Genomic DNA, 55,087 nt, shown 5'->3' with positions numbered 1-55,087 from the left:
GTGTTTGCAAAGCCAGCCGATGCGATCAGCAGGAACGCTGCGGCACTCAGAATACGTGTCATGGTGTTTGCTCCAATCATTTGGTTTGACCATTTCATGGAGCAACAACACCGCGCACGGTCCCGCGTTCCTTCACAGTATAGTTAGAACCGGCTCTGGAACCTTTTCAGGTATCGAGATCGCCTGCATCTGAGGTGGCGTTTTTCTCAAGCACCTCAAGCGGCACCACTTCAAGCGCCCGTTGGTGGGTGGCGGCGAGATTGACCTTGGGCGCGCACCCCTCTTCGTGGGCTTGCATGAAACGACCCGCGCAAAGGCACCATTGGTCGCCGGGCTTCAGGCCGGGAAACCGGTATTCGGGGCGCGGGGTGCTAAGGTCGTTGCCGACGTATTTTGAGTAAGCCAGAAACTCGGCGGTAAGGATAGCGCAGACTGTGTGGCTTCCGCGATCTTCGGCGCAGGTATTGCAGTGGCCGTCGCGAAAAAATCCGGTCATCGGATCGGATGAGCAAGGCGCAAGCGCCTCACCCAGAACATTCAGGCTTGGGTCTTTTTCCAGCATTGGTCATCCCTCATGTGCCATCTGTGGCGGCAGCCATGCTGCGGAACATGGCGATATTAGAGTCGTTCACACCCGGTTCGCGAAACTTGCGGTCCGCGCCGTTGACGGCGATCACGACATCCCGCTTGGGATCTATGTAGAGGTATTGCCCGTAAACGCCACGTCCGTAGAAGGCGTGTTCGGGATCGGTGATGTCTTCGTCCGGAGCGATCCACCATTGATATCCATAGCGTTCGCCTCCGGGCTGTGTCGGGGCCGAGGCACGGGTCGCCTCGGTCAGCCAGTCGCCGCTGACGATTTGGGTGCCTTGCCATGCGCCGCCTTGCAGAACCATCTGGCCAAATCGGGCATAGTCCCGGGTGGTGAAATTGAGGCCACCCAGAACAAAGGCTACCCCATTTCCATCGGTGAGATAGCTTCCGGCGGCTTCTAACCCCAACGGCGCGATGACGCGCTCTTGCAGCAAATCTGGTACGGATCGACCTGTTGCGCCACGCAGCACCATGCCAAGAACATGGGTGTCGATAGAGGTGTATTTCCATGTTTCACCTGCGGGCGCGAAGGTGTCATCAAGGCCTGCTGCAAACCGGTCCATGGAGCCGCCAAGAGCGAGGACACGGCCCATTTTGTTAATGTCGCTCCAGAAATCGAGATAGTCCTCATCAAAGACCACCCCGGAGGCCATGTTCAGGACATTGCGGATTGTTGCGCCGTCATAGGCGGTACCTGCCAGCGCGGGGGAATATTGGGTGACCGGATCATCCAGAGATGAAATCTCACCCTTTTCCATGGCAATACCAAAGAGGGTCGAGAGATAGCTTTTGGCAACGGACCAAGAGATGCGCGTGTCTGTCGCTTCGGTGCCAAGGTGGTAGGCCTCGTGGACGACCTTTCCGTCCTTGAGCATCACCACTGCAGTGACGGCACGGTCGGTCAGCCAAGTGTCATAGCCGTCAGGCAGGGTGACGGGGGTGCCTGCTGGCAGAGAGCTGACGGGACGGTCTCCGCGTGACAAATGCGCGTGGAAAAAGAGGTCATCCATTGAGGAAAAGTTCGAGACGATCTTATCCTCGGCAAAGAGCGTGTTCACGGCCATGAGGCGCGTCAGGCGATCCTGAAAGACGATGCCAGCAATGACAGCCGCCGCGAGCGTGATCGCCAGAGCGAAACCAAAGAGTTTGAGTACTTTGCGCATGAATGTCCCTCCCGCTGCTCAACGTCGGGCACAGAGCGCTGGTTTTCAACCGGAGTCCGAAGTTTAGGGCGGTGGAGCCTGCCAATTGACCGAACGTCCGTGGAAATCGACACGGCCAAAGTTCAGTGTCAGGTCGCCGGGCCAGAGCCGCATTGTCATCGCAGCGCCAGGGGTTTTCCCGTCGGGTTCCATGGTGAACCACGCCAGCGGGGTGTCGGCGGTGGCCTGTGCGCCAGCGGTCTCGATCATTGCTGTGCCTGCCGCGCGGGCGGCATCCGGCAGATACTGCCACGCAATGGTCGAGTAGATCATGTGCAGGTACGGCGCGCGGTGGGGCAGGCGGGTTGGCAGCCATTCCAGCGCATCGCCTTGCTGCAACTGGTGTTCGGACTCAGTGCCCGGTGCCTTGGCCAATGCGATGGCGGCTTTGGTCCGGGCCAGACGTTCGGCCTGATCAGGCCAGAGATATGCCATCAGGCGCAATTCTGATTTCGGGTCGGTGGGGTTGAGCGGGTTCAGGTCCACGCCGCGCGCCTCGTGCACATAGGGCGGGCAATGGGTTGGCGGCGTGCCTTGCCATTCGGGCGTCAGGCGCACGGCTGAGGTTTCGGGGCCAAAGGACTGATCGCCCACCTGCATGTGGAAGAAGTCCCAATTGAGGTTCAACCCACCAGACGCGCCGAGTTCGGACACCACCAGCATTTTGCCGTAGCGCGCGGTCAGCCAGTGACCCGCAGCGATCAGGATCGCGGCGCGGCGGACTTCGTTGGTCTGTGGTGGGAGGTTCAGCCAATCCAGGAGCGTGGCTTCGTGCCTCGCGTAGGTATCGCGCAATGCGGCGGTAAAGGTGTCTTCGTCAGGCGTGTTGGGCGGATAGACGGCGGCAAGGGTGGCATCGCCCTGAAGTTTCAGCGCATGCAAGCCTCCAGCAAGGCGCAAGGCAACGGCGTCGTGCTCCGCCCGGATGCGGTCCTCTGGCCAAGAACAAAGCCGTGTTCCAAGCGCCGAGGCCGGGTCTACGGCGTCGAGCATCAATGGCAGCGCCCACGCCATGAAGGGCGAGTCCAGCTGTCCGCAGGCCTTAGCCTGACCTGCGAAGGCTGACGTCAGCGCAGGGGTCATGGGAGCATCACCGGAATTTATCCATCAGCTTTTGGATGGAAGACCGGGTGTCTTCGGGTTCGGGCTCCGAAGCTTTGGTGGTTTCTTTCGTCGTGGCTTTTTCGACTGTCTTGGAAGAGCGCGGCGGAGCGACGCGCAACGCGACGGCGTTCATGAAACGGCCTTTGTCGCCGGCGGCGAGGTCTGCAGCCCCGTCTGAGATGCCGCGCAGCAGGTCGTCGAGCCAGCCTTCATCCGCCTTGGGAAAGTCGCGCAACACGTAGCCTGAGACCGCGTCTTTGTGGCCGGGATGCCCGATACCCAGGCGGACGCGTTGATACGCCTCTCCAATATGGCCGTGGATCGACCGCAGCCCGTTATGGCCCGCGTGACCGCCGCCTTGTTTGACGCGGCATTTGCCAGGGGCGAGGTCGAGTTCATCATGGAAAACGGTGACGCTGCCGGGGTCGAGTTTGTAAAACCGCATCGCTTCGCCGACGGACTGACCCGATTTGTTCATGAAGGTTTCTGGTTTCAGCAGAAGCACCTTTTCACGGCCCAGAGTGCCTTCGCTGACTTGTCCCTGAAACTTGGACCGCCACGGTGCAAAGCCATGGTCGCGCGCGATTTCGTCCAGCGCCATGAAGCCGATGTTGTGGCGGTTGCGGGCGTATTTGGGGCCGGGATTGCCGAGACCGACAAAGAGATGCATGGGCGGTTCCTTTCACGGTGCAGCGTTAGCGGGTCAGGTGGCTAAGCGCCAGATGGATGGTACAAGCCGGAAGCTGTGGCAAGAGGTTGCGCAGGACGCTTACGCTCACAGACCTGTGGGGTGTTATGCGGATGTGCATGACATATGTTCATAGCAACCGATGGAGGGTCTTAGATGTCTCGACTGACCATGAACCGCCGACGCCTGCTGGGTGCTGCCGGAGCCGCATCACTCGTGGGGATGCCCGCGATGGCGCAGAGTGTGGCTCCAACGCCGACTATGCGGGGTGGGGCCAACAACTATCGCCCGGGCGCTCCGATTGTCGAACGGATTGGGGGCGGCGGGTTTCTGATGACTGGCCGTGTCAGACGGGCGGGCGATGGCGCGCCACTGGCCGGGCGACGCATTCAGATGTGGGCGCACACGATCGAAGGACATGAGCGGGATTGGGCTTCGCACGGTGCCACGCTGACCGATGCAGAGGGCCGATTTCAGATGGACATGCCGCAGATCGTGCCTGCCTTTGGCCAGGCGCACGGGCATCTGGCTTATGACGCAGATGAGGATGCGGCTTTTGGCGGAGGTGAGTTCCAAACAGTCTTCCTGCGTCCGCTGATGGCGTCCCCCAATGACAAGACGCTGAATGTCGAGTTCGTTCTGGTTGAAGCCTAGGCTGCTCTGGCCTGCCATCGCCGTATTGGCGGTGGGGGTGTGGGCCTTGGTGGCAGCAGGGCAAAGCCCGTATCTGCAATATCGAGATTGGGTTTATGTAATCTCGGGATTCGCCGGTATCGCTGCGTTGTGCCTGTTTCCGGTGCAACCGATCCTTGCCCATGAGGGTGGGATCAATGGGCGTCTGGGGCACCGCTGGATTGGTGCCGCGGCTTTTGCTTTGGTCCTTGTGCACGTTGGCGGACTTTGGATTACCAGCCCGCCAGATGTCATTGACGCTTTGCTGTTCAGGTCACCCACGCCGTTTTCTGTGTGGGGTGTCGCCTCAATGATCGCGATTTTTGCCTTGGGAGTCGTCGCCATCCTCAGGCGGCGTATCGCCCCAATGGTGTGGCGTAGGGTGCATATGGCTCTGGTAGTGCTGATCGTCGGAGGAGCGGTTCTGCACACCGTGCTGATCATCGGAACGATGGGTCAGGTGTCCAAATACGCGCTTTGTGCGGTGGTCCTGTTGGCGGCAGGATGGGGCGTTTGGCGGACGCGATTGAGTTGATGGTTGGCCGATAGGTCAGCACTGACCAAAAAGAAAAAAGGGCCCCGCAGTGCGGAGCCCTTTGTATATATGCTTAGAGGCAAAGATTACTCTTCGCCGCCCTCGGTGGCTTCACCCTCTTCGCCTTCGCCGTCTTCGTCGTCACCGCCGCCGATGCCTTTAGGAGCATCCATGGTGGCAATCACGAAGTCGCGGTCGATGGTCGGCTTGGCGCCAGCTGGCAAGGTCACGTCCGAGATGGTCAGCGTGTCGCCGATGGCCAGACCCGAGATGTCGACTTCGACCTTCTCAGGGATGTCACCTGCGGTCACAACCAGTTCGATCTCTGGGCGAACCACGTTCAGGTTGCCGCCACGGCGCAGGGCTTGGCTGTTGTCTTCGCCAACGATCTCAACCGGAATGAACAGGTTGATTTTCGTGGTGCGGCGCAGGCGCATAAAGTCAACGTGCGTTGGCAGGTCTTTGACCACGTCACGCTGCACGTCGCGGCAAATGATGCGGACGTCGTCGTGACCGTCGAGCTTCAGGTTGAAGAGCGTCGACTTAAAGCGACCGGCCTTCAGCTTTTTCAGCAGAACGTTGAAGGGGATGTTGATCGGTACAGGATCGGTGTCGCCACCAAAAACGATGCCAGGTACTTGCCCGTCACGGCGAGCTTGGCGGGCGGCCCCCTTGCCCGTCCCCGCGCGTACCGTGGCGTGAAGATCAGGGATCTCACCAGCCATGATATATTCCTTTGTTTGGGGGGCATCCTCCAAGGGTGTATGCCCCGATGAAGCCGCGCGTATAGACGAGTCTTTTCTGGTTGGGAAGAGGGCAGTTTGATGGGCGATCAGCCAAGGTGATCCATCCATTTGCGTCGTGCCACGAGCCTGCGAGTGACCCTTGGCCCAACTTTGGATGTTGCTTTGGTGGCGAACTGGTGCGAGCGGTTCTCACCATGAGAATCCTGTCAGCCATATGGACCGCGCGACTGGCATCCGTTGCCTTTGTGATGGTGGGCCTGTTCTGGGGGTCGTTTGCGGCCTCGGTCCCGGCCATTCGCGAGAATTTGGGTGTCAGCGACGGGGTGTTCGGTTTTTTGCTATTGGGGAATGCAACCGGGCTGGTGATGGCGATGTTCGCGGCGCCGCGTGTCGATCGGTTGCTCAAGGATCGAGGGCTACAGGTCTGCGCAGCCCTGTTTTCCTGCATGATCTTTTTGCCCGGCATGGCGCAAAGCGCTATGGCCTTTTTTCTTATCATGATCGTCATGGGCATGTTTTCAGGCCTGACCGATGTGCTGATGAATGCACGGTTGAGCGAACTTGAGGTGCGCTCTGGACGCAGCCTGATGAATGCGGGCCATGGGATGTTTTCGGTGGGCTACGCTGTGGCAGCCTTTTCGACGGGTTTGGTCCGGGATGCGGGATACGGACCTGCGGTGGCGATGGGGCTCGCTGGGTTGGTCTGTCTGATCTTGTCGAGCCGCCTGCGCACCGCGCCCGAGGTCGTCGAGACCGAGGCCGGATCAACCGAGCGGATGCCGTGGCTGATCCTGTTGGTCTGTGGTGGCATTGTCCTTGTGGCCTTTATGACCGAAGCCACGGTCGAGACATGGTCGGCGCTTCACATTGAACGGACCTTGAACGGGGATCCGCTGGCCGGGGCCTTGGGACCGACGATGTTGGGTCTGACCATGGCCTTTGGGCGTTTGGGCGGGCAGGGCCTTACGGATTACCTGCCCGATCAATTGGTGGTCGTCGTTGCATCGCTCCTTGCATCCGCAGGTGCCTTGGTCGCGGCGGCGGCACCGACGGCGATGGTGGCCTATATCGGCTTTGCGCTTCTTGGTCTGGGCGTGTCCGTAATTGGGCCGCTGGGCCTGTCTCTCTTAGGGCAGCGGGTAGCGCCCAGGTTTCGGACCGAGGCGATTTCCAAGGCGGCTGTGATGGGCTTCACCGGCTTTTTCTTTGCGCCGGTTTTGATGGGTCTGATGTCTGAAGCTTATGGATTGCGTATGGCCTATGCCGGTGTCGCGGTCTTGGCTGTGCTGGCGATCCCGCTTTTGCTCGTGCTCAATCGCATTTCGCCGCCCAAGCTGGATACTCAGTCGAAATCGACGTCAAGCATCCCGGTCTCTGACACGCGTTCGTAAAGCTCGAATTCGGGCGCGCGTGCCTCTTTGAGTGCGTCGAGGGTTGAGGGGCTCAGGTCCGTCGTGGCCTTTGGAGAGACATTCTGACGGGGCAGGTCGATGGGGCCCAAAATGTCAGCAAGATCATCGACCATCTGTGCCAGGTTTGGATAGGCATACATGCGGTGCATACCAATGCTGCCGTCCTTGCGACTCACAAAGCGGCGCTGGTTGCCGATCTTGGGAAGCCGTCCGCCGGATGGGTCCAGTTGATCGCGAATGAAGTCCTCGAACGTCATGTCGCGGGTCGATGTCGCGGACCCGTCAAATTGCGGCAACAAGCGATACCGGTACCAACTGCGCAGCCGGTCGAGCGGATCACGTATGGCGCAGAGACGCAGATAGCCGAACCCGGGCTTGCAGTGTTTTGGTTCGATGTCGCGTTCAAAGCCGGAAACATTGCAGTGCTTTGCCTGCGCGGAGCCGCCAACCGTCACATCCGCGCGCTTGGCCAATGCGGCCTCAAGCGCGGTGGTCCCGGTTTTGGGGACCGCGAAGAGAACAAGAGGCGGATCGTGAAAAATCAGCATCAGTTGTGACGCCAGCGTCCTTCGAAGTCATCTGGGATCAGCAGGATGTCGCGGTTCAACTCGTCGATCCTGCGACGGCCGCAAAGCGCCATGGTGGTGTCGAGTTCCTTGTGGATGACCTCAAGCGCGCTGGTGACGCCTTTTTCACCCATGGCGCCGAGGCCGTAGACGAAGGCGCGGCCAATCATGGTTCCCTTGGCCCCAAGCGCGAGCGCTTTCATCACGTCCTGACCCGAGCGGATACCGCTATCGAGGTGGATTTCGATGTCATCGCCAACCGCATCCACGATTTGTGGCAGCATCCGGATCGACGACAGCGCGCCGTCCAACTGGCGACCGCCGTGGTTTGACACAGTGATCGCGTCTGCACCGACCTTGACGGCCATCTTCGCGTCTTCGGGATCAAGGATGCCCTTAAGGATCATTGGGCCGCCCCACATTTCCTTGATGCGTTCGACCTTGGACCAATCCAGTTGGGGGTCGAATTGTTCTGCGGTCCATGACCCCAGCGACGAGGCATCCTGTACGCCCTTGGCGTGACCTACGATGTTGCCGAAAAAGCGGCGTTTGGTGCCGAGCATCTCAAGCCCCCACGCCCATTTCGTGGCGAGGTTCGCGATGGTCTTCGGGGTCAGTTTTGGCGGGGCTGAGAGGCCATTCTTGAGGTCTTTGTGCCGCTGTCCAAGGATCTGCAGGTCAAGTGTCAGGACAAGGGTTGAACACCCGGCATCCTTGGCGCGCTGGAGGATGCGCGCGACAAAGTCCCAGTCACGCAGCACGTAGAGCTGAAACCAGAATGGCTTTGTGGTGTGTTCCGCCACATCCTCGATCGAGCAGATCGACATCGTAGAGAGCGTGAAGGGCACACCGAATTTCTCTGCTGCGCGCGCGGCTTTGATTTCGCCGTCGGCGTGCTGCATGCCGGTGAGGCCGACGGGGGCAAGGGCGACGGGCATTGCCACGTCTTCGCCCAGCATTTTCGAGGCTGTTGATCGGCCTGACATATCCACGGCCACGCGTTGACGGAGGCGCAGTTTTTCAAAGTCCGACACGTTTTCGCGAAAGGTCTGTTCCGTCCAGCTGCCTGACTCCGTGTAGTCGTAGAACATCTTGGGCACGCGGCGGCGGTAGATCGCGTGCAGGTCATCGACGGTCGTAATCACAGGCATGGGGGCGAAGCCTTTGCGTTTATGCAGAATTGGTAAGGATTGGTTACCAATTTGCGACGGGTGCAGCAAGGTACAGTCTTGATTAAGTTCGACGTAGAACTATATAGTTCGATGTAGAACATTAATGGAGAATTGCATGACCCTGTCTCGTCGCAAAACAATTGCTCTGCTGGGTGGAGGATTTATCACCGCTGCCGTTGGTGCGTCGGCATATGAAATTACGCGGATGCCGCGGACGGCCTCTGCGCCATGGGGGCAGGCGGGCGGGTATGATGATCCGCGGATGCGTGCGCTCAGCTGGGCGATCCTTGCGCCCAATCCGCACAATATGCAGCCATGGATGGTTGATCTGAGGACCGAGGGGGAGGCGGTTCTTTATGTGGATACGGACCGCTTGCTGCCGCATACCGATCCGTTCAGTCGGCAGATCACGATTGGCCTGGGCTGTTTTCTGGAGGTGCTGCGCATGGCTGCGCTGGCTGATGGTTATGAGGCGCGGGTCGATCTGTTTCCCAATGGGTCCGACGATGCAGCGCTCGATCAGCGACCGGTGGCGCGTGTGCGGTTTGCGGCGACTGATGCTGCGCCCGATCCATTGTTTGCGCATGTCCCTGCGCGGCGGTCCCTGAAGGAACCGTTCGATATGACGCGTGGGGTTGAGGCTGACAAACTGGCCGCTCTTGAGGCGGCGGTGCTGCCGGGCACGGAGATCGGAACGTCGAACGAAGAAGGCTTTGTTGAAGAGTTTCGCGCCCTCACGCGAGAGGCGCTGCGGATCGAGTTGGTAACGCCGCGCACCTTTAAGGAAAGCGTGGATGTGATGCGGATCGGTGCGCGGGCGACGGACCGCACGCCGGATGGGATCGACCTGAACGGACCGATGATCGAATTCGCGCGACTGGCGGGGCAGATGACGCCTGAGAAGCTGATGGACCCGACGACGATGTCGTTCCAGCAGGGGATGGAGGCTGTGCTGGCCAATACCGACAGCGCGATGGCTTATGTCTGGATCACCACGGCCACCAATACGCGTGAAGATCAAATTCGGACGGGCGCGAATTGGGTGCGCGTGAATCTTGCTGCGACGGAGCAAGGGTTGGGCCTACAGCCGCTGAGCCAGCCTTTGCAGGAATACCCTGAAATGGCAGACCTATATGCGCGGACGCATGAACGGCTGGCCCCGACTGGTGGAACCGTGCAAATGTTGTGCCGTCTGGGCTATGGGCCTGACGTGCCTGCCAGCCCGCGCTGGCCGATTGATGCGAAAGTGCTGAATGCCTGAACACGGACCGCCGCCGATTTTCGATCTACTGAACGAGATCGGCATCATCAGTCAGCTGAGCCGCGCGGCGATGGAGGCACGAACTCCTGAGGGTGTCGTGCTTCCGCACTTTTCAGTCCTCAATCATTTGGTGCGGTTGGGCGACGGGCGTACGCCGCTGCAGATTGCCCGGGCGTTTCAAATGCCCAAGAATTCGCTGACGCACACGCTGTCGGGGCTTGAGGCGCGGGGTTGGATCGAGATGCGTCCGAACCCTGAAGATAAACGGTCGAAATTGGTGTTTCTGACTGATGCAGGCCGCGCGTTCCGGGATGACACGATCCAAAGTCTCGCTCAGGATTTTCAGGCGATTGTGCCCGAGATTGAACCGGGCGAGGTGGAAGTGGTGCTGCCCTTTCTGAAGAAGCTGCGGGCGTTGCTCGACCAACGGCGCGATTAGCGCACAGTCTATCTGCGCGTGGAATTGTACCTGCGGGCTTTTCTGATGCCGAAAACGGGCGTAAGCCGCTGGCATGCGTACAATGCCTTTGGCCGAGGCCAAAAAACTCCCCCTCTGGAAGCAACCAATCGCGCTCTTGGCGTTGATGGCAATTGCCATGCCTCTGGCGTTTTCGACCTGGTCAGCTCTGCTGAACAATTTCGTCATCGAAGTTGCGGATTTCGATGGCTCTGACATTGGCTGGTTGCACACCGTGCGCGAGATTCCCGGTTTCTTTGCCGTCGGTGTGATCGCGATCATCATTTTCATGCGTGAACAGGTGCTGGGCCTGGTGTCGCTCGTGATGTTGGCTGTGGCTACGATGATCACCGCACAATTCCCGTCGATGGGCGGGATTTTGACCGTCACGATGCTGAGTTCGATTGGCTTTCACTACTACGAAACCGTGAACCAGAGCCTCCAGTTGCAGTGGCTGACCAAAGAAGAAGCGCCGCGGATTCTGGGGTGGCTGTTGGCCATTGGGTCGGGGGCGACGTTGGTGGCCTACACGTCGATTGTTCTGACCTGGGAGGCGCTGGGCCTGTCCTATAACACTGTCTACATGATTGCTGGCGGTGCGAGTCTGGCCATCGTTGCCTATTGTATCTTGGCGTTTCCACAGTTCGAAGCTCCTCACCCGCAGGTGAAGAAGATGATCCTGCGACGCCGGTATTGGCTGTATTACGCGCTCCAATTCATGTCCGGCGCGCGGCGGCAGATCTTTGTTGTTTTTGCCGGGTTCATGATGGTCGAACGGTTTGGGTTCGACGTTCATGAGATCACGGCACTTTATCTGATCAACCTCGTGGCCAACATGGTTCTGGCACCGCTCTTTGGACGGGCGGTGGGCCATTTCGGCGAACGAAACGCGCTGGCGTTTGAATATGTCGGTCTGGTTTTGGTCTTTCTCGCCTATGGCGGCATCTACTGGTTCGGCTGGGGCGTGCTTCTTGCGGCGGCACTGTATGTTCTGGATCACCTGTTCTTTGCGCTGGCCTTGGCGCTCAAGACCTATTTCCAGAAGATCGCTGATCCCGGTGACATCGCGCCAACGGCGGCGGTGGCCTTTACCATCAACCACATTGCAGCGGTCTTTTTGCCTGCGGCCTTGGGGTATCTTTGGATCGTGTCACCGGGGGCTGTGTTCTTCCTCGCGGCGGCGATGGCGTTCACGTCTTTGGTGCTGGCTCTGCTGATCCCGCGTCACCCGGAACCGGGCAACGAAACGATCTTTAAGTCGATTGCTCCAACCCCGGCCGAGTAGGGTCAAAGCATAGCGGATTGATCGTGAACGCGATGATGATGTCGTCGCGAAATGTGAAGGTCATCGGGCTGGTGCACCCGCTAGCGGTACTCGCAGAGCCGTTGATCGTGGTGCCATTCGTTCCAACGTTGAAACCGTTAAAATTGACATCATCGTAAACGGCGACTTGCCCCAATTCTCTGGACAGTGTCTCAATCGGGAACTGTTTGGCGAGTTCTGGGTGCATCATGTCCCGCATCGACGGGAAATCACGGTCAGACACATGTGAAATAAAGGTGCGCGCGAGGTCGCGTTCTGTGCCGCTGCTGGAAAGACCGAAAATGAGGCCCCCGCCCACCAGTACGATCAAAACCAAAAAGATAATTCCCAAAGCCCGCAACACAGCCGATTTCCTTTCACTGAATGCCACTAACGTGACCGGAAGATCGAGGCGCGGCAACAGTGTGAGATGGAAAAAAATTACCTGCGCGCCTACATCTGCAGCAAGCCGATGAAGAGGAGCTTTGAATGTTTTCGCTGCTTTCGACGAAGAAAATGGAAATGGTCGCGCAGGATGCTGCCCTGCCGGGACGTCCGATGGCGATCCCGACTGCCGAGATGCATTTTGTAAATGGCCGCCCGCTTAAAGGCGACGTGCCAGACGGCATGGAAGAGGCCATGTTTGGCATGGGCTGTTTCTGGGGCGTCGAACGGATGTTTTGGGGGCTGAACGGCGTTTACGTCACGATGGTCGGCTATGCGGGGGGCTATACGCCGAACGCCACCTATGAAGAGGTCTGCACCGGTCAGACGGGCCATAATGAGGTCGTGCGCGTCATCTATGATCCATCCGTGATCAGCTATGATCAGCTTTTGCAAGTTTTCTGGGAGGGCCATGACCCAACCCAAGGCATGCGTCAGGGCAATGATCGTGGCACGCAGTACCGGTCCGGCATCTACACATATACCGACGCTCAGAAAGCGGCTGCTGAGGCGTCGAAAGAGATGTTTGCCCCGCGCCTCAGCAAGGCGGGCTATGGGCAAATCACGACCGAGATCGTGGATGCGCCCGAGTTCTTCTATGCCGAAGACTACCACCAGCAATACCTCGCAAAGAACCCCAACGGGTATTGCGGGATTGGCGGCACAGGGGTGACCTGTCCGATTGGCACCGGCGCCTGATACTTGCGGGTGAGCGCGTAATCGCTATAGCGGCGGGACCTGAGGGTTCCGCCGTTTTTGTTGGGGCCCCGATATTCGGAGCCTGCCCATGCCGACCTTCACCGCCTTCACCACCCTGTCCGACAAATCCCGCGCCGAAGCCTTGGGCGAAGCGCTGGAGGGCGTAACGCCGGAACCTACGGGCGTTGGCGTCTTTGAGATCGAAGACGGGTCAGGCACATGGGAAGTCGGAGCCTATTTCATCGAAGCGCCGGACGAGATTGCCTTGGCGCTGCTGGCGGCGGTGCATCAGGCGGCTGAGTTCGTGGTTTCGGAACTGCCAGAGGTGGATTGGGTCGCCAAGGTCCGGCGCGAGTTGTCTCCTGTGCGGGCCGGTCGATTTTATGTCTATGGCTCGCATGATGCTGACACGGTGCCGGATGATGTAGAACCGCTGCTGATCGAGGCCGCGATGGCCTTTGGCACCGGGCACCATGGCACGACCAAGGGTTGTCTGGAGGCGTTTGACGCCTTGCTGGAGGAAGGCACAGCCTTTCAAAATGTCGCGGACATCGGCTGTGGTACAGCGGTGCTGGCGATGGCGGCGGCGCGTGTGTTTCCCGAAACGGTGCTAGCGAGCGACATTGATCAGGTGGCCGTCGAAGTGGCCGAGGCCAATGTTGCTGCGAACGGGTTGGTTGGACGGGTGCACTGTGTCGAGGCCGCAGGCTTCGATCATCCCGACCTGTCAGGGCGCGCGCCGTTTGATCTGATCTTTGCCAATATTCTCAAAGGGCCGCTCATCGACCTTGCTCCGCATATGGCTGCAAATTCGGCTGAGGGTGGATACCTGATTCTGTCGGGTCTGCTGGTGGATCAGGCCGACGAAGTTATCGAGGCTTATGCACAATCAGGATACAATCTGGTGCGTCGCGCCGAGATTGTTGAGTGGGCGACGCTAACGCTGATCAAGGCGACCTAGAAACCGCCTTGTTTTCGTCGATTTTGCCGAAACTGCCCCATTTCTGACACATTCGAACCGGATAAAGAACACATGTGGGCGGGGGCCTGCAAAAGGGTTCATGACATGGCTGCTCATGTCGATACGAGTTTCGCGCGTCGGATAGGACGCCTTCAGCGCACACACCGCCGGATGGCACGTGGCGCATCGACTTACATGCGTAAAGACGGTCTTTTGGTAATGCGGCCTCGCCGTTCTTATCGGCTTGTCCGAATGCTTAAGACCGCGGCGATGGTGATCGCTGGCGGCATCGCCTTCAAGGCGTTCCTTGTCGCGTCCTTGGGTCCATCGACCTACCAGACTCGGCTGGCGCTTTTGGAAAACGGGACCGTGGCCGAAAGCTACGCAGCCCGCATCATGGCCATCGATCCGGCCACTCAGTGGTTGGCCGATCAAGCCAATTCGCTGCGCGACAAACGCCTCTAACCGTCGCGCAGTCCTAGCCTCTCGTTTTGCTCTGAAACGACAAAGGCCGCGTCCCTTGGGACGCGGCCTTTCTGCTTGCGTTCCAGCACAGCGGAGGGAGGAGCCGCTGCGCCGAAATGCGTATTCAATTAACGCGCGTGGCGCACGGCGATCTCTTCGATGTCACCGGGCACGAGGCCGATGTCGTTCAGTTCGCGCGCGGTCAGTTTTTCCAGCTCGTTGCGGGTCACGCGTGCGTCGTTCCACGCGGCGATGGCGCCGAAAGCACGCGAGAAGAAATGAGCAACACCAGCACCAGAGGTGACGGTGGCGAACGGGCGGGTGGTGTCAAAAGCGGCCATTTGGGTCGTCCTTCTTGGCTGGTTTCAGTTTGCGGCGTGACGCCGTTTCATGAGGCGCAGGTAGGCCCCTGAATTTCGCTTTTCTAGAGGTATTTTTTGCATGGGTCCTATGCCCTGTGTGCATAGCTGTGATCTGCGCTTAATTAACTGTAATAATTGAAAAATATCGACATCACCGGCGTCGTAATTTGGCCTTGGAATGGCGTATTTTGATCGCGGGTCTTGAACGCGACAACACGCGTGTCGGTTTTGAACTCTGCCACGCTGCGGCAAGGGGGATTGGCGGATGTTCGCGTTTCGTGCTAACCGTGGGAAAACGACAACACAAATACAGGCGCAGGGAACAGGTATGCGGGTTTTAGGCATCGATCCGGGCCTTCGCAGCATGGGCTGGGGGGTGATCGACATCAACGGTTCCCGACTCAGTCACGTGGCAAATGGACAATGCACCAGCGCGACAGGACCGCTTGGACCGCGGCTGTTTTTACTGTTTGAGCAATTGCGCGAAATCGTTTCAACCTATCAGCCTGACGGCGCGGCTGTTGAGCAGACGTTTGTGAACAAAGACGGGGCTGGAACGCTGAAGCTTGGGCAGGCGCGCGGCGTCGCGATGTTGGCTTTGGCAGAGGTTGGTTTGAACATTGGCGAATATGCCCCCAACGCAGTGAAAAAGTCGGTGGTCGGGGTGGGCCATGCTGACAAGGCACAGGTTGCGCATATGGTGGGCATTCAATTGCCGGGCGCCAAGCTGGCCGGACCAGACGCCATCGACGCGCTGGCCATTGCGATCTGCCACGCACATCACATGCAATCGGCAGTTCCGCTGGCCAAGGCAATGGCACGGTTGGACCGTCGCGCGGGGGCTGCAGGATGATTGGCAAGATCGCAGGCCGCATTGATTACCGCGCCACGGACCACGTTCTGATCGACGTGCGAGGCGTTGGATACCTTGTCTACTGCTCAGAGCGGACAATGGCGGCTTTGCCGGGAAACGGAGAGGCCGTGGCACTGTACACCGAATTGCTGGTGCGAGAAGACAATCTGCAACTCTTCGGGTTTCTGAGCCTCGTGGAAAAGGAATGGCACCGCTTATTGATTTCGGTGCAGGGCGTCGGGGCCAAGGCGTCCTTGGCCATTCTGGGCGCATTGGGACCGGACGGTGTGAGCCGCGCGATTGCGTTGGGGGATCACGGTGCAGTCGCGACGGCCAAGGGCGTTGGGCCAAAGATTGCGCAGCGCGTGATTGCGGAACTGAAGGACAAAGCCCCAGCGGTGATGGCCATGGGCAATGTCGGTGGGCCTGTACCGGATGGCGCAGCCGAAGACGTGATTGAACCAGCGGTTCCAGCCGCGCCGGCAACGGCCGCTGGATCAGGACAAGCAGCCGCCTTGTCCGCGCTTCAAAACCTTGGATATGGCCCGTCCGAAGCGGCCTCTGCCGTGGCAGAAGCGGCTGGCGCTGGCGCAGATGGCGAGGCCGATCTGATCCGGGCGGCGCTGAAACTTCTGGCTCCGAAAGGGTAGGGTATGAACGAACCAGACCCGACATTGAGGCCGGATCGTCAGCCGGAAGATTCCGATCGCGCGCTGCGGCCGCAGAGCCTTGATGAGTTTATCGGGCAGGCGGAGGCGCGGGCGAACCTGCGCATTTTCGTGGAAAGCGCGCGGCGGCGCGGTGAAGCGATGGATCACGTGCTGTTTCACGGTCCTCCCGGGCTGGGCAAGACGACGCTTGCGCAGATCATGGCACGCGAATTGGGCGTTGGGTTTCGGATGACCTCTGGGCCGGTGCTGGCCAAGGCTGGCGATCTGGCGGCGATCCTGACCAATCTTGAGGCGCGGGATGTCCTTTTCATCGACGAGATTCATCGGCTGAACCCGGCGGTGGAAGAAGTCCTTTATCCGGCGATGGAGGACTTTGAACTGGACCTGGTGATCGGTGAAGGGCCAGCGGCGCGGACAGTGCGGATTGAGTTGCAGCCCTTTACGCTTGTTGGCGCGACGACGCGGCTGGGTCTGCTGACAACGCCTTTACGCGACAGGTTCGGCATTCCGACACGGTTACAATTCTACACAGTCGATGAGTTGCATGAGATTGTGACACGTGGTGCGCGTTTGCTGGGTGCGCCTGCGGAGCCCGATGGCGCGATGGAAATTGCAAAGCGCGCGCGGGGGACACCGCGCATTGCAGGCCGGCTGCTGCGCCGCGTGGTGGATTTTGCTGTGGTCGAAGGCGATGGGCGTGTCACGCAGGCGCTGGCCGATAACGCTCTCACCCGGCTTGGCGTTGATCATCTGGGGCTGGATGGCGCGGACCGGCGGTATTTGCGGTTATTGGCTGAGAATTACGCGGGCGGCCCGGTGGGGGTCGAGACGATTTCGGCAGCGTTGAGTGAAAGCCGCGATGCGATTGAAGAGGTAATTGAACCTTATCTGCTACAGCAAGGTTTGATCCAGCGCACGCCGCGCGGGCGGATGTTGGCGCAGAAGGCTTGGGATCATCTGGGAATGCCTGCGCCCAAGGGGCAGACCGATCTCTTTGGCTGATTTCGGTTTTCATGCCAAAAACCGAAGGCCTCCGGCGGGAGTTTTTTTGAAACATAGAAGGGTTGGGGCTGGTGCTTTGTGTCCGCGCCGTTAGGTGTTGCAGCCGTTTAAGCAGGAGTGAGCATGGACCAGGCGACTGTTGAGAAACTCTTTACCCGATCCAACGGTGACTATGTGTTTGCCCGGTGGCAGCGGCCCATCGTGCCGGTGGTCTTTGGCGTCGAACAGCAGACGCTGGATGTTGTGAAAGCGGCGTTTGAGGCAGTTGTTGTGCTGGCGGGCCACAAGATGGCTGAGACCGACCCCGAACTCGGCGCGAACCTCATGGTGTTTTTCATCCGTGATTGGGATGAGCTGGGGCAGGTGCCGCGGCTGGGCGATATGATCCCGGACCTACAGCCTTTGCTTGGACGGCTGAAAGCGGCGGATGCCAATCAATACCGGGTGTTCCGATTTGAAGAGTCAGGCGCGATCAAAGCGGCGTTTGTGTTTGTGCGCATGGACGAGAACCTGGCTTCTGTTTCGGCGGATACGCTGGCGCTGAGCCAAGCCGTTCAAACGGTTTTGCTGTGGTCGGATCAAGCCTTCACCGATGCTTCGCCGCTGGCGGTGATGGATGGGACGACGATCCTGCGGCCTGACGTGGCCGACGTCGTGCGCGCAGCCTATGACCCGGTGATGCCAGTTGCGGCGCAGGATGCGAGCCATGCTTTGCGGCTATCGGCGCGGTTGGGGCGCGGCGTGCAGTGATCCCAAATAGCTTCGCGTCAGAGTGGGAAACCGCGTGGAACAGCCACGATCTGGATCGCATCTTGTTTCATTACAGTGATGATGTCGTGTTTCGCTCTAAAAAGGCTGTGAAAACCGTTGGGACAGGAATTGTTCGGGGAAAGCCCGCCTTGCGAGCGTATTGGCGAAAGGCGCTGGATCGACAGCCGGATTTACGTTTTGCAGTGACAGGCGTGTTTCATGGCCATGACATGCTGGTCATGACCTATACCAATCAGGCTGGACGCAGCGCGGCTGAGACGCTTTTGTTTGACGCGCAGGGTTTGGTCATAGAGGCCTCGGCCTGCCACGCAGATGATGGACCCTTCACATGACCCACAAATTCCCAGTGACTGTCTATTATGAAGACACCGACATGGGCGGGATCGTCTATTACGCGAACTACCTGAAGTTCATCGAACGCGCGCGGTCGTCCTGGGTTGCGGATATGGGCGTGGATCAGCTCGCGATGAAAGAGGACGGCGTTGTGTTTGCCGTCCGCCGTGTGGAAGCCGATTACCTGATGCCTGCGGTGCTGGGCGATGAGCTTGAGGTGCGCACCACGGTCGAAGGGGCCACTGCCGCGCGGTGGGTCGTCCGCCAAGAGGTCTGGCGCGGGGCAGACCAGCTGTTTGATGCGCTGGTGACCATCGTGGCGATTGGTCCGGGCGGGGCTCCGACGCGCATTCCGGCAGAACTCCGCCGACGGACGCACTAGGCTTCACGTCGCTTTCATTGGCTTTCTTGGCATTTCTTCGCTATTCTGCTGGTTAACGAGGGCAAAACGCCCCGCATTTGCAGACTGAGGCAGTCATGGAAGCAGACTTTTCGATGTGGGCGCTGTTCGCGCGCGCCACGATTACCGTGAAACTTGTGATGATTATGCTGATCGTGGCCTCTGGCTGGGCGTGGGCAATTATCATCAACAAGATCATTCAATACAGACGCGCGCGAAGTCAGGCGGCCAAGTTTGACCGGGCGTTTTGGTCGGGCGAACCGCTCGATGAGTTGTTTGAAGAGATCAAGGATGCGCCGCAGGGGGCGTCCGAAATCATCTTCGCTTCTGGCATGATGGAGTGGCGGCGGTCGCACAAGCAGGATGGCGGGTTGATCGCAGGGGCGCAGGCGCGGATTGACCGGTCGATGGACGTGGCCATCGCGAAGCAGGCAGAAGTACTGCAAAAAGGATTGCCGGTGCTGGCGACGGTTGGCTCGACCGCGCCATTTGTGGGGCTGTTCGGAACGGTCTGGGGCATCATGAATGCCTTTATCGAGATCGCGGAACAGCAGAACACGAACCTTGCCGTGGTGGCACCGGGGATTGCCGAGGCGCTCTTGGCCACCGGCCTTGGCCTCTTGGCTGCGATCCCGGCAGTGATTTTCTACAACAAGCTAAGCGCCGACAGTGATCGGATCATCGCAGGGTACGAGGCCTTTGCGGATGAATTCGGCACCATTATGAGCCGCCAGTTGGATAGCTGACATGGTGGCGACAGTTGTTCAGAAAGAGGGTGGCGGTGGTGCCAGTGGCCATGGGGGCCGCAGACGCCGTCGGTCGCGCACCCGGCCCATGGCCGAGATCAACGTCACACCCTTCGTGGACGTGATGCTTGTGTTGCTGATTATTTTCATGGTGGCTGCGCCGCTTTTGACGGTGGGCGTGCCGGTCGAACTGCCCAAGACATCTGCGGGGGCGCTACCGACAGAGGCGGAAGAGCCGCTGACCGTTAGCCTGACAGAAGACGGGCGGATCGTGATCCAGACGACCGAAGTTCCAGAATCCGAATTCCTGACCCGGTTGCGCGGTATCGCCGAAGAGCGTGCCGACAACAAAGTGTTCCTGCGGGCCGATGGGGCGATCCCCTATGAGCGTGTGGTGCAGGTCATGGGCGCGCTGAACAATGCGGGTTTTGCCGACATTGGGCTCGTGACGGATTTGGGTGGGCCGACCCTCGATGGTCCGGCTTCGGACGGCTAAAGCGCGGTGTCGATTGGCGGCTACATATCAACGGCGGGCCATGTCGGCCTGATCGGCTGGCTGCTGTTTGGCAACGGCTTTCAAACCGAGCCGTTGGATGAATTCGACGTGACCGAGGTGTCGGTGATCTCCGAGGCCGAATTCGCAGCCCTCTTTGATACGCCTGCGCCTGTTGTCGCGCCCGAGACGCCTGCTGCCCTGCCGATCCCTGAGCCGGTTGATCCGCCAGAGCCACCAAGCAACGCGCAACCTGTGGCTTTGCCGCCGGAGCCGTCCGAGACGCCTGCGCCGGAGCCCGATCCCGCGCCGGATGTGTCGGCTGTTGCGCCATTGCCTGAAACAGATGTCACCGATGCGCCGCCGGTTGTGCCTGTGCCGCCGGTAGTTGAGGATGTCGCGCCTGACCCTGACGTTGATGATCCGACACCTGCGCCTGCGCCGCGCATTGCGCCAACACCTGTGGCCCCGCCCGAACCCGATGCCGTGATTGCCGAGGAATCGCGAGAGGCTGCAGAGCCGGATCAGAGCGCGGAGGCGGTTGTGGAAGAGCAAGAGGCGACCTCTGAGGAAGCCGCGACCACGGAAACAGTCACCGAAGCTGATCAGCCATCGGCCGCACCGACCCAATCACTGCGTCCCCGGATCCGGCCAACGCGGGCCGCCGAAGCCCCTGCGCCTGCGCCGACGGAAGAGGCCGCGGAGGCCGCACCCGAAGATGAACCAGCATCGAATGCGATCGAGGATGCGCTTGCTGCGGCGCTTGCCAATTCAGAGCCCGAACCCTCCGCACCGACCGGGCCGCCACTGACAGGTGGTGAACGCGATGCGCTGCGGATTGCGGTCTCACGCTGCTGGAATGTGGGGTCATTGTCGACTGATGCGCTGGGCACGACGGTGGTTGTCGCCGTTGACATGACTGACGACGGACGACCTGTGACCGGTTCTATCGCGTTGGTAGGCAGTTCGGGGGGATCGGCGTCGGCAGCGCAGCAGGCATTCGAGGCGGCGCGCCGCGCAATTATCAGATGTGGGGCGTCGGGGTTTGACTTGCCGCCTGAGAAGTATGACCAGTGGAAAGAGATCGAGATGACCTTTAACCCCGAGCAGATGAGGACACGGTAATATGCGGGTACTCGCGATCCTACTGTCGGCATTGTTGTGGTTGCCTATGACGGCGGCGATGGCTCAGAACGGCCCCCTTCGGATCGAAATCACCGAAGGAGTTGTCGAACCTCTGACCTTTGCGATCCCGACCTTCGAGGCCGAGGATCAAGGTGCCGCGCAATTGGCGGGGCAATTGAGCCGGGTCGTCGCGGCTGACTTGTCTGGGACGGGCCTTTTCAGGGAAATCCCATCGACCTCGTTTATCGCGCAGCGGGCGAGCTTTGCCGCACCGGTGCGCTTTCCGGATTGGCGCGCGATCAATGCGCAGGCGATGATCACGGGCGCGGTGTCAACGGCGGGCGGGCGTTTGACCGTCAAGTTCCGCATCTATGACATCTTCAGCGGCTCGGAACTGGGGCAAGGTCAACAGCTTGTCGGGACCGAGGCCGGGTGGCGGCGGATGGCGCACAAGATTGCGGACCAAGTCTATAGCAGGATCACAGGAGAGGCCCCTTATTTCGACAGCCGGGTCGTCTTTGTCAGTGAAACCGGGCCAAAGAGCGACCGCAAGCGGCGGATCGCAATCATGGATTACGACGGCGCGAACACCCAGTTCCTGACCGATAGCAACGCGATCGTTCTCGCCCCTCGGTTTTCGCCAACGGGCGATCGTATTCTCTATACAAGCTATGAGACCGGCTTCCCGCAGATCTACGTGCTGGATGTGGCATCGGTGCGGCGTCGGTCGCTTGAAACAGGCGATGGGTCCATGAGCTTTGCACCGCGTTTCGCCCCTGATGGGCAAACGGCAGTCTATTCGCTGGAACGTGGCGGGAACTCTGATCTGTACACGGTAAACCTGAACACGGGCGCGCGGACGCGGCTGACGAATGCACCGTCGATTGAGACCGCGCCAAGCTATAGCCCCGATGGTCGCCAGATCGTGTTCGAGAGCGACAGAAGCGGCACCCAGCAGCTATATGTGATGCCCGCAGGTGGAGGTGAGGCGCGAAGGATATCGTTTGGCGATGGGCGGTATTCAACGCCGGTCTGGTCGCCGCGCGGGGATCTGATTGCCTTTACCAAGCAGACCAAGGGACGCTTCGCGATTGGTGTGATGCGCGTTGACGGATCAGAAGAACGCTTGCTCAGCGCCTCGCCCCTTGATGAGGGGCCGACATGGAGCCCGAATGGCCGCGTTATCATGTTCACCCGCGAAACGCTGGGCGAGAACGGCGCGCCAGCCATCTACTCGGTCGATATCACCGGGCGCAATTTGCAGCGCGTGGATTTGCCCACGGCGGCCTCGGACCCCGCATGGGGGCCTTTGCAGCCATAGCGGCAGGTGGAAAGCGTAAGAGTATTATGATACCTCAACGACATAACAGAAAGAGCAGTCCGATGACCAAGACCTTCCGTATTGCGGCGATTGGCGCCGTACTGTTTGCGGCGGCATGTTCCGACCCGACGCGTTTTGATGACACGAACACAGTGGACCTTAACAACCAGCCAACGCCATCTGATGTAGCGCCGCTCGACCCTGCATCCGATCCGGCCTCGCCAGCCTATTTTCAGGCACAGGTGGGCGATCGTGTGCTGTTCCTCGTCGATGAATTCACCCTGACATCAGAAGCCAAAGCGGTGCTCGATGGTCAGGCCGAGTGGTTGATCCTGAACAGTGACTATCAGGCCTTGGTCGAAGGCCATGCCGATGAACAGGGCACGACCGAATACAACCTTGCGCTCAGCGCGCGCCGTGCAAATGCAGTGAAAGAGTATCTCGCGTCGAAGGGCGTGTCCCAAAGCCGAATGCGCACGGTGCCTTATGGCAAGGAACGTCCAGCCGAGCTTTGCGCCAACGAATCGTGTTATGCGCAAAACCGTCGTGCTGTTACGGTAATCGCTGCGGGAGCTTTAACTTCATGAGATTGATCTGGGCTGTTGTGATTGCGCTTTGGGCCGGTGGCGCCACAGCGCAAACAGACGCCGCGCGGGAACAGAGCCTTGCCGACATTCGGCAGGAACTGTCGGTGTTATTTGTCGAAATCCAGCGTTTGAAACAGGAACTGTCGACGACTGGCGCACCTCAGGGTGTCTCTGGCGCAACTTTGCTGGACCGGGTGGACGGAATCGAAACCCAGCTCCAGCGATTGACGGCCCGGACCGAACAGCTTGAGTTCCGCATTAACCAGATCGTGCAGGATGGAACCAACCGGATCGGCGATCTGGAATTCCGTCTTGTCGAACTTGAGGGCGGCGACATTTCCCAGCTAGGCGAAACATCGACCTTGGGCGGCGAGGCGGCAGCGCCTGCGCCAACACCCGTTCCAGTCCCCGACAACACCGGGCTGACGGTGAATGAAACCGACGATTTCAACCGGGCCAAGGCGGCTTTGGACGCAGGCGAATTCGCGCAGGCGGCAGATCAGTTCGAAGCCTTTGTCGAAGCCTACCCCGGTGGGCCGATGACGCTGACGGCAATGTTGCACAAGGGTGAGGCGCATGAAGGTCTGGGCGAGATGCGCGCGGCCGCACGTGCCTATCTCGACGCGTTTTCGGCAGATCCGGTCGGGCCTGAGGCGCCACAGGCGCTCTTGAAGGTCGGGACAAGCCTTGGGGCCATTGGGGCCACGCAAGAGGCGTGCATCACATTGGCCGAAGTTGGCATTCGCTTCCCCGGCGGCCCTGCCGAGACTCAGGCCAATTCGGCGCGCACCACGCTGGGTTGCGAGTGACGCACAGGGCCCAACACGGCCTTCCTCAACGGTTCGCCGATGCCATGGGCGAACTTCTGGGACCTGAATTCCCGAAACACTTGATCCTCGCCGTATCTGGCGGGGGCGACAGCATGGCAATGCTGTATCTGGCTGCGCCATGGGCCCGTGTAATGGGCATTCGCCTTTTTGTTTGCACGGTGAACCACAATCTACGCCCCGAGGCCGCTGAGGAAGCGGCATTGGTCGCCAAGGCTTGTGGCGAGCTTGGTCTGTTTCATCAGGTGCTTGATTGGCATTGGGACGGGCAGGGCAACCTGCAAGACGCAGCGCGCCAAGGGCGGATTGACGTCATCCAGCGCTGGCGCGGTAGTATCGAGCATGTAGTGATGGCGCATACGCTGGATGATCAGGCCGAAACCTTTGTCATGCGTCTGGCGCGCGGGTCCGGGGTCGATGGGTTGGCAGGAATGGCACCCAAGCGAGCTTTGCCGATGAGAGGACAGTTCAAGCCTGAATGCCAGCACCCCGACGGGCCGCCTTGGTCAGATTCCACAGAGGATCACGGTTGGTTGGTCCGTCCATTGCTGGCGGTCAGCCGCGATGACCTGCGGCATTATCTCAAGACCCTGCGCATTCCGTTTGCTGACGACCCCAGCAACGACGACACGCGGTTCGATCGGATCAAGGTACGAAAAGCGTGGGCGGATTTAGAGCGACTCGGCTTGACGCGTGAACGGTTGGCCGTGACAGCAGGCCAAATGGCGCGCGCGCGGGAGGTGCTTGAAAACGCGGCATTGCAGGCACACCAAGCCTGTCTTGCCAAAGACGAGCAGTATTCGACCCAATTCGACGTTGTCTATGATCGCGACTTATTTGCGCAACAGCCGCGCGAAATTCAGCTCAGGCTTTTGGCTGCTGCCCTCCGGTTTGTGTCGGGCGCGGGCTACCCGCCGAGGCTTTCAGCCCTTGAAAATGCGCTGGAACGCGGGCTGGGCGGGGCCGCGACAACGCTTCATGGAGGCTATGTCCTGCCACAAAATGCATGTCTGTTTGTCTGTGCCGAGTATGAAAAGGTGAAGGATATTCGTACCGTAGACGGGTTTTGGCGACATTTCTTCGTCGGCGAAAAAGACGTGCGGCCCTTGGGCGAAGCCGGGGCGGCACAGATCAGGGGGCTAAGCCGCTTGCCGGCACGTGTCCTGTGGCCCGCGCCAGCGGTGTGGGACGGTGACCGGGTGCTCGCGACACCAAGACTGGGCCCGAATGCACATTGGTACCCCGAAACAGGCGCTGCGAAACCTGAACACTTCCTTTCTGCGCATTGAAGATCGCCCTCAAAAGGTTATCTTGCCAAGCAACGGCGGTGTGATTGACATCGCCCTCTCGTTTTCCCCGTGTAAGGAGGCCTCCCTTGGGCAACGCACGTAACTTCGCATTCTGGATTGTTCTGTTCCTGCTGCTGCTGGCTTTGTTCCGGCTGTTTTCGGGCGATCAATCCACGATCCAAAGCAACGACATCAGCTACTCTGACTTCATCGAAGCGGTTGAGAGCGGCAACGTTCAGCAGGTCGCCCTTGATGGCGAAAACGTGCGGTTCGTCGGCGCCGACGGCAATCGCTACACAACGGTGAAGCCGCAAGACGCAGACCTGACCGACATGCTGATCGACCGCAATGTCGAGGTCGACGTGGTCGCGCAGGAAGACAGCGTCTTTAGCCAGCTTTTCTTTACCTTTGTGCCGTTCCTTCTGCTGATCGGCGTCTGGATCTACTTCATGAACCGGATGCAAGGCGGCGGTCGTGGTGGCGCGATGGGTTTTGGCAAATCCAAGGCCAAGCTGCTGACCGAAAAGCATGGGCGCGTGACATTTGATGACGTCGCGGGCATCGACGAGGCCAAGGAAGACCTTGAAGAAATCGTCGAATTCCTGCGCAACCCGCAGAAATTCAGCCGTCTTGGGGGCAAAATCCCCAAAGGCGCATTGCTCGTGGGCCCTCCAGGCACCGGTAAGACGCTCCTTGCTCGCGCCGTTGCGGGTGAGGCGGGCGTCCCGTTCTTCACCATCTCGGGTTCCGACTTTGTCGAGATGTTCGTCGGTGTGGGTGCGTCCCGTGTTCGTGACATGTTTGAGCAGGCCAAGAAAAACGCGCCATGTATTGTCTTTATCGACGAAATTGACGCCGTGGGCCGGTCGCGTGGCGTTGGCTACGGTGGTGGCAACGACGAGCGCGAACAGACGCTGAACCAGTTGCTGGTCGAGATGGACGGCTTTGAAGCCAATGAAGGCATCATCATCGTTGCCGCAACCAACCGTCCTGATGTTCTAGACCCTGCGCTGCTGCGTCCGGGCCGCTTTGACCGTCAGGTTCAGGTGCCAAACCCGGACATCAAAGGCCGTGAGAAAATCCTTGGCGTGCACGCACGCAAGGTGCCACTGGGCCCGAACGTTGACCTGCGCATCATCGCGCGCGGTACGCCGGGCTTCTCAGGTGCTGATCTGGCCAACCTTGTGAACGAGTCTGCTTTGATGGCGGCCCGCGTTGGACGCCGGTTTGTCACGATGGACGATTTTGAGAACGCCAAGGACAAGGTCATGATGGGCAGTGAACGCCGTTCCATGGTCATGACCGAGGACGAGAAAAAGCTGACCGCCTATCACGAGGCCGGGCATGCGGTTGTTGGCCTATACGTCCCGCAGCACGATCCGATCCACAAGGCGACAATCATCCCTCGTGGTCGCGCGCTGGGTCTGGTGCTGTCGCTGCCAGAGCGTGATCAGCTGAGCGTCAGCCGGACCAAGTACACGTCGAAAATCGCTATGGCGATGGGCGGCAAGGTGGCCGAAGAGCTGAAGTTCGGCGCGGAGAACGTCACATCGGGCGCGACATCGGACATTCAACAGGTGTCCAAGATTGCTCGCGCCATGGTCACTCAGTTCGGCTTTGCCGAGGAACTGGGGCACGTGGATTACGCCAATGAACAACAGTCCTATCTGGGCAGCTACGGCGGCGGTACGAACCACAGCCAAGCGACGCAGGAATTGATCGACAAGAAGGTCAAGGAACTGGTGGACACGGGGTATGAGACCGCCAAGCGCATTCTGACTGAGCATCGCGAAGAGTGGGAAAACCTCGCTCAGGGCCTGCTGGAATATGAGACCCTGACAGGGCCACAAATTCGCAAGGTCATGAATGGCGAGACGCTGGACAATGACGATGACGACGGTGACACGCAAAAGCCAAACCGTCCGTCGCTGACTGCCGTGCCAAAGGCCAAGTCTCGGCCCAAGTCCGACGATACCGGCGGGATGGAACCAGAACCAACTGCCTAATTGCTACCAAGAAGGGGCCCTGGCTTGGGCCCCTTTTTAATTGCCAAGAAGTGCCAATCCCGCTTCAAAGGCGCATGATTGTTCAAAATCCATTTAAACCAAGGGGTCTGCTTAAGGACCTCCTCAAAGAAGCCACGATCGAAGCGCGCTATCGCATCGACCCGCTTGTGGGCCATTCGTATATCCTTCGTAAGACCGCCAAACGGTTGGGATACGAGCCTGATCTGCAAAACCCGAAAACCTACAACGAGAAAATCCTGTGGCGGAAGCTGCGCGATCGCCGCGCGGTGCTGACCACCGTTTCGGACAAGATTGCGGTCCGCGATTTCGTGGCAGAGCGATTAAAAGACCATGATTTCGAGGCTCTGTTCCCCAAGCTATACGCGACTGCGTCGGACCCCGCCCAAATAGATTTCGCCACCTTGCCGGACACATACGTGGTCAAGAGCAACTATGGAAGCGGGCGCAATATTCTGGTGACACCGGATGACCCCGTGGATGTTCCAAAGCTGCTTGAGCAGGCCCGGCTCTGGCAGCGTCGCTCATACGGAAAGACCAAGTTCGAGTGGGCCTATCAATCGATCAAGCGACAGATCATGGTCGAAGAGTTGATCAGCGACGCGAGCGGTCGGGTGGCGGACGATATCAAATTCGCCGTGTTCGATGGTAAGTGTGAATTCATCGTCTATTGCGATGATCGCTTTGGCGATTACTGCTGGCACCACCTGACGCCGCGCTGGGACCGCCTGTTTTCGACGCCGCCGTCAGCCACAGAACGTCCGCTACCGCCCAAGCCAAATGGCTTTGATGAGATGTTGAAAATGGCCGAACGGCTCTGCGAGGGGATTGATTATTTTCGCGTGGATTTCATGATTACTCCGACGCGCTTTGTCCTGAATGAAATCACCCTCTATGACGCGAGCGGTATGGATCCTCTGGATCCGCCGATCTGGGATAACCGCTTTGGAGAGTTCTGGACTTTGCCTAGCTAGTCCGATGTTACGCTTTGCTGTTTGCGTGATACGGGCATTGGGAGGCAGCGGTCACCGGCATGCTGCTATATTGTAGGGCCGCAGAGCGTTTACCGTGATCTGACAGCATTGGATTAATCGACCCTTGGAATCTCATGTCGCGGGCTCGCGAGGCGTGTTTGACCGCCTCAAGCGAGTTGGATGCGCGCAGGTCTTCGAATTGTTTATGGGGGTTGAGAGCAAATCCGCTGACGGGTGTGCGGCGCGATTTGCGAGGTGAATGTGGGCTCAGCCCAACTACAAAGAACGGCGTCCCGTGGATTGTGAACGTGAACTCTGGCGAGGCGACGTCGTCTGATGTTCCCGGTGGGACAGGTCTGTCGACCGGTTCGCAGGCACGCATGCCGGACAGGCAGGCCCACAAGGCATCGTGGAATTCGGTTATGCTCTCGGACCTTTCGTCCGGGAACACGGCGATGAAAGAGCGAAACCGGAACTCTTGCGGTGCAGTGAGCCATGTTCCCACAGCCTCATGGACCGCTGCCGCGTCTGTCCGCATGGAAGAAAAGCGGCGCACGGAAAGCCCACCATGGCGTGCCACGGCCTGCGCGATCGGGCATGGATAGCCTGATTGCAAAACATGATCCTGAACGGACATGGGCCACTCAAAGGCCGAGTTGATTGCATGCGAAAAATTCATCGCGGCCTGTACAATAAGTTTTAGAAATACACTGGGCGAAATACTGCCGAATGGAGGGGCGCATTTCAAGGCCGCAGGTCTCCGCACTTAAGCGCTGTGGCATTTCCAGCGCGCCGTTTGCGGCAACTACATTGCTCGGGCGGGCCTCCAGGACGGTGTCTGGGCAAAACCTTTGGTCGCAACGGACGCATCGGTTTCCGATATGCGTCGGCGCCCGCTAAAAAGGCCGCGCGCGATGGTCATTATGTCGGAATTGAATGCCGCTGTATGCAAAACAGCGGTGTACATGCGACCTGACCATACGACCAAAGGGAACAGGGCATGTCTTACAAGAGCGACATCGAGATCGCGCGCGAAGCGTCGAAGCGTCCGATACAGGAAATCGGGGATGCTCTGGGAATCCCCAGCGAACATCTTTTGCCTTACGGGCATGACAAGGCAAAGGTCAGCCAGGACTTCATCAATTCGACCAAAGATCGCAAAGACGGCAAGCTCATCCTTGTGACCGCGATCAACCCAACGCCTGCGGGCGAAGGCAAAACCACGACGACCGTTGGTCTGGGTGATGGTCTCAACGCGATTGGCAAAAAGGCCATGATCTGCATTCGCGAGGCTTCCCTTGGCCCGAACTTCGGCATGAAGGGCGGCGCTGCGGGTGGTGGCTATGCGCAGGTCGTTCCTATGGAAGAGATGAACCTGCATTTCACAGGTGACTTCCACGCGATCACCTCGGCGCATTCGCTGCTGTCGGCAATGATCGATAACCACATCTACTGGGGCAACGAGCAGGAAATCGACATCCGCCGCGTTCAGTGGCGTCGTGTTGTGGACATGAACGACCGCGCGTTGCGCCAGATCACGGCATCGCTGGGCGGCGTTGCCAACGGCTTCCCGCGTGAGGCGGGCTTTGACATCACGGTGGCGTCCGAAGTCATGGCGATCTTGTGTCTGGCAACCGATCTGAAAGATCTGGAAAAACGTCTGGGGGACATGATCGTCGCATATCGCCGGGATCGTACGCCGGTCTTTTGCCGCGACATCAAAGCAGAAGGCGCAATGACGGTTCTGTTGAAGGACGCGATGCAGCCGAACCTTGTGCAGACGCTCGAGAACAACCCGGCCTTCGTGCATGGCGGTCCGTTCGCCAACATCGCGCACGGCTGTAACTCGGTGATTGCGACAACTACGGCGCTGAAACTAGCGGATTACGTGGTCACAGAAGCCGGATTCGGTGCGGACCTTGGCGCTGAAAAATTCATGAACATCAAATGCCGCAAAGCGGGGCTGGCCCCGTCGGTTGTGGTCTGCGTCGCAACCGTACGCGCAATGAAGATGAACGGCGGCGTCGCAAAGGCCGATCTGGGAGCCGAAAACGTGGACGCTGTAAAGGCAGGGTGCCCGAACCTTGGCCGCCACATCGAGAACCTGAAAAGCTTTGGCGTGCCGGTGGTTGTGGCGATCAACCACTTCGTCACGGACACCGACGCAGAGGTGCAGGCGGTCAAGGATTATGTCGCCGAACAAGGGGCCGAAGCGGTCCTCTCGCGCCACTGGGAGCTTGGTTCGGAAGGATCGGCACCGTTGGCTGAGAAGGTCGTTGAGGTTATCGAACGCAATGATGCCAAGTTCGAGACCATCTACGCCGATGACATGCCGCTGGCCGAGAAGATCCAAACGATCTGTCAGAAAATCTATCGTGCCGATGGCGCAGTGATGGACAAGAAAATCGAGGATCAGCTCAAGCTCTGGGAAGAGCAGGGCTACGGCAACCTGCCCGTCTGCATGGCCAAGACGCAGTATTCGTTCAGCACGGATCCAAGCCAGCGCGGAGCGCCGACAGGCTTTACCGTGCCGGTCCGCGAAGTGCGGCTCTCTGCAGGGGCCGGGTTTATCGTGGCAGTCTGTGGTGAGATCATGACGATGCCGGGTCTGCCGCGCGTGCCATCGGCGGAAAGCATCCGCCTGAACGACGCAGGCCAGATCGAAGGTCTGTTCTAGGCCGGGTTTGCACAGCTGTCGCGGATCAGTGGTAACGGGTGTCTGGTCACACACATCCGTTGCCACTCCGAGGGCGACCGGGTGCACCGAGGCACCACCGCCGGATTGCCTCCGGCGGGAGTTTTTTGGGAAAGATGAAGTTGAAGGGGCGCGAAATGTCTGCAGCCGTCATTGATGGAAAGGCCTTTGCGGCCAATGTTCGCGGCCAGATTGCCGAGCATGTGCAGCGGTTGAAGGATGAAAACGGGATCACGCCGGGTCTGGCGGTGATCTTGGTGGGCGAAGACCCGGCGTCTGAGGTTTATGTCGCGGCCAAGCATAAGCAGACCGTCGAGGTCGGCATGGCAAGCTTTGAACATAAGCTGCCGGCGGACGTACCGGAGGCCGAGCTTTTCGCCCTGATCGATCAGTTGAATGCGGATCCGACGGTGCATGGCATCCTGTGTCAGTTTCCGGTGCCCGACCATCTAAACGAACGTGATGTTGTGGCGCGCATTGATCCGGCTAAGGATGTGGACGGTCTGAGCGTGGTAAACGCAGGTCTGCTGGCGAGCGGAGAGCAAGGGCTGGTGTCCTGCACGCCACTGGGCTGCCTCATGCTGCTGCGGGATCAACTGGGCAATATGTCGGGCAAAGAGGCCGTCGTGATTGGTCGCTCTAACCTGTTTGGCAAGCCGATGGGGCAGTTGCTCCTGAAGGAAAACTGCACCGTGACAATTGCCCATTCGCGGACGGCAGATTTGCCAGAGGTGAGCCGCCGAGCCGACATCCTCGTGGCCGCCGTCGGGCGCGCGGAGATGGTCAAAGGGGATTGGATCAAGCCGGGCGCGACGGTCATTGACGTGGGCATCACGCGCATTCCGCACCCTGATAAGCCAGGCAAAACCAAGCTTCTGGGCGATGTGGATTATGCCGAGGCAACACAAGTGGCAGCGGCGGTGACACCGGTTCCCGGCGGCGTAGGCCCCATGACGATTGCCTGTTTGTTGGCCAACACTCTGACAGCCTGTTGCCGGGCGCATGGACTGACAGAACCTGCGGGTTTGACGGCGTGAAGCACGTGAACGATGACCCAAGATTTTTGCGTGGCGCACCAGTGCGCCAGCAAATTCTGAGCGATGTTGCCAGTTACGTCGCAAAGGCGGGTCGTGTCGGGCGTTTGGTTTCGATCATGATCGGCGACACGCCCGAAGTTGCTGTGTATATCCGCGGCCAAGCCCGCGCCGCAGACCAGGTTGGATTGCCCTTTGACCAGCAGGTCTGGCCGGGCGACATCACCCAGGACGAATGCAAGCGCCGCATTCAGGCGATGAATGACGATTCCGATGTGTTGGGCATCATTCTGCAGCGGCCAGTGCCAGCGCATATCAATGTCCGGTCGCTGCAATCTGCCATCCACCCGCTGAAGGATGTTGAGGGCATGAACCCGGCATCCGTGGGTAATATCATTTACAACGATGTGGCGCTGGCACCTTGCACAGCCGCCGCTGCCGTCGAGTTGATCCGTGCGACAGGTCTGCCGATGGAAGGGCTCGAGGTCGTGATGATCGGCCATTCCGAGATTGTAGGCAAACCTGCTGCGATGATGCTGATGGCCGAGGGCGCTACCGTGACGGTTTGCCATCACATGACGCGATCGGTCGCCATGCATTCGCGCCGCGCGGATGTTGTTGTCGTGGCTGTCGGTAAGGCGCATCTGGTCGGGGCCGATATGATCAAGCCCGGCGCTGCGGTCATTGATATCGGGATCAACCAGACCGAGGACGGGATCGTAGGCGACGTGGAGACTGATGCAGTCAAGGAAATCGCTGGATGGGTGACACCCGTCCCGGGCGGAGTTGGTCCAGTGACAGTCGCGATCCTGATGCGCAACGCCATCGTCGCACATCAAAGGCAAATGGCGGCAGGTTGGTTGGATTAAATCCACGTCTGCGGGTCGAAGTGCGGCAGTGTTCGCCCTAAGTTCCGCGCTATGCAATTGCCCGCGAACATCACTGACTGGTTTAAAGACAAGGGCTGGTCCATCCACCCGCATCAGCAGGACATGTTGGAGCGCGCCGCTAACCCGGCGCTTTTGCTGATTGCGCCGACGGGTGGGGGCAAGACACTGGCGGGGTTCCTGCCCACTCTGGCGGAACTGGCAGCGGCGCCGCGTGAGGGGTTGCACACGCTTTATGTCAGCCCGTTGAAGGCTCTGGCATCTGATATCAAGCGCAACTTGCGCACGCCCGTGGATGAGATTGGGCTGGATATCCGTATAGAAGACCGGACAGGCGACACCTCAGCCACCCAAAAGAAACGCCAGCGGGTGGATCCGCCCCAGATTTTGCTGACAACGCCGGAAAGTCTGGCCTTGCTGGTCAGCTATCCGGATGCGCCGCGGATGTTCGCGGGGCTGAGCCGTGTCATTGTCGACGAAATCCACGCACTGGCCGAAAGCAAGCGGGGGGATCAGTTGATGCTGGCGCTGGCTCAATTGCAAAGCCATTGCCCCGATTTGCGCCGCGTAGGGTTGTCGGCCACCGTCGAGAACCCGGAGCGTATTGCCCGGTTTCTGGCGCGGCATCCGGACCCGTGTGAGATTGTTCTGGCTGACCCCGGTCCGCCTGCGGATATCCAGATGCTGGAGACCGAAGAGCTTCCGCCATGGTCCGGCGGCGGCGGAAAATACGCCATCCCGGCAATCCTTGATCAGGTGCGTCAGCACAAGACGACGCTAATCTTTCACAACACGCGGGCGCAGGCGGAGTTGTTTTTCCACAACCTGTGGCTCGCCAACGACGAAGGGTTGCCCATCGGTATTCACCACGGCAGTCTCGCGCGCGAGCAGCGCGAGAAGGTCGAGCAGGCCATGGTGGACGGGACGCTCAAGGCGATCGTCTGCACTGGATCGCTCGACCTCGGGATCGACTGGGGCGATGTCGATCTTGTCATTCAGGTTGGTGCGCCGAAGAACGTGAAGCGTCTGGTGCAACGCATCGGGCGGGCCAATCACCGCTACAACGCCCCGTCAAAGGCGCTATTGGTGCCGGCGAACCGGTTCGAAGTCGTGGAGTGTGTGGCCGCTCTTCAGGCTGTTGCTGCAGGTGAACTGGACGGTGAGCAGGTCGGGCGCGGGCCGCGTGACGTGTTGTGCCAGCACATTCTGATTGCGGCCTGCGCGGGACCGTTTCAGGCCGATGAGCTCTACGATGAATTCGTGACGGCAGGTGCGTTCAATGACCTGACGCGGGCCGAGTTTAACGAGTGCTTGGCGTTTTGCGCGACGGGCGGTTACGCGCTTCGCGCTTATGACCGGTGGCAGAGGCTGTTGCAGCGTCCTGACGGGGCATGGCAGTTGCGCGACCCCCGCTCAGCGCAGCGCATCCGGATGAATATTGGCACCATTCAGGACACCGACACGCTGAAGGTGCGATTGAAAAACCGGATGGGCGGCAAACCTCTTGGGGAAGTCGAGGAAGGATTTGCGGCAACCCTGACACCCGGTGACACGTTTCTGATTGGCGGGCAGATCGTGCGCTATGAGGGTTTGAACCAGATGACGGTCGAGGTGACACGGCGAGCCGCCGACAAACCCAAGATCGCGACCTTTCTCGGCACCAAGTTTGCGACCTCGACGCAGCTGAGCCATCGGATTCTAGAGTATTTTCGGAAAGATGAATTTCAGGACCTCCCGCGCCATACAGCCGATTGGCTGAGGTTGCAGAAGGAGCGGTCGAAACTGCCAGAGGCCGACCGGCTCCTGGTCGAGAGCTTTCCCCATGATGGGCGCGCGCAGACGGTTGTCTACGGGTTTGCGGGGCGTAATGCGATGCAGACGCTCGGCCTGCTGGTGACACGCCGTATGGAGGAGGCGGGCCTTGGACCGATGGGGTTTGTCGCCACGGATTATGCGACGCTGATCTGGTCACTGGATCCCGTTCTTGATCCCGCGCCGCTGTTTGAAGGAGACAATCTGCGCGAGGCGCTGGAGACGTGGTTGGCCGGCAATGCGGTGATGAAGCGGACGTTCCGGGCGTCGGCCACTATCGCGGGTCTGATTGAACGCAACCTGCCGCAATCCCGGAAATCAGGGCGGCAGGCGACGTTCAGTTCGGACATTCTATATGACACGCTGCTGAAATATGATCCCGAGCATGTCCTGATGAAAATCACCCGCGAAGAGGCCTTGCGCGGTCTGGTCGACTTTGGTCGGATCGAAGAGATGCTGGCTCGGGTGCAGGGGCGCATTGATCACCGAATTCTGGATCGCGTCACACCGCTTGCCGCGCCGCTGTTTCTTGAGGCGGGTCGTGTGCCCGTGAAGGGTTTGGCAGAAGAGCGCTTGATGGCGGAAGAGGCCGAGCGGATGATGCAGGCGGCTGGGCTGGATCAGATCGAACCGGAAAAGCCCAAACGCTGGGCGGTTCCGTTTTAGTTCGCGCAGATTGAACCGGGACTGAGCCTCACGCGACTCGGTGAGGTAACATCATAGAAGGACCTCATCATGACCACCGTCTCCCGCCGCCAAGCCATTGCGACCCTGACCCTCGGAGGTGTGGCAGCCGCACTGGCGCCAGCCGCCATGGCCGCCGGCCATGCCAAAGACCATGCTGTTGCCATCGAAGGGTTTGCCTTTGCGCCCGGTGATCTGACGATTTCCGTCGGCGACAGCGTTGAGTTCACAAATTCCGACAGCGCGCCTCATACGGCGACAGCAGATGATGGAAGCTTTGACACCGGTATGTTGCGCGGCGGAGACCAGGCCAAGATCACCTTCGATACCGCCGGAGAGTTCGAGTATTTTTGCGCCGTCCATCCCCATATGCGCGCCAAGATCACCGTCGAAGGCTAAGCCTTTGCCACCCGCTGCGCGGGAAAATGCTTGCCTTGGTTCATGCTTCGCGCAAAGAACGGAGCATGAACACAGGTCAGATTTCAGGTGGGCATCAATTCTCGCTTGCCGGGGCGCAGTTGACGGCAATGCCGTCAGGGGCGCTTTGGTGGGCGCATCTTCGAATGCTGGTTGTATCTGATTTGCATCTTGGGAAATCGGACCGCGTCGCCCGGCGCATGGGCGCGATGCTGCCACCTTATGAAACGCGGGAAACGCTGGGACGGCTTGATGCCGATATCGCGGCGACTTCGGCCGCGACGGTGGTTTGCTTGGGCGACAGTTTTGACGACCTGGCGGCGGCACAGAGCCTCGATGAAGACGAGCGGCTTTGGCTCACGCGGCTGCAAGCCGGGCGGCGTTGGGTTTGGATCGAAGGTAACCACGATCCCGGCCCGGTGGATTTTGGCGGAACGCATCTGGCAGAGCTGATCGAAGCGCCGCTGACCTTCCGCCACATCGCGCGTCCGGGGGCGGCGGGCGAGGTGTCCGGGCATTATCACCCGAAAGCGGCAGTGAACCTTCGGGGACGCGTCGTGACGCGCGCCTGTTTTCTCTATGATTGCGACCGTGTGATCATGCCCGCCTATGGCACCTATACCGGTGGCCTACGGTCCGATGACAAGGCGTTAAGCGATCTGATGCGTCGTGACGCCTGCGCCGTTTTGACGGGACAAGTCGCGCACGCCTTTCCGATGCCGCGCAGGCTTTAGGCGATGGTGCAACAGCCTTGGCGGGCTTGCGCCCTCGCCACGGTCAGTGCTGCACTTCGCTTTCATCGACGAACATGTTGGCCCATGCGCGGTCGATCAGGTCGGGGGTCATCTGATAGGGGATGCCTTCGAACTGACAAATGGAAATCATCTGGTCGATCAGGAAGACCGGCTGATAGTTCGCATAGACATTGTCGATTTCGGGGTACTTGTTCGACAGCAAATGGATCAGGGCGTCTTCGTCCAAGGGCATCTGCTTTTTCTTGGCGACCAACGCAAAGATCTTGAGGAAGTCCTCCTGACTGGGGCCGTCGATCTTGATCTTGTAAAAGATCCGGCGCAGCGCCGCTTTGTCGAAGATCTTGTTGGGATGGAAGTTCGTGGAAAAGATCACGAGCGTGTCGAAGGGCACTTCGAACTTTTCACCCGATTGCAGAGCAAGGATATCGCGGCTTTCTTCAAGCGGGACGATCCAGCGGTTCACAAGCGATTGCGGCGGATCGGCCTGACGACCCAGGTCGTCAACGATAAAGATACCGCCGGTCGATTTTAGCTGAAGCGGGGCCTGATAGGTCCGCGCTGTGGGGTTGTAGACAAGGTCCAGCATGTCGAGGCTGAGTTCACCGCCCGTGATCACCGTTGGGCGTTCGCAGCGCACATAGCGGGTGTCATAGAGAATTTTGCGACGCAGGGAATTCGGATCATCGACCTGCGCCTCTGCCGCCGAATGCACGATGGGGTCATAAACGGTAATGACCTGACCGGCGTATTCGATGGCGTGGGGAACGTAGATCTTGTCACCCATCGCGTCGCGGATGCCGTTCGAGATTGACGATTTACCGTTGCCGGGTGGACCGTACATCAAGCATGAGCGACCCGCGCGGACCGCCGGACCCAGCTGATCCAGTAGGTCATCGGGCAAGATCAGGTGACCCATCGCATTCAGCAACATTTGCTTGGTCAGATGGATGTTGCGGATGGACTGGCGTTTGACCTGTTCGCGGTAGACAGACAGTGGCACAGGCATCGCTCCGAAGTATTCGGACTGGGCCAGGGCATCCATGGTCCGGGCTTTGCCTGCATCGGTCAACTGATAGCCCATTTCAGACCCGGCGTTCGCCGAGAGCGTGCCCATCGCTTCGAGCAGTTTTTGTTCGCGGGCCATATCCACGAGGTCCTGCGTGACCGGAATGGGTAGGCAGATTGCCTTGGACAGGTCCCCCACGGTCGACAGGTTTTTGCGGAACATGGTCTTGGTCAGGATGTCCCGCATCATCACCAGCGGAAGCTGCATATCCGTCAGACGCTTTGGCGCTGGCGGTGCAATGACGTTTGTCACCTGCATATTCATTGTTCGTCACCCAATTTGCCCTTTGCCCCTGAAATAAATTCGGAAAAGGGCATGACTGAGGCGGGCAAACCGGGATAATCAGAAAATAACGACAACAAACTGGCGAAAATCAGTCAGATGAGCAGGCAGTCCACATTCGTCCTTTTGGGCGCATTCGTTGCATTTGCAGCCGCTTTGATCGTGCCGCAGGGGCTGAACCTGACGATGCATACGGGCGATGCGTTGCACATGATCGCCATTGTCGAACGCATGGCAAGCGGCGAGCTCCCGCATGTGGATTTCATGACGCCCATCGGGGTGCTGGCCTTTGCACCGATTGTGCTCTTCGCACGGTGGGGGCTGTCGGCAGGAGAAGCGTTTTTGGCAGCGCAGGTTCTGGTGGCCGCTGTCGTTCTGGCAATGGCTGTCTATGTGGCCCGGCGTCGGGTTCCGAACTGGGCAATGCTGGCCTTTGGTGCGATGATCCTGATCCTGTGTACGGCTCTGATCCACGGAGAAGCGCGGCAGGGTGTGAGCGTGTCGATGCACTATAACCGCTGGGCTTGGGCCTTGGCTTTTGTTGCGGTGCTGGCATCGGCTTTTTCCCCGCGCCGTCAATCGGTGCTGGACGGTGTGATCATCGGTCTGGCGATTGCGATGCTGGCGCTGATCAAGGTGACCTTTTTCGTCACCATCGCGCCGGTGGTCGTGCTGTTCGGTGTGCTGACGGGGCAAGGGCGGATGCTGGCCGGTGGGGTTGGAACCGGGCTTTTGATTGCGGCCATGATGACGGCCGTTCATGGGTTGGGGTATTGGGATGCCTATCTCAAAGATCTGCTGATTGTCGCCGGATCGGATCTGCGGGCGCAGCCGGGGATCGATTTCCAAGAGGTGCTGCGATCTCCGCCTTATATTGGCGCGACGTTGGTGGTGCTCGCAATGGCGTTGGTTCTGCGTTTGCAGGGCGACAACAAGGCGGCGCTGATGACCATCGTTCTTCTGCCGGTCGGGGCCTACATCACCTATCAAAACTTCGGAAACGACCCGCAATGGTTGATGTTGTTGGCTCTGATGCTTGGGGTATGGGCTGCGGCGCGCACGGATGAGAAAACGCGTCTCCCTTTGATAGCTGGTGCCGTGGCTTGCGCGGCGTTTGTGACGCCGAGCTATATGAATATGGCCGTCAGCCCATTCAGGCATCTGATGATCCCGACCGCGCAGTACACGCCGGTTCTGGCCGGAGGGACGTTACATCAAGATGTGAGGGTAAGCCGGGTCAAGGCGAACCGCATTCAGGCGAATACACCGCTCGAGGGCATTACGCCGGTGGCAGGTATGGTTCCAAGCGATCCGCCTGAGTTCATGGGCGAGCCGCTGCGCAATTGCCGGACTGAGCCACAGGCGGCCTATTTCGCGTCAATCGCCGGGGATTTAGCGGCGCGGGAATTGGCGCAGGGTGGGCGCATCTTTGCGGCGGATGTTTATGGGCCCTATTGGCTTTTCGGAAATCATGCGCGGCTGCGTGGCGGAGCTCCATGGTACTATGACAATCTTTCGGGTCTGGCAGATGCGGATTACGTGCTTGTGCCGACCTGTCCCGTGCTAAGCGGTGTACGTAACCTGATCCTGCGCGACCTTGAGGATGTGCCGATGCGCAAGATTGTCGATGCCGAGCTTTATACACTCTACGCGCGGTGATCAGAATGCTGCAGCGGCAAGATAGATGGTCACAACGCCGCCGAGTGCAAAGCCCAGCGGAAAGCGTTTTCCAGACCGCCACGACAGCCAAAGCGGCGTTTGACGGTCGGCTCCGAACCAAAGAAACGCCCTGTGGACCACAAAGGCCGCAAGCGCGCAGGCGATAAAGAGCATCAGCACCAGAACCCAATCCTCACGCAGGAAAAACGGGCTGGCGGCAGCCATGAATTTGGCGTCACCCCCGCCCATCGTGCCAGCCGCATAGAGCACGATGATTGCGGCAAATACGATTGTGATCTGAAGAAGTTGGCCAAGATAGAGGTTGATCGGCATCAGGAGCGGGCCAAGGACAACGAACACGCCAAGCACAAACAGAACCAGACCGTTGCGTATGCGCAGATTGGACATGTCGTCCCATGACATGAAGACCCAGACTGGGGCCATGATCAGCAAAAAGACCAGCGCAGCGGAGGCAGGGTAGGCTGGATCAAAACGATCCAGAACCGAAAGGAGGCTGTCCATCGTCAGTTGGCGACGTTGGCTTCAAGCGCACGCAGGCTGCGTACAGCGGCCTCGAAATGCTGCGGATGGGTGTCGATGGCTTCGCGCAAAAGACCTTTGCCGGTGGACACGTCACCTTGCTTGATCGCGCTCAGGCCTAGCGTGTGCAGCAGTTGTGCGCGTTCGATCTGGCTCATTGGGACAACGGGCAGGTCGTATTTGCGTTGCGCACCGCGCGCGAGCACAAGGTTGTTCTTGGCTGTGAACAGCGTCTGATCGCGGCGTATGGCGTCAGCGAACAGCTGTTCTGCATCGCCGAAATCACCGCGCGTCAGCTTTGAATAGCCCCAGTTGTTTAGGATGCTGGCGGGCTTTGAGGTCAAGCCTACGGCTGTTTCATAAAAGCTGTCGGCGTTTGACCATTCCTGATTGCTGTCAGCGACCATCGCTTCAAGCCGATAGCGTTTGAAGGTTTCATGAGTGGGGGGGATGGCGTCGAGCGTTTGCTCGGCATTGTCCCATTGCCCGATGCGGATGAAGGCATCCGCCAGATCCACACGGTCGTCATTGGTGGCTTCGGGATGTGCGGCGATTTTCCTCCAGACGGGGATCGCCTCGGTCGGGCGTTTGGCCCGGATCAGCGATTGGGCGAGGCCACGCTGCAGGTCGATCCTCTTGGGGTCGCCTTTGCTGGCGCGTTGGAAATAGGACACCGCCTCATTCGGGTCGGCTACCGTCAGCATCACATCGTTCAGATTGGTTTCATCGACGACATTGACGTCGTTCAAGGCCCGTTCGACCTGATTGCCCTGCATCTGGTCACAGGCCGTCAGCGCCATCACCATTGGCAGCAAAACAAGCGTCGCCTTGCGCATGTCGCGTCCTTTTCTGCTCGTGTGTCCCATGCGGATTTTCCGTCTTGGGACCCCGGTTGGCACGACGTACCCCGGGTTTGGTTGCCTCTGCTTTGGCATGGTTGATCCATGCGCAATTGGGTCGTTGCCCAAATTTCATTTGGCCGTGGTTAAGGGAATTCTGCGATCAGATAGTCGGAACTGCCCCGTCGGACCACTTGGTAGGCCTCTGTATTAGGATCACTATAGACCTGATTATCCAATTTTGCGAGCGCTTTACGCAGGTTGTCCCGAATCTCAGTCGAGTTCCCGTTGTCGAGCGCGAAGGCTTGCCGAAACAGGCCTTCGGCCTCGCTTGTCTGACCGGTTTCCATCAGCACAACGCCCAGATTGTTGAGCACGGCAGGGTTTTCAGGTTCGATGTCATAGGCGCGGCGCAGGTCCTTTTCAGCCTGCCCTAGACGCCCCAGCGCCAGTTTGGCGGTACCAAGCCCCATCAGAACCTCGGTGGTCAGCCCATCTTCGCCCGCGGCCCGCGTGAAGGCCTTGAGCGCGAGTTCATGTTCGCCGCCTGCCATCAGGCGGTGGCCCAGCTTCAGATTGTCGACCGTGCGTTCGCCAGCCGAATAGGGGGCAAAGGGGCTGTCATCCGACGCACGAAGGCCGCCTGTCGAACAAGCGGCCAAAGTGGTTATTGATATCAGGACCAACCCTAGGCGGAGCACGGCGTCACCGGTTGTATAGCTGCACATAAATCTCGTAGATGGACGGCCCGATCATGATGATGAGAAGCGGCGGAACCGTCAGCATCATCGTGGCCAGCGTCATCTTGGTTGGCAGTGTATTCGCCTTTTCCTCGGCGCGCATCACCCGTTTGTCACGCATCTCGCCAGCATAGACCCGCAAGGCTTCGGCGATGGACGTACCGAATTGCTGCGACTGGATGAGAACGGTCACAAAGCTTGCCACGTCCGGGACGCCTGCGCGTTCGGCCATGTCCCGCAGAACAGCGGTCTTTTCTTTACCGGCCTTCATTTCATGGGCGACGATCATGAATTCTTCCGACAGTGCCGGAAAGCTTGAGCGCATTTCTTCAGACACACGGATGATGGATTGGTCGAGCGACTGACCGGCTTCGACACAGACTAGCATCAGGTCGAGACTGTCCGGGAAGCCGTTGCTGATTTCTTCCTGCCGGGACTGCACCCGTTTCGTGACCCAGTATTTCGGCAGCATATAGCCCACGATTGCGGGCAAGAGCGCGGTCATAAAGATCTGTTGAATGGACGGATCTTCCCCTTGGGATTGCACCAGTACCACGAGAACACCGGCCGCCAGCAGACCGAGCCCAAGCGCAAACTGCGCAAAGTGATAGACGCGCACAGCGTTTTTTGTACGATAGCCCGCCTGGATCATCTTCAGGCGCATTGCCGAAAACTCTTCCTCGTCCTGCGGTTCGAGGAATTTCGAGTATTTCTCAAGCTTATCTACGCCGTTGTCATAACGCAGGCGTTCTTTCTTGCTTGCGGTGCGCGCTTCGGCCTTGGCGACTTCTTCGAGCTTCGCGTAGGGGTCCTTCGGCGCTTTGAGCATCAGCAAGCCAGCGCCGATGACCAGCGCCAGACCAAGAGCGCCAAGGAAAACGATCGGACCCAGCGGTCCAAGTGTATCGAGTATCTGGCTCATCGCTTACACCTTGATGTTCACAAGGGATTTCATGACGAAGATGTTGGTGATCAGGAATCCGGCCACCACGAGGCAGGCAGGAATGAACACGGCAGTTTCCATCACTTCGTCATAGTAATTGGGCTGGATCACGTTGATCATGACCAGCGCGCCGAACGGGAAGCCGGACAGGAACATGCCGGACCATTTTGCTTCGGCGGTGATCGCCTTGACCCGGCGAAACAGTTTGAAACGTGCCCGGATCACTCCGGCCAAACCCGCAAGAACTTCGGCCAGGTTACCACCGGATTGCTGCTGGATCGTCACCGCAACCGCAAGAAAGCGAAGGTCCTGCATGTCCAGCCGCTCGGCCATGTGTTTCAGCGCTTCGCCGACATCGCGGCCATAGGCCGCCTCGTCTGAGATCACCCCGAATTCCGAGGCCAGCGGATCGGGCACTTCTTTCGACACGATTTGCAGAGCGGAGGAAAACGGGTGACCGACACGCAAGCTGCGCACCATGAGTTCCACGGCATCTGGCAGCTGTTCTTCGATCAGGCCCATGCGTTTCTTGGCTTTGCTATTGATCCAGACAAAGACCCCGCCAACGCCCATCACCACAGAGACACCCGCGCGGACGATGAAATCTGCCCCGGTCCCGATTGTCAGGCCGACGAACGCGACAGCGGCAAGTCCGGCCATGACCATGAGGATTTGCAGCGGCGTGAAGGCGATGCCGCCTTTTTGCGCCTTTTCAGCGAGCAGCGAATAGAGCGGCACCTTTTTCGCGTCGAGGTGCTGGTTCATCTCTTTTCGGAGTTGTTCGAGCACCTGTTCACGTCCAGAGCCCTTTTTCATCAGCTCAAGGCGGCGGTTCACGCGGTTGTTCAGGCTGATCGATTTACCAAAAACCGTCAGATACAGACCTTCAACCATCACAAGGACGGCGATAAAGATCAGACCATAGATAATGGGTTCAGGACCGATACTCATAACTCAGTACTCCGGTACGGTCGGTTCAAACAACGATGGCGGCAGGTCGTAGCCCCACATCTTGAACCGTTCTGAATAGTGACTGCGAACGCCGGTGGCCGTGAAATGGCCGATGATCTTGTTGTCTGGCGTCAGGCCTGTGCGCTGGTAGCGGAACACCTCTTGCATTGAGATGACGTCGCCTTCCATGCCGGTGATCTCGGTGATCGACACCATGCGGCGCGAGCCGTCCTGTAGACGCGAGGCCTGCACGATCAGGTTCACAGCCGAGGCAATCTGGGACCGGACCGCCTTGATCGGCATTTCGATCCCTGCCATCGCGACCATGTTTTCCAGACGGCTGATGCCGTCGCGGGCGCTGTTGGCGTGGATCGTGGTCATCGAGCCGTCGTGACCCGTGTTCATGGCCTGAAGCATGTCGATCACTTCTTCGCCCCGCGTTTCCCCGACAATGATGCGGTCAGGCCGCATCCGCAGGGCGTTGCGCAGACAGTCGCGTTGGGAAACCGCACCTTTGCCTTCGACGTTGGCAGGGCGGCTTTCCATCCGGCCCACATGGGTCTGTTGCAGCTGAAGTTCGGCGGTGTCTTCGATGGTCAGGATGCGCTCGGAGTTGTCGATGAATGACGACAGCGCATTGAGCGTCGTTGTTTTACCCGAACCCGTACCCCCCGAGACGATCACATTCAGACGTGTCGCGCAGGCGGCCTGAAGGTAGGCTGCCATTTCCTCGGAAAACGCGCCAAAGGACACGAGGTCGTTGATCCCCAGCTTGTCCTTCTTGAACTTACGGATCGACACCAGCGATCCGTCCACCGCGATGGGTGACACCATTGCGTTGAAGCGCGAGCCGTCTTGCAAACGTGCGTCCACATAGGGGTTGGATTCATCGACCCGGCGGCCCACGGCGCTCACGATCTTGTCGATAATGCGCAGCAGATGCTTTTCGTCTTTGAACGTGATCTCAGACAGCGACAGTTTGCCTTTGCGCTCGACAAAGATCTGCTTGGGTCCGTTGATCAGGATATCGTTGACGTCGTCGTCTTTCAGAAGTGGCTCAATCGGGCCAAGGCCCGTGACCTCGTCATAGAGATCCTGGTTCAGGGCCTGCCGCTCTTCGCGGTTCAGGACCACTTCCATCTCGGTGAGGGTTTCGCTGGCGATGGCCGTGATTTCGGCGCGCAGGTCTTGCTCTGACGCCTTTTCCAAGGCGGCAAGGTTCAGATTGTCGAGAAGCGACTTGTGCAACTCAAGCTTGATCTCGGCCAGCCGTTCCTTGCGCCGTTTTTCTTTGTCGGCTGGCGTTGGGGTCGCCGATTTCGCGGCAGTGGCATGCTTCCGAGCCATTTTGGGGGCTGGGGCAGGGGCGGCTTTGGTTTGAACCGCCTGCGCAGGCTGCACGGGTTCTGCGCCGGTGGTTTTCTTGTAGCGTGAAAACATGGCTTGGCCTTCTATGCTGCTTCGGCGTCGTCGTGGCTGAGATCAAAGAGCGATTCAGCGAGTTTCAGGATTTCCTTGCGAAGCGGGTTCTTGGGTGACGCGTCCGAGAGCGGCACGCCGTGATCCCCAGCCTGGGCGATGGTCTTGCCTCCGTCGGGAAGCTGGATGTTGATCGTCAAATTCAGGCTTTCCGACAGGCGTTTGATCCGCGAGCGTCCCGTGACATCCATCAGCCCCGGCGAACGGTTGATGGCAAAGCGCAGTTTCTCGAACGGCAAATCTTCGGCTTGCAGTGCTTTTTTCAGCCGCAGCGCGTTTTGGGCCGACCGCAGATCAAGCTCCATCACTGCGAAATAAACGTGGCTTTCAAGCAGGACGGTTTCGGTCCACTGCACCAGCGTTTTGGGCATATCGACGACGACAAAGTCGAAATTCGCCCGCGCGGCAGCAAGAATGCGCCCGATATCGGTCTGATCGACCAAATCAAGCGGAACGATCTCGGACGGGGCCGTCATGACATGCAGACGGTCGTTGAACGCGAGGAGCGCCTGCATGAAGACATCATTGTCCATGCTTTCGGTGTCTTGCAGCATCTCAAGAACGGAGTCGCGGCGCGGCAAGTCCAGATAGGTCGCCGCTGCACCATATTGCAGATCGAGGTCCAACAGACATACGCGCGGCGGTTTGTCGGTCTGAATATTCGCAAGTTCCCAAGCAAGGTTGACCGCAAATGTGGTGGCTCCGGTGCCTCCAGCGAGGCCGTGAACAGGGAAGATCACGCCATCGCGGTCCCCAGTCGCCACGAGGGTCGGGCGATGTTCCTGCGGAGTAGGTGCAGCCGCAACAGGCTCGGGTTGTCTGAGACGCTCGACCACTTGCGCCAATTCGTTCTCGGGCAAGGGGTAGGGGATGAATTCGTCCGCGCCATTGCGCAGCAATTGGTGCAAGGTCGCCGTCGACAGATCTTCGGCGACGATGATGGATTTGATTCCCTTGGCCCGCGCTGAAGTGATGATGGCCGTGATGTTTGCAAGGTCGTCTGCATCATCGTCATCAAGCGCGATCGCGACGAACTCAAGCGTTTCGGCATCAGGTTGATCCAGAAATGCCAAGACTTCTTCAAACCCAAGATCACCCCAGCTTTCGCCAAGGATGGCCTCCATGTCATCGATCAAGAGATCGAAATTGGTCACATCCCGGCTGATCGTACAGGCCCGGATCGGGGTAGGTTCTGGTTGTAGCGTACCGCTGCTCATTACTTCGGCCTTTACATGGACCGGTTCTGGAACGGCGTCGTCTTGGTTGACGAATTGTTATGTGCCCCTCCGAAACCGGCAGGGCTTTCGCCCCACAAATTTCCTCACCAGCAGGGATGCTGGTCAAAGGGGGCGACATTGGGGCCAAAAGACCGAATTACTGTGAAATGTCTAAGGACGGTAAACAAACTATCGCCACAACTTGGCGACTGTTTCACTTAGGGCGACGTAATGCCCAAACCGGCGGCACCTTCACCACCACCGTCTCCACCGCCATAGTACTGGCGTAGTACGATTTCGGCGTATTTGCCCTGCATCACAACGGGGTGGTTTTGCACGAAACCGGACACTTCCGTCACGGTGCGGCGGTTCCTGCGTTCGCGATCATTGGTATAGATCAGTGGCTGCGTTTCGCCAAAGCTGACCACAGCTTCGAGCCGACTGCGGCTGATACCCAGCGATGACAGGTGATGCACCACAGCGTCGGCGCGGCGTTGGCCCAAGCTGCGATTGTAGGCGTCCGAACCGACCAGATCGGTGTGACCGTAAACCCGGAAACGCACTTCTGGGAATTGGCGCATGAAACCGGCCTGCTGGCGCAGGATCTGACGGGCAGTGCCGTCCAAAACTGATGAATTGAACTCGAACGTGACCGTTGATGGCACTTCGCTGGCAAAGCGTTTGCCCAAGTCGATGGCGTAGGACCGTTGGCCAGTCATCACCATCATGTTGTGCATGGTCGGGTTGCCGAAGCCGCCCTCGTCAATGCTCGACCCTGCTTCGCGGTGATTGAAATTATACACCGGATCGCTGTTCCCGCATGCCGACACGAGGGCCGCCGCAGCTATGATCGCAAGGTATCTCATCCGGTTTCGCGGCTTTCCTTAGTCCAACACGTATCCGTATGATCCACTGAAGTCCTGTTGGGCAACTTCGGCGGCAGGTCCCTTGGCAGGAGTTTTGCCCGCAACGCGACCAAAAAGAAAGAGATCACGTTCGCTTGGCAGTTTGACCCGATCCGTCGGAAGGGCCAACGCCTCGCCTCGTGTGGGAGTAACAAGATGCGGTGTGACGATGATGACGAGCTCGGATTGATCGCGCTGGAAGGATGTCGACCGGAACAGGGTCCCAAGAACGGGCACATCGCCCAGCCATGGCACCTGCGAATTGGTGTCCGAGAAATCCTCTTCCAGAAGCCCTGCAATCGCGAAACTCTCGCCGTCACGCATTTCAACCGTGGTCGACGTCTCACGGGTTGAGAACGCGCTGACTGTAATGCCCCCGGTCGTGATGCCGTTGGCAGGATCGATGGAGCTGACGGAGGCTTTGAGATCAAGGTTGATCACGTCGCCATCGACAACCGTCGGCGTAAAGATCAGTTCGATCCCGAACGGTTTATATTCAACGGTGATCGTGTTGTCGCCGCCCGCAATCGGGACCGGGTATTCACCACCGGCCAGGAAACGTGCGGGATTGCCGCTCAGCGCTGTCAGGTTGGGTTCGGCAAGAGTGCGAACAACACCTTTGGTTTCAAGCGCTTCGAGCAGGATGTCGACACGCAAGGAATCAATGTCAAAGCCAAACAGGCTGGCTCCGAAGGAGTCACCAGCCGGAGCCAGGACGCCGGTCAGGGGACCAAAGTCAGAGGTCGTCGCAGCAGCCCCGTCGGCGCGAATGCTGCCTTGGCCACTCGTGCTGATCGATCCGTTGCCGTTTTGGGCCACAAGCCCGCTTTGTAGGGATTTCGACACGGAACGCTGCATTTCCGCGAAGCGAACTTTGAGCATGACCTGATGATTGCCGCCCACGACCATAAGGTTCGAGACGCGGTCAGGCGCATAGCGTTGTGCCAAATCAAGGGCGCGGTCCATGCGGACGATGCTGCTGACCGTCCCCGACAATACGATGCCGTCATTCGCCGTGCGGACCTCGATCGTTTCATTGGGCAAGATCTGGCGTAGCCGTTCCTTGAACTCCGAAATATCAGGGGCGACGCGCACCTCGACATTTGTAATCAGGCGTCCGTCAGCGCCCAGCAACGTCAGCGACGTCCGCCCCGGTGCCTTGCCAAGCACGTAGATCGTGCGGTCAGACAGGGTCGAGATGTCTGCGATGGCTGGATTGGCAATCGACAGTTCCGCGAAGGGCACATCGCTTTCGACCACGACAGCCCGGTTCATCGGAACATTCAAGGAAGACGATGGAGCCCCGCGCATCACGCGCAAGGTTTCAGCCTGAATGGGGGCGACAGACCCCATAAAGGAAAGTGCCAGCCCCAGCAGGGCGGCGCCAAAAAGCTTCTTCGTTTTCATGTGACCTGCCTTTCGATCACGCCTCTTGTTCGGATCTTTCGCCCAAACTTTCGCTCACCATGACCGATTTTGTGTTTTCGATCAAGTTTCATGCGCTTATCGGCATAACCTCATGTCGAGGTGCGTGCCGAACGCCACAAAATGAATCGCGCGCCCGGCAAAGCCATGCCGGACGCGCAGTCAAATTGGATTTTGATTTGCTCAATTTGTGCAGGGGATCGGGATTTCGACCACCTCGGCACCACGTCGGGTGCGAATGGTGCAGATCTCTTGGCGCGGCGCTTCGACGATTTGCTCTTCGACCACACCCAGAAGTGAATTCTGGTCCACGTCGGTTGCTTCGGCCACGGTGTCATCTTCGGCTCCGACCAGCGCCAGCGTCAGACGACCCGAGTTTTGTGCCTGCGCGAGTGCGGCGACGTTTTGCGGCGTGACCTGGACGGTTACTGTCCGGGCAATGATGTTTTGCTTAGTGTCGACGTCGGCTTGCTGGTCAACCGCGATCAGTTCGAGGTTCGTCAGGATCAGCTTGGTGATGTCATTACGTCCACCTGCACCGGGGGCAGGGCCGGACCAGAACACGTCGACCCGGTCGCCCGGACGCAAAAAGCCTGACACACCGGAGGACACGTCCACGCGGATGGTGAAGGCACGCATCCCGCGCTCAAGTCTGGACGTTAGCCCTGCATCTTCTCCTGGTTCAGTGACCTTGACCGCCAAAACGGCTTCCTTGGCCTCCATCGGACGCAAGACAATGCGCGGCACGTCAGGACCTTTGGGAAAGAATTCATCTGGTGTCTGGAAAACGCCCTTGGGAAGATGTTCTTCCGGGAAACGGGCAAATTCCACGTCATCTGGCGTGATTGGCTGACCGTAGCGCAGCGGCTTTTTCGCCACCACGACGTTGGCCAAAGGGATTGTCTGAGATTGTTGATTGGCGAGCTTGCGTTCGTAACCATCAATATAAGTGCTGGCGAGATACGCCGCCCCACCGGCAAGCACGATGCCCAAAACAAGGACAAGACCAAAAACAGCGCGCATGTTGCACCCCTAAGTTAGGCAGTCTCGCCACCCGAGACCGCGTTGGTTTCATCATGTCGGCTGAATCAGGCGAAAGCGTGGAAGTTCTTGGAGCTTTCGGTGACACTTTGGGAGACGTTGTCTCAAACCGATGCAGGCTGATCGCGCCAGTCCCGTCGATGCAGACGGTGACCTTGCCTAGACACCCGCGACGCAGGCGTCTTTACTTGCTCAGCACGTCACTTGCTCAGCCCGTCGGTCGAGCCGTCGACGACGTGTTCTGCGACCAAGTCGAGGTTGTCGCTGACATTATCCCCGATGTTGCGCGTTCCGTCGTCCAGAACCAGTGTCACAGCAAAACAGCCAAGCATCGCTGCGGCTGTCAGGACGACCCAGTCAACTGTCGTCGCTCCGTCTTCGTTGCTTACGAAGTTTATAATTCTGGACCAAGCAGCCAATCGCATCAGGAACACCGGTAATTGATAATCTGAGTGCAAAAAGGCCGTGCTCGTTTGCGGAGCACGGCCTCCTTGATCGTTCTGACTTTTGTCAGATCGTCAGGCTATTAGCCCGAGTAGTTCTCGAACGTCAGGGCGTTGATGTCGCCTGCCGACAGTTCGGTGTCGATTTCGGATGCCAGGTCTTCCACACCGTCGGTGACGGTCGCCAGGATGGCAATGCCCAGGCCAACGATCGCTGCGGTCAGCACGACCCAGTCAACAGTCACTGCGCCGTCTTCGTCTTTGCGGAATTTGTTCAGAAAGTTCATCATTGTGTTAGTCCTCAGTAGGGTTTCGCTCTGTGTCAACCTTGTCGGCTCATCCAGGGCGGCCTCTCTGTTGCCCTGTCCCCGACTTGGTATGAGGCTATATGCACCCCGGATTGGGGCGCGAATGGGGCAGCATTTTTTCAATTTCAGGGTTTATTGAGAAAGCCGCGAGTTTTTATGTAAGATGCTGTTTTACAGTGTTTTTATTTTTTGAAGCTCTGTGTTTTCCTTAGAAATTGCCCAAAATTGGGCGCGGTTGGCTTCGAATTAGGGGCAAAATACACGCCCGACTGGCGCGAAGATGGGTGTTTCTGTATTGTGCGAGAAAACATGAGGCAGAGCAGGACCTCAGAACTATGGTGACGAATACTCTTAAGGCCGCATTGTGCGCCTTGGTTTTGGCTGTGCCGCTTTCTGCGGAGGCGGATGATGGGCCTGCGCCTTTTCCTGATTTTACGTTCAAGCGCGTGAAGCCGCCGGCTGCGAATGCCCAGCGGCGCATTACCGTTCAGATCACGCCACAGGTGCAGCAGGCCCCCGTGGCTCCACAGTCCGGTGCAGCGACGCAGGTCGCCTTGGCCGCGCCCACTGCGCCATTGCCCTTTGGTTGGTTCTGGGCAGAGTTGAATGCCAAAGGCACGGCAGATGCGTCCCGTGCCGTCCAGGCGACGGATCTCATTGCAGCGAAGGTCGGCCAAGTGCCGGAGCCGCGCCTGCAAACGCTTCAGTCCACAGCGCGCACCTATGGGCGTGATCTTTTGGCCGGGACTATCGGCAAAAACATCTCTCCTGCATTCGCGCTGGCCGTTATTGCGGTCGAAAGCGCCGGGGATCCAAATGCCGAAAGCAGGGCAGGTGCCCAGGGGTTAATGCAGCTGATGCCGGACACGGCGCGCGCATATGATGTCTCGGACAGCTTTGACCCCGCCCAGAACATTCAGGGTGGCATCGCGCTCCTGAGCGACTTGATGCAGACCTATGATCAGGACCCGCTGCTGGCTCTGGCCGCTTACAATGCCGGACCCACAGCGGTGGCCACCCACGGCGGCGTTCCGCCCTTTGCGGAAACGCGTGCCTATGTGCCAAAGGTCATGGCGGCTTGGCGCATCGCGCGGGGCCTTTGCCAGACGCCACCTGACCTAGTGACGGATGGGTGCGTTTTCGCGGTGGCGCAAGATGGCTGACAAGTCCGTCGACGCCCAATCGTTGATCCGGACCAACCTGACCCAAGAGACGATTTGGGCGGGGCTGGGGCAGGCTCCGATCGCCACCTTACGCGCCTTGGCAGGCGGGCGACGCGGGCTGACCCAGCGTATTGGGGCGCATGTCGATCTGCGCACCGATTTGATTCCCGTTCAGTCTGATCACTTGGCGGATATTCGTTCCACGGGTGCATCAGTATCTTCGGATATGCCCAAAGAGTGGCTTCACCGCTTTGCAAATCAGCATGGACTGACCGTCAGCGACGCCGCAACGTCTACGAAGCCAATGAGGATGTCTTGGAAGGCGCGCGATCTGATCAAAGCGCTGCGCCCGCATCAGTGGGTCAAGAATATCCTGCTGATCCTGCCGATGATCGCGGCACATGACTTCACACTGGCCACGCTGTCGTTGGTCATTTTGGGGATCATTGCTTTCTCTGCGGCGGCAAGTGCCATTTATATCGTCAACGATCTTCTGGATCTCGAAGCTGACCGCCTGCACCCGACCAAGTGCAAACGGCCCTTTGCCGCTGGAACCGTTCCGTTGGGCGTCGGGATGGCGACATGCCTTATCTTGATTGCAGTAGCTCTGGCGGTGGGCACGGTCCTTGGCGCGGCCTTCTTTGCCGTTGTTTGCCTTTATATGATTGTGTCGTTGGCGTATTCGCTCAAACTCAAGCGGATGCGGTGGGTCGATATCGCGACGCTGGCGGCGCTCTATACTATCCGCGTTGTGGCAGGTGCGGCGGCAAGCCAGGTCGAAGCCTCGGCTATGATGCTGATCTTCATCTTCCCGATCTTTATCACTTTGGGATGCGTCAAACGCCTGACCGAACTGACACTCGCCACGTCTGATGAGCGTTTGCCGGGGCGCGGTTATGGCCGGACCGACAGGGGCGACCTGTTGAATGTCGCGGGCTTGGGTATCTTTGGGGCTTTGCTGGTCTTTGGCCTTTACACCTTCAGTGAACAGGCTCTCATCCTTTATCCCACGCGTTGGATCTTGTGGCTGGCCATGGTGCCGATGGCGATCTGGATGGTTCGCATGGTCGTTTTGGGCTACCGGGGCAAACAGGATTACGATCCCATCGTCTTTGCCATGCGGGACAAGACCGGGATCGGCATCCTGATGATCACGCTTTCGCTGATGTTCTATGCCGCTGGCCTTTGGGCGCAGTGGTTTGGGCTAGGCTAGATCGACAATTTCTTGAAAATCGGCTCTGGCACCAAACGGATGATCGTCATGATCAGCCGCCAAAAACCGGGTGTGTAGATGATGTTCTTGCGTTTCTCGACGGCGCGCAGAATGTCATCGGCCACCTTTTCGGGCGGCGCGACAAGAAACATGCCTTCGACATCCCAGGTCATCGCAGTGTCCACAAAGCCGGGTTTGACCGTGACCACATGCCCGCCTGCGCGGGTCAGGCGGTTGCGCAGACCACTGAGATAGGTGTGAAAGCCAGCCTTGGCCGCGCCGTAGACATAGTTTCCGACGCGTCCCCGGTCGCCAGCCACTGAGCCCACACCCACGATGGTCCCGCTGCCACGCTGTTCCAACTCTGCCGCCAGAAGATGAAGCACATGGGACGGACCCGTGAAACTGTCACGGATGACGCCGTCGATGCCGTCTGGTGCGGCATCAAGATCTGACTGTGGCGGCATGGAGCCGACAAAGACAGCCGCGTTGAGTGTGCCTTCTTCGCGGGCCATGCGGTCGATCAGAGGCGCAAAAGTGTCGGCGTCCCGCGCGTCAAAGCGCATCACCTCCGCCAGCCGCGCGCCGCGTACACGGGCGTCGCGGGCGGTGGCGGCCATATCATCGGTGTCACGACCGGCAAGGATGATCCCGTCGCCCTGATGCGCCAGCTTGCGGATAAAGGCGCGTGCCATGGACGACGTTGCGCCAAGAATGAGCCAAGTTTGCTGCATCACGCCACCTCGCGCAGTTTCAAGCGTCGAACGAGGGCGGTCATCAGCGCACCTTCAGGATCTGATTTGGCAGCAATCTTAGCCCAAGCCGCGTGATCGGGATACATCGATGCCACTTGATCCGGTTCAAGGAATGCATCTTTGGCCAGATAGACACGTCCGCCAACATCAGCGGTCATCTGGTTCAGGCGTTTGATGACATCGGCGGCCTTGGCCCGGGCCGGAAAATCGACGGCCAGGGTGTACCCTTCCATCGGGAAAGACATCATGCCGCCGCGCCCTTCGCCCAGCTTCTTCAAAACGACAAGCGGCGAGGCGAGGCCGGACGTGCCGATGAATTCCAACATATCCTTGAGAGCATCTGCCTCTGCTGTCGGAACAACACACTGAAACTGATGGAACCCGCGCTTGCCATATAGGCGGTTCCAGTTCGCGATGCGGTCGAGCGGGAAGAAAAAATCGTCAATGCTGCGAATGCGGGTGCGGCCCATGGCAGGGACACGGCGCAGGTAGGCTGCATTGAAGGCGCGAACCACCGGTCCAGATAGCGCTGCGTGGGGCGCATCAAACGGCACTGACTTGGCCTTTTTGTCGGGTGGCGGTGTGCGGTCGACCAACTCGGCCTCTTCCATAATACCGCGCCCGGTGGCGTCGCCCGTCGCGGTTGCATCAATCCAGCCGACGACAAAAGGCGATGTCGATGCTTCAAGTTGCGCGATGTGTTCGTCAAAACTGTCCATCCGGCGTTCTCGTACGCGCACACCTGTACCAGGGCAGGGCGCAAGGCTTAGCGTTGCCTGTGTGATGATGCCCGTCTGCCCGAGACCACCAACGCTGGCGCGGAATTCGTCTGATCCTGCGGTCTCGACCTCGGATTGGCCGTTGCGCAGAACCGTCAGTGATCGGACCTGTTGGCCAAAGGAGCCTACCGACACGTGGTTTTTGCCATGCACATCCATGGCAATTGCGCCGCCGACCGTGGCGTGGCCCGTACCGGGAAGAACCGCAGGCATCCAGCCACGTGGAGCCAGCAGCGTCGTGAGATCGCCCAGTGTCACGCCCGCTTCGACTGTCACGGTTCCTGCGTTTGGATCGAAATCTATAATGCGGTCGAGCCGGGTCATGTCGATGACAGACCCGTCGTCATTCAGGCAAGCATCTGCATAGCTGCGCCGATTGCCGATAGCGGGTGCTTGTCCGGCCACCTTGTGCAGTGCCGACAGTCTTTCGGGCCGTGCCATCGGCCCGTCCGCAACCAAAGCCCGGCCCCAGCCGGTGTAGCTGCCTGAACGCCATGTCATGTGGATTACGTCCTTCGTGCGTATTTTTCTGCAATCGGGAAGGCAGCGAGCCCGATGGCAATGGCAAACCAGAGTGTTGTGAGACGGATAATGGCGGTCGCGGGGATCGAGACCTCAAGCGGGACACCTTCGAGCGACAAGAGAGCAACCATGGCGGCTTCGGCTCCGCCCAGCCCGCCAGGCGCTCCGGTCAGTCCACCGGCCAGTGTTGCGAAAGTAAAGACGGCGACCGCCATCCAGAACGGCAAAGGCGCACCCATCCAGTTGAGCAACAGATAGAAAGCATAACCTTCCGCCAGCCATCCCAGCATCGACAGGGCACCTGCCAAGGTCAGAACCTTGGGCGTCATGAACAGCCTGAGCGACCGTGCTGCGCGGCGCACGCGACCCATCAGACGTGGGAAGATACCGGTTGCGCGGAAAAGCAGCGTAACCAAAGCGCTGAGAAGTTTCGGCTGAGTTGCTAGGATCGCGATCGCAAGCGCAATGCCCGCA

The 55,087-nt window shown here is 59.1% G+C and carries 60 protein-coding genes (2 of these 60 cut by a window edge); 33 read left to right on the top strand and 27 right to left on the bottom strand.

Going from position 1 to position 55,087, the window contains the following annotated elements; genetic code table 11:
- The 5 genes from FE702_RS08120 to pth form a co-directional block, all read right to left on the bottom strand.
- Positions 1-62, bottom strand: the beginning of a protein-coding gene (locus FE702_RS08120) for a hypothetical protein (RefSeq protein WP_147125742.1). 208 nt of this gene lie to the left of the window's left edge; only the first 62 of its 270 coding nucleotides appear in the window; the start codon lies at positions 60-62; its stop codon lies beyond the left edge, outside the window.
- 104 nt (positions 63-166) lie between these two features.
- Positions 167-562, bottom strand: coding sequence for a DUF2237 family protein (locus FE702_RS08115; RefSeq protein WP_147125741.1), 396 nt, complete (start codon positions 560-562; stop codon positions 167-169).
- A gap of 10 nt (positions 563-572) precedes the next feature.
- Positions 573-1,757, bottom strand: a complete 1,185-nt coding sequence (locus FE702_RS08110; RefSeq protein ID WP_147125740.1) for a serine hydrolase domain-containing protein — start codon at positions 1,755-1,757, stop codon at positions 573-575.
- A 63-nt stretch (positions 1,758-1,820) separates the two neighbouring features.
- Positions 1,821-2,879 carry a DUF2332 domain-containing protein gene (locus FE702_RS08105; RefSeq protein WP_147125739.1) on the bottom strand — a complete coding sequence of 353 codons (1,059 nt, stop codon included), beginning with the start codon at positions 2,877-2,879 and terminating at the stop codon, positions 1,821-1,823.
- A 7-nt stretch (positions 2,880-2,886) separates the two neighbouring features.
- On the bottom strand, positions 2,887-3,570 hold the full coding sequence (gene pth, locus FE702_RS08100; protein ID WP_147125738.1) for an aminoacyl-tRNA hydrolase: 684 nt from the start codon (positions 3,568-3,570) through the stop codon (positions 2,887-2,889).
- Positions 3,571-3,744: 174 nt separating this feature from the next.
- Here pth and FE702_RS08095 point away from each other — a divergent pair, with 174 nt between their 5' ends.
- Positions 3,745-4,242, top strand: coding sequence for a peptidase associated/transthyretin-like domain-containing protein (locus FE702_RS08095; RefSeq protein ID WP_147125737.1), 498 nt, complete (start codon positions 3,745-3,747; stop codon positions 4,240-4,242).
- Positions 4,214-4,795 carry a ferric reductase-like transmembrane domain-containing protein gene (locus tag FE702_RS08090; RefSeq protein ID WP_147125736.1) on the top strand — a complete coding sequence of 194 codons (582 nt, stop codon included), beginning with the start codon at positions 4,214-4,216 and terminating at the stop codon, positions 4,793-4,795. The genes FE702_RS08095 and FE702_RS08090 overlap by 29 nt, the downstream gene beginning before the upstream one ends.
- A gap of 86 nt (positions 4,796-4,881) precedes the next feature.
- On the opposite strand, the gene FE702_RS08085 is transcribed toward FE702_RS08090, so the two are convergent.
- Positions 4,882-5,520 (bottom strand): 50S ribosomal protein L25/general stress protein Ctc, encoded by a 639-nt coding sequence (locus tag FE702_RS08085; RefSeq protein ID WP_147125735.1) that lies wholly within the window; start codon positions 5,518-5,520, stop codon positions 4,882-4,884.
- A gap of 215 nt (positions 5,521-5,735) precedes the next feature.
- On the opposite strand from FE702_RS08085, the gene FE702_RS08080 reads away from it, so the two are divergent.
- A complete protein-coding gene (locus tag FE702_RS08080; protein ID WP_147125734.1) occupies positions 5,736-6,932 on the top strand; it encodes an MFS transporter in 1,197 nt (398 codons plus the stop codon).
- Here the strand turns inward: FE702_RS08080 and FE702_RS08075 are convergent.
- Together FE702_RS08075 and FE702_RS08070 are read right to left on the bottom strand one after the other, a co-directional pair.
- Positions 6,884-7,501, bottom strand: a complete 618-nt coding sequence (locus tag FE702_RS08075; RefSeq protein ID WP_147125733.1) for a sulfotransferase family 2 domain-containing protein — start codon at positions 7,499-7,501, stop codon at positions 6,884-6,886. The genes FE702_RS08080 and FE702_RS08075 overlap by 49 nt on opposite strands.
- Complete coding sequence (locus FE702_RS08070; RefSeq protein ID WP_147125732.1) at positions 7,501-8,670, bottom strand: alpha-hydroxy acid oxidase; 1,170 nt, start codon at positions 8,668-8,670, stop codon at positions 7,501-7,503. The genes FE702_RS08075 and FE702_RS08070 overlap by 1 nt, the downstream gene beginning before the upstream one ends.
- Before the next feature lie 136 nt (positions 8,671-8,806).
- On the opposite strand from FE702_RS08070, the gene FE702_RS08065 reads away from it, so the two are divergent.
- The 3 genes from FE702_RS08065 (at position 8,807) to FE702_RS08055 (ending at position 11,694) form a co-directional block, all read left to right on the top strand.
- A complete protein-coding gene (locus tag FE702_RS08065) occupies positions 8,807-9,952 on the top strand; it encodes an Acg family FMN-binding oxidoreductase (protein WP_255449633.1) in 1,146 nt (381 codons plus the stop codon).
- On the top strand, positions 9,945-10,391 hold the full coding sequence (locus FE702_RS08060) for a MarR family winged helix-turn-helix transcriptional regulator (RefSeq protein ID WP_147125731.1): 447 nt from the start codon (positions 9,945-9,947) through the stop codon (positions 10,389-10,391). The genes FE702_RS08065 and FE702_RS08060 overlap by 8 nt, the downstream gene beginning before the upstream one ends.
- A 73-nt stretch (positions 10,392-10,464) precedes the next feature.
- Positions 10,465-11,694 carry an MFS transporter gene (locus FE702_RS08055; RefSeq protein WP_147125730.1) on the top strand — a complete coding sequence of 410 codons (1,230 nt, stop codon included), beginning with the start codon at positions 10,465-10,467 and terminating at the stop codon, positions 11,692-11,694.
- On the opposite strand, the gene FE702_RS08050 is transcribed toward FE702_RS08055, so the two are convergent.
- Positions 11,663-12,076, bottom strand: a complete 414-nt coding sequence (locus tag FE702_RS08050; protein ID WP_186827026.1) for a hypothetical protein — start codon at positions 12,074-12,076, stop codon at positions 11,663-11,665. The two genes, FE702_RS08055 and FE702_RS08050, sit on opposite strands and share 32 nt — an antisense overlap.
- A gap of 125 nt (positions 12,077-12,201) precedes the next feature.
- Between FE702_RS08050 and msrA the strand changes: the two genes are divergently transcribed.
- From msrA to FE702_RS08035, 3 genes are all read left to right on the top strand, one after another.
- The gene (gene msrA / locus FE702_RS08045) at positions 12,202-12,855 is read left to right on the top strand and encodes a peptide-methionine (S)-S-oxide reductase MsrA (protein WP_147125728.1); all 654 of its coding nucleotides are present in this window, start codon (positions 12,202-12,204) and stop codon (positions 12,853-12,855) included.
- A gap of 88 nt (positions 12,856-12,943) precedes the next feature.
- Complete coding sequence (locus tag FE702_RS08040; RefSeq protein ID WP_147125727.1) at positions 12,944-13,816, top strand: 50S ribosomal protein L11 methyltransferase; 873 nt, start codon at positions 12,944-12,946, stop codon at positions 13,814-13,816.
- Between the two features lie 105 nt (positions 13,817-13,921).
- Positions 13,922-14,281, top strand: a complete 360-nt coding sequence (locus tag FE702_RS08035; RefSeq protein WP_147125726.1) for a hypothetical protein — start codon at positions 13,922-13,924, stop codon at positions 14,279-14,281.
- 128 nt (positions 14,282-14,409) lie between these two features.
- Here FE702_RS08035 and FE702_RS08030 read toward each other — a convergent pair whose 3' ends face one another.
- Positions 14,410-14,622, bottom strand: coding sequence for a DUF1127 domain-containing protein (locus FE702_RS08030; RefSeq protein WP_147125725.1), 213 nt, complete (start codon positions 14,620-14,622; stop codon positions 14,410-14,412).
- Positions 14,623-14,971: 349 nt separating this feature from the next.
- On the opposite strand from FE702_RS08030, the gene ruvC reads away from it, so the two are divergent.
- The 15 genes from ruvC to FE702_RS07955 all read left to right on the top strand — a co-directional run bounded on the left by ruvC (position 14,972) and on the right by FE702_RS07955 (position 28,059).
- Positions 14,972-15,496: a crossover junction endodeoxyribonuclease RuvC gene (gene ruvC / locus FE702_RS08025; RefSeq protein WP_147125724.1), complete on the top strand. Its 525-nt coding sequence runs from the start codon at positions 14,972-14,974 to the stop codon at positions 15,494-15,496.
- Positions 15,493-16,146: a Holliday junction branch migration protein RuvA gene (gene ruvA, locus FE702_RS08020; protein ID WP_147125723.1), complete on the top strand. Its 654-nt coding sequence runs from the start codon at positions 15,493-15,495 to the stop codon at positions 16,144-16,146. The genes ruvC and ruvA overlap by 4 nt, the downstream gene beginning before the upstream one ends.
- Before the next feature lie 3 nt (positions 16,147-16,149).
- Entirely contained in the window at positions 16,150-17,169 is a 1,020-nt protein-coding gene (ruvB, locus tag FE702_RS08015; RefSeq protein WP_147125722.1) for a Holliday junction branch migration DNA helicase RuvB, read from the top strand.
- A 123-nt stretch (positions 17,170-17,292) separates the two neighbouring features.
- The gene (locus FE702_RS08010; RefSeq protein ID WP_147125721.1) at positions 17,293-17,919 is read left to right on the top strand and encodes a hypothetical protein; all 627 of its coding nucleotides are present in this window, start codon (positions 17,293-17,295) and stop codon (positions 17,917-17,919) included.
- Positions 17,916-18,272: a nuclear transport factor 2 family protein gene (locus tag FE702_RS08005; protein WP_147125720.1), complete on the top strand. Its 357-nt coding sequence runs from the start codon at positions 17,916-17,918 to the stop codon at positions 18,270-18,272. Before FE702_RS08010 ends, FE702_RS08005 begins: the two co-directional genes overlap by 4 nt.
- Positions 18,269-18,655, top strand: a complete 387-nt coding sequence (locus FE702_RS08000; RefSeq protein ID WP_147125719.1) for a YbgC/FadM family acyl-CoA thioesterase — start codon at positions 18,269-18,271, stop codon at positions 18,653-18,655. Before FE702_RS08005 ends, FE702_RS08000 begins: the two co-directional genes overlap by 4 nt.
- Before the next feature lie 95 nt (positions 18,656-18,750).
- On the top strand, positions 18,751-19,419 hold the full coding sequence (gene tolQ / locus FE702_RS07995) for a protein TolQ (protein WP_186827025.1): 669 nt from the start codon (positions 18,751-18,753) through the stop codon (positions 19,417-19,419).
- A 1-nt stretch (position 19,420) separates the two neighbouring features.
- Positions 19,421-19,915, top strand: coding sequence for a protein TolR (tolR, locus tag FE702_RS07990; RefSeq protein WP_147125718.1), 495 nt, complete (start codon positions 19,421-19,423; stop codon positions 19,913-19,915).
- Between the two features lie 6 nt (positions 19,916-19,921).
- Positions 19,922-21,037 (top strand): energy transducer TonB, encoded by a 1,116-nt coding sequence (locus FE702_RS07985; protein ID WP_147125717.1) that lies wholly within the window; start codon positions 19,922-19,924, stop codon positions 21,035-21,037.
- Position 21,038: 1 nt separating this feature from the next.
- Entirely contained in the window at positions 21,039-22,358 is a 1,320-nt protein-coding gene (gene tolB / locus FE702_RS07980) for a Tol-Pal system beta propeller repeat protein TolB (RefSeq protein ID WP_147125716.1), read from the top strand.
- A 62-nt stretch (positions 22,359-22,420) separates the two neighbouring features.
- Positions 22,421-22,945: a peptidoglycan-associated lipoprotein Pal gene (gene pal, locus FE702_RS07975; RefSeq protein WP_147125715.1), complete on the top strand. Its 525-nt coding sequence runs from the start codon at positions 22,421-22,423 to the stop codon at positions 22,943-22,945.
- Positions 22,942-23,754 (top strand): tetratricopeptide repeat protein, encoded by an 813-nt coding sequence (locus tag FE702_RS07970; RefSeq protein ID WP_147125714.1) that lies wholly within the window; start codon positions 22,942-22,944, stop codon positions 23,752-23,754. Before pal ends, FE702_RS07970 begins: the two co-directional genes overlap by 4 nt.
- A gap of 44 nt (positions 23,755-23,798) precedes the next feature.
- Positions 23,799-25,061 (top strand): tRNA lysidine(34) synthetase TilS, encoded by a 1,263-nt coding sequence (tilS, locus tag FE702_RS07965; RefSeq protein WP_147125713.1) that lies wholly within the window; start codon positions 23,799-23,801, stop codon positions 25,059-25,061.
- A gap of 86 nt (positions 25,062-25,147) precedes the next feature.
- Complete coding sequence (gene ftsH / locus FE702_RS07960; protein ID WP_147125712.1) at positions 25,148-27,067, top strand: ATP-dependent zinc metalloprotease FtsH; 1,920 nt, start codon at positions 25,148-25,150, stop codon at positions 27,065-27,067.
- A 74-nt stretch (positions 27,068-27,141) separates the two neighbouring features.
- On the top strand, positions 27,142-28,059 hold the full coding sequence (locus tag FE702_RS07955; RefSeq protein WP_147125711.1) for an ATP-grasp fold amidoligase family protein: 918 nt from the start codon (positions 27,142-27,144) through the stop codon (positions 28,057-28,059).
- 7 nt (positions 28,060-28,066) lie between these two features.
- Here FE702_RS07955 and gntA read toward each other — a convergent pair whose 3' ends face one another.
- Entirely contained in the window at positions 28,067-28,738 is a 672-nt protein-coding gene (gene gntA, locus FE702_RS07950; RefSeq protein ID WP_147125710.1) for a guanitoxin biosynthesis heme-dependent pre-guanitoxin N-hydroxylase GntA, read from the bottom strand.
- Positions 28,739-29,059: 321 nt separating this feature from the next.
- Between gntA and FE702_RS07945 the strand changes: the two genes are divergently transcribed.
- The 6 genes from FE702_RS07945 to pdeM all read left to right on the top strand — a co-directional run bounded on the left by FE702_RS07945 (position 29,060) and on the right by pdeM (position 36,322).
- Complete coding sequence (locus tag FE702_RS07945) at positions 29,060-30,736, top strand: formate--tetrahydrofolate ligase (RefSeq protein WP_147125709.1); 1,677 nt, start codon at positions 29,060-29,062, stop codon at positions 30,734-30,736.
- A gap of 155 nt (positions 30,737-30,891) precedes the next feature.
- Positions 30,892-31,791 (top strand): bifunctional methylenetetrahydrofolate dehydrogenase/methenyltetrahydrofolate cyclohydrolase FolD, encoded by a 900-nt coding sequence (gene folD, locus FE702_RS07940; RefSeq protein ID WP_147125708.1) that lies wholly within the window; start codon positions 30,892-30,894, stop codon positions 31,789-31,791.
- A gap of 41 nt (positions 31,792-31,832) precedes the next feature.
- The gene (locus FE702_RS07935; RefSeq protein ID WP_430303175.1) at positions 31,833-32,657 is read left to right on the top strand and encodes a bifunctional 5,10-methylenetetrahydrofolate dehydrogenase/5,10-methenyltetrahydrofolate cyclohydrolase; all 825 of its coding nucleotides are present in this window, start codon (positions 31,833-31,835) and stop codon (positions 32,655-32,657) included.
- Between the two features lie 51 nt (positions 32,658-32,708).
- Positions 32,709-35,153 carry a ligase-associated DNA damage response DEXH box helicase gene (locus tag FE702_RS07930; RefSeq protein WP_147125706.1) on the top strand — a complete coding sequence of 815 codons (2,445 nt, stop codon included), beginning with the start codon at positions 32,709-32,711 and terminating at the stop codon, positions 35,151-35,153.
- A gap of 69 nt (positions 35,154-35,222) precedes the next feature.
- Positions 35,223-35,570, top strand: a complete 348-nt coding sequence (locus FE702_RS07925; RefSeq protein ID WP_147125705.1) for a cupredoxin domain-containing protein — start codon at positions 35,223-35,225, stop codon at positions 35,568-35,570.
- Positions 35,571-35,635: 65 nt separating this feature from the next.
- Positions 35,636-36,322 (top strand): ligase-associated DNA damage response endonuclease PdeM, encoded by a 687-nt coding sequence (gene pdeM / locus FE702_RS07920; protein ID WP_147125704.1) that lies wholly within the window; start codon positions 35,636-35,638, stop codon positions 36,320-36,322.
- Between the two features lie 43 nt (positions 36,323-36,365).
- On the opposite strand, the gene FE702_RS07915 is transcribed toward pdeM, so the two are convergent.
- A complete protein-coding gene (locus tag FE702_RS07915; protein ID WP_147125703.1) occupies positions 36,366-37,673 on the bottom strand; it encodes an ATPase in 1,308 nt (435 codons plus the stop codon).
- Between the two features lie 117 nt (positions 37,674-37,790).
- Here FE702_RS07915 and FE702_RS07910 point away from each other — a divergent pair, with 117 nt between their 5' ends.
- Positions 37,791-39,350 (top strand): hypothetical protein, encoded by a 1,560-nt coding sequence (locus FE702_RS07910; protein ID WP_147125702.1) that lies wholly within the window; start codon positions 37,791-37,793, stop codon positions 39,348-39,350.
- Here the strand turns inward: FE702_RS07910 and FE702_RS07905 are convergent, their stop codons facing one another.
- From FE702_RS07905 to FE702_RS07850, 12 genes are all read right to left on the bottom strand, one after another.
- Positions 39,351-39,872, bottom strand: a complete 522-nt coding sequence (locus FE702_RS07905) for a prepilin peptidase (protein ID WP_147125701.1) — start codon at positions 39,870-39,872, stop codon at positions 39,351-39,353.
- Positions 39,873-39,874: 2 nt separating this feature from the next.
- Complete coding sequence (locus tag FE702_RS07900; protein WP_147125700.1) at positions 39,875-40,726, bottom strand: tetratricopeptide repeat protein; 852 nt, start codon at positions 40,724-40,726, stop codon at positions 39,875-39,877.
- Between the two features lie 149 nt (positions 40,727-40,875).
- Positions 40,876-41,391 (bottom strand): tetratricopeptide repeat protein, encoded by a 516-nt coding sequence (locus FE702_RS07895; protein ID WP_255449628.1) that lies wholly within the window; start codon positions 41,389-41,391, stop codon positions 40,876-40,878.
- 43 nt (positions 41,392-41,434) lie between these two features.
- Positions 41,435-42,391, bottom strand: a complete 957-nt coding sequence (locus tag FE702_RS07890) for a type II secretion system F family protein (RefSeq protein WP_147125698.1) — start codon at positions 42,389-42,391, stop codon at positions 41,435-41,437.
- 3 nt (positions 42,392-42,394) lie between these two features.
- On the bottom strand, positions 42,395-43,363 hold the full coding sequence (locus tag FE702_RS07885; RefSeq protein WP_147125697.1) for a type II secretion system F family protein: 969 nt from the start codon (positions 43,361-43,363) through the stop codon (positions 42,395-42,397).
- A gap of 3 nt (positions 43,364-43,366) precedes the next feature.
- Positions 43,367-44,803: a TadA family conjugal transfer-associated ATPase gene (locus FE702_RS07880; RefSeq protein WP_147125696.1), complete on the bottom strand. Its 1,437-nt coding sequence runs from the start codon at positions 44,801-44,803 to the stop codon at positions 43,367-43,369.
- Between the two features lie 11 nt (positions 44,804-44,814).
- Positions 44,815-46,059 (bottom strand): CpaE/TadZ family protein, encoded by a 1,245-nt coding sequence (locus tag FE702_RS07875; protein WP_147125695.1) that lies wholly within the window; start codon positions 46,057-46,059, stop codon positions 44,815-44,817.
- A gap of 218 nt (positions 46,060-46,277) precedes the next feature.
- Positions 46,278-46,925, bottom strand: a complete 648-nt coding sequence (locus FE702_RS07870; RefSeq protein ID WP_147125694.1) for an OmpA family protein — start codon at positions 46,923-46,925, stop codon at positions 46,278-46,280.
- 18 nt (positions 46,926-46,943) lie between these two features.
- Positions 46,944-48,371, bottom strand: a complete 1,428-nt coding sequence (locus FE702_RS07865) for a type II and III secretion system protein family protein (RefSeq protein ID WP_147125693.1) — start codon at positions 48,369-48,371, stop codon at positions 46,944-46,946.
- A gap of 201 nt (positions 48,372-48,572) precedes the next feature.
- Positions 48,573-49,412 carry a Flp pilus assembly protein CpaB gene (gene cpaB / locus FE702_RS07860; RefSeq protein ID WP_147125692.1) on the bottom strand — a complete coding sequence of 280 codons (840 nt, stop codon included), beginning with the start codon at positions 49,410-49,412 and terminating at the stop codon, positions 48,573-48,575.
- A gap of 218 nt (positions 49,413-49,630) precedes the next feature.
- On the bottom strand, positions 49,631-49,855 hold the full coding sequence (locus FE702_RS07855; protein ID WP_147125691.1) for a hypothetical protein: 225 nt from the start codon (positions 49,853-49,855) through the stop codon (positions 49,631-49,633).
- Between the two features lie 101 nt (positions 49,856-49,956).
- A complete protein-coding gene (locus FE702_RS07850; RefSeq protein ID WP_147125690.1) occupies positions 49,957-50,163 on the bottom strand; it encodes a Flp family type IVb pilin in 207 nt (68 codons plus the stop codon).
- Between the two features lie 353 nt (positions 50,164-50,516).
- Between FE702_RS07850 and FE702_RS07845 the strand changes: the two genes are divergently transcribed.
- Both FE702_RS07845 and FE702_RS07840 read left to right on the top strand, forming a co-directional pair.
- Complete coding sequence (locus tag FE702_RS07845; RefSeq protein ID WP_147125689.1) at positions 50,517-51,344, top strand: lytic transglycosylase domain-containing protein; 828 nt, start codon at positions 50,517-50,519, stop codon at positions 51,342-51,344.
- On the top strand, positions 51,337-52,557 hold the full coding sequence (locus FE702_RS07840; RefSeq protein WP_147125688.1) for a UbiA family prenyltransferase: 1,221 nt from the start codon (positions 51,337-51,339) through the stop codon (positions 52,555-52,557). Before FE702_RS07845 ends, FE702_RS07840 begins: the two co-directional genes overlap by 8 nt.
- Here FE702_RS07840 and FE702_RS07835 read toward each other — a convergent pair.
- The 3 genes in view from FE702_RS07835 to FE702_RS07825 are tightly spaced (at most 5 nt apart) and all read right to left on the bottom strand, a layout consistent with a single transcriptional unit that may run on beyond the window.
- Positions 52,554-53,291, bottom strand: coding sequence for an SDR family NAD(P)-dependent oxidoreductase (locus FE702_RS07835; protein ID WP_147125687.1), 738 nt, complete (start codon positions 53,289-53,291; stop codon positions 52,554-52,556). The genes FE702_RS07840 and FE702_RS07835 overlap by 4 nt on opposite strands.
- The gene (locus FE702_RS07830) at positions 53,291-54,592 is read right to left on the bottom strand and encodes an FAD-binding oxidoreductase (RefSeq protein WP_147125686.1); all 1,302 of its coding nucleotides are present in this window, start codon (positions 54,590-54,592) and stop codon (positions 53,291-53,293) included. Before FE702_RS07830 ends, FE702_RS07835 begins: the two co-directional genes overlap by 1 nt.
- 5 nt (positions 54,593-54,597) lie before the next feature.
- Positions 54,598-55,087: the 3' portion of a lysylphosphatidylglycerol synthase transmembrane domain-containing protein gene (locus FE702_RS07825; protein ID WP_255449626.1), read on the bottom strand. It continues 485 nt past the right edge of the window; the window shows 490 of its 975 coding nt (coding positions 486-975); its start codon lies beyond the right edge, outside the window — the gene reads right to left on this strand; the stop codon is at positions 54,598-54,600.

It is taken from the genome of Shimia ponticola, from assembly GCF_007995215.1.
Classification (GTDB): domain Bacteria; phylum Pseudomonadota; class Alphaproteobacteria; order Rhodobacterales; family Rhodobacteraceae; genus Shimia_B; species Shimia_B ponticola.
This window is presented reverse-complemented; position numbering and strand designations above follow the sequence as displayed.

Excerpts from the sequence above, each read along its gene's own strand:
- FE702_RS08115 (WP_147125741.1), bottom strand. The coding sequence starts at position 562 with ATGCTGGAAAAAGACCCAAGCCTGAATGTTCTGGGTGAGGCGCTTGCG.
- FE702_RS08110 (WP_147125740.1), bottom strand. The coding sequence starts at position 1,757 with ATGCGCAAAGTACTCAAACTCTTTGGTTTCGCTCTGGCGATCACGCTC.
- FE702_RS08105 (WP_147125739.1), bottom strand. The coding sequence starts at position 2,879 with ATGACCCCTGCGCTGACGTCAGCCTTCGCAGGTCAGGCTAAGGCCTGC.
- pth (WP_147125738.1), bottom strand. The coding sequence starts at position 3,570 with ATGCATCTCTTTGTCGGTCTCGGCAATCCCGGCCCCAAATACGCCCGC.
- FE702_RS08095 (WP_147125737.1), top strand. The coding sequence starts at position 3,745 with ATGTCTCGACTGACCATGAACCGCCGACGCCTGCTGGGTGCTGCCGGA.
- FE702_RS08090 (WP_147125736.1), top strand. The coding sequence starts at position 4,214 with ATGTCGAGTTCGTTCTGGTTGAAGCCTAGGCTGCTCTGGCCTGCCATC.
- FE702_RS08085 (WP_147125735.1), bottom strand. The coding sequence starts at position 5,520 with ATGGCTGGTGAGATCCCTGATCTTCACGCCACGGTACGCGCGGGGACG.
- FE702_RS08080 (WP_147125734.1), top strand. The coding sequence starts at position 5,736 with ATGAGAATCCTGTCAGCCATATGGACCGCGCGACTGGCATCCGTTGCC.
- FE702_RS08075 (WP_147125733.1), bottom strand. The coding sequence starts at position 7,501 with ATGCTGATTTTTCACGATCCGCCTCTTGTTCTCTTCGCGGTCCCCAAA.
- FE702_RS08070 (WP_147125732.1), bottom strand. The coding sequence starts at position 8,670 with ATGCCTGTGATTACGACCGTCGATGACCTGCACGCGATCTACCGCCGC.
- FE702_RS08065 (WP_255449633.1), top strand. The coding sequence starts at position 8,807 with ATGACCCTGTCTCGTCGCAAAACAATTGCTCTGCTGGGTGGAGGATTT.
- FE702_RS08060 (WP_147125731.1), top strand. The coding sequence starts at position 9,945 with ATGCCTGAACACGGACCGCCGCCGATTTTCGATCTACTGAACGAGATC.
- FE702_RS08055 (WP_147125730.1), top strand. The coding sequence starts at position 10,465 with ATGCGTACAATGCCTTTGGCCGAGGCCAAAAAACTCCCCCTCTGGAAG.
- msrA (WP_147125728.1), top strand. The coding sequence starts at position 12,202 with ATGTTTTCGCTGCTTTCGACGAAGAAAATGGAAATGGTCGCGCAGGAT.
- FE702_RS08040 (WP_147125727.1), top strand. The coding sequence starts at position 12,944 with ATGCCGACCTTCACCGCCTTCACCACCCTGTCCGACAAATCCCGCGCC.
- FE702_RS08035 (WP_147125726.1), top strand. The coding sequence starts at position 13,922 with ATGGCTGCTCATGTCGATACGAGTTTCGCGCGTCGGATAGGACGCCTT.
- FE702_RS08030 (WP_147125725.1), bottom strand. The coding sequence starts at position 14,622 with ATGGCCGCTTTTGACACCACCCGCCCGTTCGCCACCGTCACCTCTGGT.
- ruvC (WP_147125724.1), top strand. The coding sequence starts at position 14,972 with ATGCGGGTTTTAGGCATCGATCCGGGCCTTCGCAGCATGGGCTGGGGG.
- ruvA (WP_147125723.1), top strand. The coding sequence starts at position 15,493 with ATGATTGGCAAGATCGCAGGCCGCATTGATTACCGCGCCACGGACCAC.
- ruvB (WP_147125722.1), top strand. The coding sequence starts at position 16,150 with ATGAACGAACCAGACCCGACATTGAGGCCGGATCGTCAGCCGGAAGAT.
- FE702_RS08010 (WP_147125721.1), top strand. The coding sequence starts at position 17,293 with ATGGACCAGGCGACTGTTGAGAAACTCTTTACCCGATCCAACGGTGAC.
- FE702_RS08000 (WP_147125719.1), top strand. The coding sequence starts at position 18,269 with ATGACCCACAAATTCCCAGTGACTGTCTATTATGAAGACACCGACATG.
- tolQ (WP_186827025.1), top strand. The coding sequence starts at position 18,751 with ATGGAAGCAGACTTTTCGATGTGGGCGCTGTTCGCGCGCGCCACGATT.
- tolR (WP_147125718.1), top strand. The coding sequence starts at position 19,421 with ATGGTGGCGACAGTTGTTCAGAAAGAGGGTGGCGGTGGTGCCAGTGGC.
- tolB (WP_147125716.1), top strand. The coding sequence starts at position 21,039 with ATGCGGGTACTCGCGATCCTACTGTCGGCATTGTTGTGGTTGCCTATG.
- pal (WP_147125715.1), top strand. The coding sequence starts at position 22,421 with ATGACCAAGACCTTCCGTATTGCGGCGATTGGCGCCGTACTGTTTGCG.
- FE702_RS07970 (WP_147125714.1), top strand. The coding sequence starts at position 22,942 with ATGAGATTGATCTGGGCTGTTGTGATTGCGCTTTGGGCCGGTGGCGCC.
- tilS (WP_147125713.1), top strand. The coding sequence starts at position 23,799 with ATGGGCGAACTTCTGGGACCTGAATTCCCGAAACACTTGATCCTCGCC.
- FE702_RS07955 (WP_147125711.1), top strand. The coding sequence starts at position 27,142 with ATGATTGTTCAAAATCCATTTAAACCAAGGGGTCTGCTTAAGGACCTC.
- gntA (WP_147125710.1), bottom strand. The coding sequence starts at position 28,738 with ATGAATTTTTCGCATGCAATCAACTCGGCCTTTGAGTGGCCCATGTCC.
- FE702_RS07945 (WP_147125709.1), top strand. The coding sequence starts at position 29,060 with ATGTCTTACAAGAGCGACATCGAGATCGCGCGCGAAGCGTCGAAGCGT.
- folD (WP_147125708.1), top strand. The coding sequence starts at position 30,892 with ATGTCTGCAGCCGTCATTGATGGAAAGGCCTTTGCGGCCAATGTTCGC.
- FE702_RS07930 (WP_147125706.1), top strand. The coding sequence starts at position 32,709 with ATGCAATTGCCCGCGAACATCACTGACTGGTTTAAAGACAAGGGCTGG.
- FE702_RS07925 (WP_147125705.1), top strand. The coding sequence starts at position 35,223 with ATGACCACCGTCTCCCGCCGCCAAGCCATTGCGACCCTGACCCTCGGA.
- pdeM (WP_147125704.1), top strand. The coding sequence starts at position 35,636 with ATGAACACAGGTCAGATTTCAGGTGGGCATCAATTCTCGCTTGCCGGG.
- FE702_RS07915 (WP_147125703.1), bottom strand. The coding sequence starts at position 37,673 with ATGAATATGCAGGTGACAAACGTCATTGCACCGCCAGCGCCAAAGCGT.
- FE702_RS07910 (WP_147125702.1), top strand. The coding sequence starts at position 37,791 with ATGAGCAGGCAGTCCACATTCGTCCTTTTGGGCGCATTCGTTGCATTT.
- FE702_RS07905 (WP_147125701.1), bottom strand. The coding sequence starts at position 39,872 with ATGGACAGCCTCCTTTCGGTTCTGGATCGTTTTGATCCAGCCTACCCT.
- FE702_RS07900 (WP_147125700.1), bottom strand. The coding sequence starts at position 40,726 with ATGCGCAAGGCGACGCTTGTTTTGCTGCCAATGGTGATGGCGCTGACG.
- FE702_RS07890 (WP_147125698.1), bottom strand. The coding sequence starts at position 42,391 with ATGAGCCAGATACTCGATACACTTGGACCGCTGGGTCCGATCGTTTTC.
- FE702_RS07885 (WP_147125697.1), bottom strand. The coding sequence starts at position 43,363 with ATGAGTATCGGTCCTGAACCCATTATCTATGGTCTGATCTTTATCGCC.
- FE702_RS07880 (WP_147125696.1), bottom strand. The coding sequence starts at position 44,803 with ATGTTTTCACGCTACAAGAAAACCACCGGCGCAGAACCCGTGCAGCCT.
- FE702_RS07875 (WP_147125695.1), bottom strand. The coding sequence starts at position 46,059 with ATGAGCAGCGGTACGCTACAACCAGAACCTACCCCGATCCGGGCCTGT.
- FE702_RS07870 (WP_147125694.1), bottom strand. The coding sequence starts at position 46,925 with ATGAGATACCTTGCGATCATAGCTGCGGCGGCCCTCGTGTCGGCATGC.
- FE702_RS07865 (WP_147125693.1), bottom strand. The coding sequence starts at position 48,371 with ATGAAAACGAAGAAGCTTTTTGGCGCCGCCCTGCTGGGGCTGGCACTT.
- cpaB (WP_147125692.1), bottom strand. The coding sequence starts at position 49,412 with ATGCGCGCTGTTTTTGGTCTTGTCCTTGTTTTGGGCATCGTGCTTGCC.
- FE702_RS07855 (WP_147125691.1), bottom strand. The coding sequence starts at position 49,855 with ATGCGATTGGCTGCTTGGTCCAGAATTATAAACTTCGTAAGCAACGAA.
- FE702_RS07850 (WP_147125690.1), bottom strand. The coding sequence starts at position 50,163 with ATGATGAACTTTCTGAACAAATTCCGCAAAGACGAAGACGGCGCAGTG.
- FE702_RS07845 (WP_147125689.1), top strand. The coding sequence starts at position 50,517 with ATGGTGACGAATACTCTTAAGGCCGCATTGTGCGCCTTGGTTTTGGCT.
- FE702_RS07840 (WP_147125688.1), top strand. The coding sequence starts at position 51,337 with ATGGCTGACAAGTCCGTCGACGCCCAATCGTTGATCCGGACCAACCTG.
- FE702_RS07835 (WP_147125687.1), bottom strand. The coding sequence starts at position 53,291 with ATGCAGCAAACTTGGCTCATTCTTGGCGCAACGTCGTCCATGGCACGC.
- FE702_RS07830 (WP_147125686.1), bottom strand. The coding sequence starts at position 54,592 with ATGACATGGCGTTCAGGCAGCTACACCGGCTGGGGCCGGGCTTTGGTT.